The sequence below is a fragment of the Streptomyces lanatus genome (assembly GCF_014655715.1).
In the GTDB taxonomy this organism is placed as follows: Bacteria; Actinomycetota; Actinomycetes; order Streptomycetales; family Streptomycetaceae; genus Streptomyces; species Streptomyces lanatus.
Window position 1 is genome coordinate 114503 of sequence record NZ_BNBM01000016.1, and the last position, 57101, is coordinate 171603.

54 protein-coding genes and 1 riboswitch (2 of these 55 running past the window's edge) are annotated in these 57101 nt (G+C 70.7%); of the genes, 41 read left to right on the forward strand and 13 right to left on the reverse strand.

Features of this window, described 5'->3' with window-relative positions:
• From carB to IE325_RS33880, 9 genes are all read left to right on the forward strand, one after another.
• Positions 1-840 carry the 3' end of a carbamoyl-phosphate synthase large subunit gene (gene carB / locus IE325_RS33840; protein WP_190073938.1) on the forward strand. Its footprint begins 2469 nt before the window's first position, so 840 of the gene's 3309 nt are visible here — the last part of the coding sequence; its start codon lies beyond the left edge, outside the window; its stop codon occupies positions 838-840.
• Positions 841-905: 65 nt separating this feature from the next.
• Complete coding sequence (locus IE325_RS33845; protein WP_190073939.1) at positions 906-2012, forward strand: quinone-dependent dihydroorotate dehydrogenase; 1107 nt, start codon at positions 906-908, stop codon at positions 2010-2012.
• The gene (gene pyrF, locus IE325_RS33850) at positions 2009-2848 is read left to right on the forward strand and encodes an orotidine-5'-phosphate decarboxylase (protein WP_190073940.1); all 840 of its coding nucleotides are present in this window, start codon (positions 2009-2011) and stop codon (positions 2846-2848) included. The genes IE325_RS33845 and pyrF overlap by 4 nt, the downstream gene beginning before the upstream one ends.
• A gap of 289 nt (positions 2849-3137) precedes the next feature.
• Positions 3138-3461 (forward strand): integration host factor, encoded by a 324-nt coding sequence (locus tag IE325_RS33855; RefSeq protein WP_003977346.1) that lies wholly within the window; start codon positions 3138-3140, stop codon positions 3459-3461.
• A gap of 59 nt (positions 3462-3520) precedes the next feature.
• On the forward strand, positions 3521-4078 hold the full coding sequence (gene gmk / locus IE325_RS33860; protein WP_190073941.1) for a guanylate kinase: 558 nt from the start codon (positions 3521-3523) through the stop codon (positions 4076-4078).
• A 75-nt stretch (positions 4079-4153) separates the two neighbouring features.
• Positions 4154-4426, forward strand: coding sequence for a DNA-directed RNA polymerase subunit omega (gene rpoZ, locus IE325_RS33865; protein WP_003988945.1), 273 nt, complete (start codon positions 4154-4156; stop codon positions 4424-4426).
• Between the two features lie 123 nt (positions 4427-4549).
• Positions 4550-5752 (forward strand): bifunctional phosphopantothenoylcysteine decarboxylase/phosphopantothenate--cysteine ligase CoaBC, encoded by a 1203-nt coding sequence (gene coaBC, locus IE325_RS33870; RefSeq protein ID WP_190073942.1) that lies wholly within the window; start codon positions 4550-4552, stop codon positions 5750-5752.
• 240 nt (positions 5753-5992) lie between these two features.
• Positions 5993-7201, forward strand: coding sequence for a methionine adenosyltransferase (metK, locus tag IE325_RS33875; RefSeq protein WP_190073943.1), 1209 nt, complete (start codon positions 5993-5995; stop codon positions 7199-7201).
• 126 nt (positions 7202-7327) lie between these two features.
• On the forward strand, positions 7328-9484 hold the full coding sequence (locus tag IE325_RS33880) for a primosomal protein N' (RefSeq protein WP_190073944.1): 2157 nt from the start codon (positions 7328-7330) through the stop codon (positions 9482-9484).
• Positions 9485-9604: 120 nt separating this feature from the next.
• Here the strand turns inward: IE325_RS33880 and IE325_RS33885 are convergent, their stop codons facing one another.
• Positions 9605-10147, reverse strand: coding sequence for a hypothetical protein (locus tag IE325_RS33885; protein ID WP_190073945.1), 543 nt, complete (start codon positions 10145-10147; stop codon positions 9605-9607).
• 287 nt (positions 10148-10434) lie between these two features.
• On the opposite strand from IE325_RS33885, the gene fmt reads away from it, so the two are divergent.
• Positions 10435-11367 carry a methionyl-tRNA formyltransferase gene (fmt, locus tag IE325_RS33890; protein WP_190073946.1) on the forward strand — a complete coding sequence of 311 codons (933 nt, stop codon included), beginning with the start codon at positions 10435-10437 and terminating at the stop codon, positions 11365-11367.
• A gap of 75 nt (positions 11368-11442) precedes the next feature.
• On the forward strand, positions 11443-12864 hold the full coding sequence (locus IE325_RS33895; RefSeq protein ID WP_190073947.1) for an RsmB/NOP family class I SAM-dependent RNA methyltransferase: 1422 nt from the start codon (positions 11443-11445) through the stop codon (positions 12862-12864).
• 50 nt (positions 12865-12914) lie between these two features.
• On the opposite strand, the gene IE325_RS33900 is transcribed toward IE325_RS33895, so the two are convergent.
• Entirely contained in the window at positions 12915-15050 is a 2136-nt protein-coding gene (locus IE325_RS33900) for an MMPL family transporter (protein ID WP_190073948.1), read from the reverse strand.
• Between the two features lie 191 nt (positions 15051-15241).
• Here IE325_RS33900 and rpe point away from each other — a divergent pair, with 191 nt between their 5' ends.
• The 6 genes from rpe (at position 15242) to IE325_RS33930 (ending at position 21267) form a co-directional block, all read left to right on the forward strand.
• On the forward strand, positions 15242-15928 hold the full coding sequence (gene rpe / locus IE325_RS33905; RefSeq protein WP_190073949.1) for a ribulose-phosphate 3-epimerase: 687 nt from the start codon (positions 15242-15244) through the stop codon (positions 15926-15928).
• 78 nt (positions 15929-16006) lie between these two features.
• Positions 16007-17050: a sugar-binding transcriptional regulator gene (locus IE325_RS33910; RefSeq protein ID WP_190073950.1), complete on the forward strand. Its 1044-nt coding sequence runs from the start codon at positions 16007-16009 to the stop codon at positions 17048-17050.
• Between the two features lie 80 nt (positions 17051-17130).
• Positions 17131-17445 (forward strand): barstar family protein, encoded by a 315-nt coding sequence (locus IE325_RS33915; protein WP_190073951.1) that lies wholly within the window; start codon positions 17131-17133, stop codon positions 17443-17445.
• 131 nt (positions 17446-17576) lie between these two features.
• Entirely contained in the window at positions 17577-19019 is a 1443-nt protein-coding gene (locus IE325_RS33920; protein WP_190073952.1) for a GuaB1 family IMP dehydrogenase-related protein, read from the forward strand.
• Between the two features lie 315 nt (positions 19020-19334).
• A complete protein-coding gene (locus tag IE325_RS33925) occupies positions 19335-20804 on the forward strand; it encodes an amino acid permease (RefSeq protein ID WP_190073953.1) in 1470 nt (489 codons plus the stop codon).
• Between the two features lie 10 nt (positions 20805-20814).
• The gene (locus IE325_RS33930) at positions 20815-21267 is read left to right on the forward strand and encodes an Lrp/AsnC family transcriptional regulator (RefSeq protein WP_030947984.1); all 453 of its coding nucleotides are present in this window, start codon (positions 20815-20817) and stop codon (positions 21265-21267) included.
• Here the strand turns inward: IE325_RS33930 and IE325_RS33935 are convergent.
• Together IE325_RS33935 and IE325_RS33940 are read right to left on the reverse strand one after the other, a co-directional pair.
• Positions 21260-21679, reverse strand: coding sequence for a hypothetical protein (locus IE325_RS33935; protein WP_190073954.1), 420 nt, complete (start codon positions 21677-21679; stop codon positions 21260-21262). The genes IE325_RS33930 and IE325_RS33935 overlap by 8 nt on opposite strands.
• Before the next feature lie 77 nt (positions 21680-21756).
• A complete protein-coding gene (locus tag IE325_RS33940) occupies positions 21757-22497 on the reverse strand; it encodes a GntR family transcriptional regulator (RefSeq protein ID WP_190073955.1) in 741 nt (246 codons plus the stop codon).
• A gap of 225 nt (positions 22498-22722) precedes the next feature.
• On the opposite strand from IE325_RS33940, the gene IE325_RS33945 reads away from it, so the two are divergent.
• The 6 genes from IE325_RS33945 to IE325_RS33970 all read left to right on the forward strand — a co-directional run bounded on the left by IE325_RS33945 (position 22723) and on the right by IE325_RS33970 (position 29603).
• Complete coding sequence (locus IE325_RS33945; protein ID WP_190073956.1) at positions 22723-23880, forward strand: ABC transporter substrate-binding protein; 1158 nt, start codon at positions 22723-22725, stop codon at positions 23878-23880.
• A complete protein-coding gene (locus IE325_RS33950) occupies positions 23877-24875 on the forward strand; it encodes an ABC transporter permease (RefSeq protein ID WP_190073957.1) in 999 nt (332 codons plus the stop codon). Before IE325_RS33945 ends, IE325_RS33950 begins: the two co-directional genes overlap by 4 nt.
• Positions 24863-25705, forward strand: a complete 843-nt coding sequence (locus IE325_RS33955) for an ABC transporter permease (protein ID WP_190073958.1) — start codon at positions 24863-24865, stop codon at positions 25703-25705. The genes IE325_RS33950 and IE325_RS33955 overlap by 13 nt, the downstream gene beginning before the upstream one ends.
• Before the next feature lie 25 nt (positions 25706-25730).
• A complete protein-coding gene (locus IE325_RS33960) occupies positions 25731-26813 on the forward strand; it encodes an ABC transporter ATP-binding protein (protein WP_190073959.1) in 1083 nt (360 codons plus the stop codon).
• Between the two features lie 51 nt (positions 26814-26864).
• Positions 26865-28283, forward strand: a complete 1419-nt coding sequence (locus IE325_RS33965) for an HAD-IA family hydrolase (RefSeq protein WP_190073960.1) — start codon at positions 26865-26867, stop codon at positions 28281-28283.
• A 120-nt stretch (positions 28284-28403) separates the two neighbouring features.
• A complete protein-coding gene (locus IE325_RS33970; protein WP_190073961.1) occupies positions 28404-29603 on the forward strand; it encodes an MFS transporter in 1200 nt (399 codons plus the stop codon).
• Here the strand turns inward: IE325_RS33970 and IE325_RS33975 are convergent.
• Complete coding sequence (locus IE325_RS33975; RefSeq protein WP_190073962.1) at positions 29572-30114, reverse strand: Repetin; 543 nt, start codon at positions 30112-30114, stop codon at positions 29572-29574. The genes IE325_RS33970 and IE325_RS33975 overlap by 32 nt on opposite strands.
• Positions 30115-30415: 301 nt before the next feature.
• On the opposite strand from IE325_RS33975, the gene IE325_RS33980 reads away from it, so the two are divergent.
• Positions 30416-31204, forward strand: coding sequence for a carbon-nitrogen hydrolase family protein (locus IE325_RS33980; protein ID WP_190073963.1), 789 nt, complete (start codon positions 30416-30418; stop codon positions 31202-31204).
• A gap of 41 nt (positions 31205-31245) precedes the next feature.
• Positions 31246-32949, forward strand: a complete 1704-nt coding sequence (locus IE325_RS33985) for a flavin monoamine oxidase family protein (RefSeq protein ID WP_190073964.1) — start codon at positions 31246-31248, stop codon at positions 32947-32949.
• Positions 32950-32963: 14 nt separating this feature from the next.
• Here the strand turns inward: IE325_RS33985 and IE325_RS33990 are convergent, their stop codons facing one another.
• Both IE325_RS33990 and IE325_RS33995 read right to left on the reverse strand, forming a co-directional pair.
• The gene (locus IE325_RS33990) at positions 32964-33893 is read right to left on the reverse strand and encodes an LLM class F420-dependent oxidoreductase (RefSeq protein WP_190073965.1); all 930 of its coding nucleotides are present in this window, start codon (positions 33891-33893) and stop codon (positions 32964-32966) included.
• Between the two features lie 120 nt (positions 33894-34013).
• The gene (locus IE325_RS33995; protein ID WP_190073966.1) at positions 34014-34700 is read right to left on the reverse strand and encodes a DUF5995 family protein; all 687 of its coding nucleotides are present in this window, start codon (positions 34698-34700) and stop codon (positions 34014-34016) included.
• A 172-nt stretch (positions 34701-34872) separates the two neighbouring features.
• Here IE325_RS33995 and IE325_RS34000 point away from each other — a divergent pair, with 172 nt between their 5' ends.
• Entirely contained in the window at positions 34873-36000 is a 1128-nt protein-coding gene (locus IE325_RS34000) for a glycoside hydrolase family 6 protein (RefSeq protein WP_190074036.1), read from the forward strand.
• Positions 36001-36133: 133 nt separating this feature from the next.
• On the opposite strand, the gene IE325_RS34005 is transcribed toward IE325_RS34000, so the two are convergent.
• Positions 36134-37345 carry an MFS transporter gene (locus tag IE325_RS34005; protein ID WP_190073967.1) on the reverse strand — a complete coding sequence of 404 codons (1212 nt, stop codon included), beginning with the start codon at positions 37343-37345 and terminating at the stop codon, positions 36134-36136.
• A 114-nt stretch (positions 37346-37459) separates the two neighbouring features.
• Here IE325_RS34005 and IE325_RS34010 point away from each other — a divergent pair, with 114 nt between their 5' ends.
• Positions 37460-38695, forward strand: coding sequence for an ROK family transcriptional regulator (locus IE325_RS34010; protein ID WP_190073968.1), 1236 nt, complete (start codon positions 37460-37462; stop codon positions 38693-38695).
• 185 nt (positions 38696-38880) lie between these two features.
• Here IE325_RS34010 and IE325_RS34015 read toward each other — a convergent pair whose 3' ends face one another.
• Both IE325_RS34015 and IE325_RS34020 read right to left on the reverse strand, forming a co-directional pair.
• Positions 38881-39618, reverse strand: coding sequence for an SDR family oxidoreductase (locus IE325_RS34015; protein ID WP_190073969.1), 738 nt, complete (start codon positions 39616-39618; stop codon positions 38881-38883).
• Between the two features lie 91 nt (positions 39619-39709).
• Positions 39710-40600, reverse strand: coding sequence for an RNA polymerase sigma-70 factor (locus IE325_RS34020; RefSeq protein WP_190073970.1), 891 nt, complete (start codon positions 40598-40600; stop codon positions 39710-39712).
• Positions 40601-40930: 330 nt separating this feature from the next.
• Positions 40931-41061: riboswitch (FMN riboswitch) on the forward strand.
• Positions 41062-41214: 153 nt separating this feature from the next.
• Here IE325_RS34020 and IE325_RS34025 point away from each other — a divergent pair.
• The 9 genes from IE325_RS34025 to IE325_RS34065 all read left to right on the forward strand — a co-directional run bounded on the left by IE325_RS34025 (position 41215) and on the right by IE325_RS34065 (position 48620).
• A complete protein-coding gene (locus tag IE325_RS34025; RefSeq protein ID WP_190073971.1) occupies positions 41215-41844 on the forward strand; it encodes a riboflavin synthase in 630 nt (209 codons plus the stop codon).
• A complete protein-coding gene (locus IE325_RS34030) occupies positions 41841-42482 on the forward strand; it encodes a nicotinamide mononucleotide transporter family protein (RefSeq protein WP_190073972.1) in 642 nt (213 codons plus the stop codon). The genes IE325_RS34025 and IE325_RS34030 overlap by 4 nt, the downstream gene beginning before the upstream one ends.
• The gene (locus IE325_RS34035) at positions 42479-43822 is read left to right on the forward strand and encodes a bifunctional 3,4-dihydroxy-2-butanone-4-phosphate synthase/GTP cyclohydrolase II (protein WP_190073973.1); all 1344 of its coding nucleotides are present in this window, start codon (positions 42479-42481) and stop codon (positions 43820-43822) included. Before IE325_RS34030 ends, IE325_RS34035 begins: the two co-directional genes overlap by 4 nt.
• A gap of 25 nt (positions 43823-43847) precedes the next feature.
• Positions 43848-44333, forward strand: a complete 486-nt coding sequence (gene ribH, locus IE325_RS34040; protein ID WP_190073974.1) for a 6,7-dimethyl-8-ribityllumazine synthase — start codon at positions 43848-43850, stop codon at positions 44331-44333.
• Positions 44334-44367: 34 nt separating this feature from the next.
• Complete coding sequence (locus IE325_RS34045; protein ID WP_026249121.1) at positions 44368-44640, forward strand: phosphoribosyl-ATP diphosphatase; 273 nt, start codon at positions 44368-44370, stop codon at positions 44638-44640.
• Positions 44641-44685: 45 nt separating this feature from the next.
• Complete coding sequence (gene hisG, locus IE325_RS34050; RefSeq protein WP_190073975.1) at positions 44686-45537, forward strand: ATP phosphoribosyltransferase; 852 nt, start codon at positions 44686-44688, stop codon at positions 45535-45537.
• A gap of 10 nt (positions 45538-45547) precedes the next feature.
• Positions 45548-46003 (forward strand): PH domain-containing protein, encoded by a 456-nt coding sequence (locus tag IE325_RS34055; RefSeq protein ID WP_190073976.1) that lies wholly within the window; start codon positions 45548-45550, stop codon positions 46001-46003.
• Between the two features lie 203 nt (positions 46004-46206).
• Positions 46207-47532 (forward strand): hemolysin family protein, encoded by a 1326-nt coding sequence (locus IE325_RS34060; RefSeq protein WP_190073977.1) that lies wholly within the window; start codon positions 46207-46209, stop codon positions 47530-47532.
• Positions 47529-48620 carry a hemolysin family protein gene (locus tag IE325_RS34065; protein WP_190073978.1) on the forward strand — a complete coding sequence of 364 codons (1092 nt, stop codon included), beginning with the start codon at positions 47529-47531 and terminating at the stop codon, positions 48618-48620. The genes IE325_RS34060 and IE325_RS34065 overlap by 4 nt, the downstream gene beginning before the upstream one ends.
• 27 nt (positions 48621-48647) lie before the next feature.
• On the opposite strand, the gene IE325_RS34070 is transcribed toward IE325_RS34065, so the two are convergent.
• Together IE325_RS34070 and IE325_RS34075 are read right to left on the reverse strand one after the other, a co-directional pair.
• On the reverse strand, positions 48648-50504 hold the full coding sequence (locus IE325_RS34070) for an AAA family ATPase (RefSeq protein WP_190073979.1): 1857 nt from the start codon (positions 50502-50504) through the stop codon (positions 48648-48650).
• 428 nt (positions 50505-50932) lie between these two features.
• Entirely contained in the window at positions 50933-51586 is a 654-nt protein-coding gene (locus IE325_RS34075) for a uridine kinase family protein (RefSeq protein WP_190073980.1), read from the reverse strand.
• A 220-nt stretch (positions 51587-51806) separates the two neighbouring features.
• On the opposite strand from IE325_RS34075, the gene IE325_RS34080 reads away from it, so the two are divergent.
• From IE325_RS34080 to IE325_RS34100, 5 genes are all read left to right on the forward strand, one after another.
• Positions 51807-52760 carry a hypothetical protein gene (locus tag IE325_RS34080; RefSeq protein ID WP_190073981.1) on the forward strand — a complete coding sequence of 318 codons (954 nt, stop codon included), beginning with the start codon at positions 51807-51809 and terminating at the stop codon, positions 52758-52760.
• A 124-nt stretch (positions 52761-52884) separates the two neighbouring features.
• Positions 52885-54339 carry an amino acid permease gene (locus IE325_RS34085; protein WP_373315267.1) on the forward strand — a complete coding sequence of 485 codons (1455 nt, stop codon included), beginning with the start codon at positions 52885-52887 and terminating at the stop codon, positions 54337-54339.
• A gap of 229 nt (positions 54340-54568) precedes the next feature.
• Positions 54569-55927 carry a C39 family peptidase gene (locus IE325_RS34090; protein WP_190073983.1) on the forward strand — a complete coding sequence of 453 codons (1359 nt, stop codon included), beginning with the start codon at positions 54569-54571 and terminating at the stop codon, positions 55925-55927.
• Between the two features lie 46 nt (positions 55928-55973).
• Entirely contained in the window at positions 55974-56114 is a 141-nt protein-coding gene (locus IE325_RS34095) for an SCO1431 family membrane protein (RefSeq protein ID WP_190073984.1), read from the forward strand.
• Between the two features lie 98 nt (positions 56115-56212).
• Positions 56213-56872, forward strand: coding sequence for a TetR/AcrR family transcriptional regulator (locus IE325_RS34100; RefSeq protein WP_190073985.1), 660 nt, complete (start codon positions 56213-56215; stop codon positions 56870-56872).
• Between the two features lie 64 nt (positions 56873-56936).
• On the opposite strand, the gene IE325_RS34105 is transcribed toward IE325_RS34100, so the two are convergent.
• Positions 56937-57101: the 3' portion of a glycoside hydrolase family 18 protein gene (locus IE325_RS34105; protein ID WP_190073986.1), read on the reverse strand. The gene runs 1074 nt beyond the window's last position; 165 of the gene's 1239 nt are visible here — the last part of the coding sequence; its start codon lies beyond the right edge, outside the window; the stop codon is at positions 56937-56939.

Below are 57101 nucleotides of genomic sequence, written 5' to 3' on the forward strand. Positions count from 1 at the left end.
GGTGTACGCGGCCTCATCAACATCCAGTTCGCGATGGCCGGCGACATCCTGTACGTCCTGGAGGCCAACCCCCGCGCGTCCCGCACCGTCCCCTTCACCTCGAAGGCGACCGCGGTGCCGCTGGCTAAGGCCGCCGCCCGGATCTCGCTGGGCGCGACCATCGCCGAACTGCGGACGGAAGGGCTCCTTCCGGCGACCGGCGACGGCGGTGAACTGCCGCTCGACGCGCCGATCTCCGTCAAGGAGGCCGTCATGCCGTGGACGCGCTTCCGCGACATCCACGGCCGTGGCGTCGACACCGTCCTCGGCCCGGAGATGCGCTCCACCGGCGAGGTCATGGGCATCGACTCCGTCTTCGGCACGGCGTACGCCAAGTCGCAGGCGGGCGCCTACGGCCCGCTGCCCACCAAGGGCCGCGCCTTCATCTCCGTCGCCAACCGCGACAAGAGGTCGATGATCTTCCCCGCGCGCGAACTGGTCGCGCACGGCTTCGAGCTGCTCGCCACGTCCGGCACGGCCGAGGTCCTCAAGCGCAACGGCATAAACGCCACCGTCGTGCGCAAGCAGTCCGAGGGCACGGGACCGAACGGCGAGCGCACCATCGTCCAGCTCATCCACGACGGCGAGGTCGACCTCATCGTCAACACCCCGTACGGCACCGGCGGCCGCCTCGACGGCTATGACATCCGTACGGCGGCCGTGGCGCGCTCCGTGCCCTGTCTGACGACGGTCCAGGCGCTCGCCGCCGCCGTCCAGGGCATCGACGCCCTCAACCACGGTGATGTGGGCGTGCGTTCGCTCCAGGAACACGCAGAGCATCTGACCGCGGCCCGCGACTAGCAGCCCCGAGGGGGACACCGGAGACGGTGTCCCCCTCATTCATGAGGCCTCATGAGGACACAGTGATGTACAAGATTTTCTTCCGTCTGGTGTTCAAGCGGATGGACCCGGAGCAGGCCCACCACCTGGCCTTCCGCTGGATCCGGCTCGCCGCCCGCATCCCGGTGCTGCGCACGTTCGTCGCCGCCGCGCTCGCGCCCCGCTTCAAGGAGCTGCGCACGGAGGCCTTCGGGCTGCGCATGCACGGCCCCTTCGGGCTCGCCGCCGGCTTCGACAAGAACGCCGTCGCGATCGACGGGATGTCGATGCTGGGCTTCGACCACGTCGAGATCGGCACGGTGACCGGGGAAGCGCAGCCGGGCAACCCCAAGAAGCGGCTGTTCCGGCTCGTGCCGGACCGCGCGCTCATCAACCGCATGGGCTTCAACAACGAGGGCTCACTGGCCGTGGCGGCCCGCCTGGCGTCCCGTGAGCCGGTCTTCAGGACCGTCGTGGGCGTCAACATCGGCAAGACCAAGGTCGTCCCCGAGGAGGAGGCCGTCGGCGACTACGTGAAGTCGACCGAGCGGCTGGCGCCGTACGCCGACTACCTGGTCGTGAACGTCTCCTCGCCCAACACGCCCGGCCTGCGCAACCTCCAGGCCACAGAGGCCCTGCGACCGCTCCTGAGCGCCGTCCGCGAGGCCGCCGACCGCACCGTCACGACCCGCCGCGTCCCGCTCCTGGTGAAGATCGCGCCGGACCTCGCCGACGAGGACGTGGACGCCGTCGCCGACCTGGCCGTGGAGCTGGGTCTGGACGGGATCATCGCCACGAACACCACCATCGCGCGCGAGGGGCTCGGTCTGGAATCCGAACCCTCCCTGGTCGGGGAGACCGGCGGTCTCTCCGGCGCCCCGCTGAAGGCACGCTCCCTGGAGGTGCTGAGGCGTCTCTACGCGCGGGTGGGCGACCGCATCACACTCGTGGGCGTCGGCGGTATCGAGAACGCCGAGGACGCCTGGCAGCGCATCCTCGCCGGTGCCACGCTCGTACAGGGATACAGCGCGTTCATCTACGAGGGGCCCTTCTGGGGCCGAGCCATCCACAAGGGCCTCGCCGCGCGCCTGCGCACCAGCCCGTACGCCACCCTCGCCGACGCGGTCGGCGCCGACGTGAGGAAGACGGCATGACTGAGTCCTTCGGCGCACGCCTGCGCCACTCCATGGACGAGCGCGGCCCCCTCTGTGTCGGCATCGACCCGCATGCCTCCCTGCTCGCCGAATGGGGCCTGAACGACGACGTGGCGGGCCTGGAGCGGTTCAGCCGTACCGTCGTGGAGGCGATGGCCGACCGGGTCGCCGTGCTCAAGCCGCAGAGCGCGTTCTTCGAGCGCTTCGGATCGCGCGGCGTCGCCGTGCTGGAGAGGTCGGTCATGGAGGCGCGGGCGGCCGGTGCGCTGGTCGTGATGGACGCCAAGCGCGGCGACATCGGCTCGACCATGGCTGCGTACGCCGAGTCCTTCCTGCACAAGGACTCCCCGCTGTTCTCCGACGCGCTGACGGTCTCGCCGTACCTCGGCTACGGCTCGCTCTCGCCGGCCGTCGCACTGGCCCGGGAGAGCGGCAGCGGCCTGTTCGTGCTCGCGCTGACCTCGAACCCCGAGGGCGGCGAGGTGCAGCACGCGATCCGCGCGGACGGTCGCAACGTCGGCGCGACGATGCTGGCGCACCTGGCGGCCGAGAACGAGGGGGACGAGCCCCTGGGCTCCTTCGGGGCGGTCGTCGGCGCCACACTGGGCGATCTGTCGACGTACGACCTCTCGATCAACGGCCCGCTCCTCGCCCCCGGGATCGGGGCCCAGGGCGCCACGCCGGCGGATCTGCCGCGCGTCTTCGGTGCCGCGGTCCGCAATGTGGTCCCGAACGTCAGCCGGGGTGTGCTGCGGCACGGACCCGATGTCGTCGCGCTGCGTGAGGCCGCGTCACGCTTCGCCGATGAGATCACCGGCGCTGTGTCGGGTGGCTGACCGCCGTCAGAGGTGTTCGAGCCGGTCGCGGGAGTCCTCCGATGAGTGGCCCGCGGCCGACTTGAGTCTGAATACATCCTCAAATCCAGGGCATTATGTCCTAAATGTCCGGCCTGACGGAGGCTGACCAGGACTTTTCCGCTGTTCTCGCTGACTCTGGCGGACTTGCCCGCTAGTCTCCGACGCAGAGTGAACGGGCAAGCGTGTTGCTCGTGGCTCACCAGGTGTGGGGCGACTAGGTTCCTCACCGGTCCGTATCCGACAGTTCGACATCCGAGGTGACGTAGGCGTGGCTCTTCCGCCCCTTACCCCTGAACAGCGCGCAGCCGCGCTCGAAAAGGCCGCCGCGGCTCGCCGGGAGCGGGCCGAGGTCAAGAATCGACTCAAGCACTCCGGCGCCTCCCTGCATGAGGTCATCAAGCAGGGCCAGGAGAACGACGTCATCGGCAAGATGAAGGTCTCCGCCCTGCTTGAGTCCCTGCCGGGCGTGGGCAAGGTCCGCGCCAAGCAGATCATGGAGCGACTCGGCATCTCCGAGAGCCGCCGCGTGCGTGGCCTCGGCTCGAACCAGATCGCCTCCCTGGAGCGTGAGTTCGGCAGCACCGGCTCCTGACTCCCGGCACTTGCGGCAGGGAGTCCCGGGCACTCCGGGATAGCTGGAATAATCGCTGCATGAGTGAACGTCCGCGGCTGACCGTGCTCTCCGGCCCCTCCGGGGTCGGCAAGAGCACGGTCGTCGCCCATATGCGCAAGGAACACCCCGAGGTCTGGCTCTCGGTGTCGGCGACGACCCGCAAGCCCCGCCCCGGCGAGAAGCACGGTGTCCACTATTTCTTCGTCACCGACGACGAGATGGACAAGCTGATCGCCAACGGGGAGCTGCTGGAGTGGGCCGAGTTCGCCGGCAACCGCTACGGCACGCCGCGTGCGGCCGTGCTGGAGCGGCTGGAGGCGGGTGAGCCCGTCCTGCTGGAGATCGACCTCCAGGGTGCGCGGCAGGTCCGCGAGTCCATGGCCGAGGCCCAGCTGGTGTTCCTGGCCCCTCCCTCCTGGGAGGAGCTCGTGCGCAGACTCACCGGACGTGGCACCGAGGCGCCCGAGGTGATCGAGCGCCGGCTGGACGCGGCGAAGGTCGAGCTCGCGGCCGAGCCGGAGTTCGACATGACCTTGGTCAACACCTCCGTCGAGGACGTGGCGCGTGAGCTGCTAGCCTTGGTGGACGTTGTGTGATCGTGCCTGATCGACTGATCGTCCAAAGGCTTGACCATTCACACTGAATCTTTCCCATCCATCGGAAGGTAGAGCGTGTCCTCTTCCATCTCCGCGCCCGAGGGCATCATCAACCCGCCGATCGACGAGCTCCTCGAGGCCACCGACTCGAAGTACAGCCTCGTGATCTACGCGGCCAAGCGTGCCCGCCAGATCAACGCGTACTACTCGCAGCTCGGCGAGGGCCTCCTCGAGTACGTCGGTCCGCTCGTCGACACCCACGTGCACGAGAAGCCGCTCTCGATCGCCCTGCGCGAGATCAACGCGGGTCTGCTGACGTCCGAGGCCGTCGAGGGCCCGGCGCAGTAAGTACGATTTACAGCTTGCAGCTGACTTTTCCACAGGCCCGGCAGGCCGACTGCCGGGCCTGTGGTGTGTAGTGGAGTCGTGCGCTGATCCCTGGCGCACATGAGCCGATTCCGGGGAGAGACGGTGGACAAACCGAAGGTCGTTCTGGGGGTCAGCGGTGGCATCGCCGCATACAAGGCCTGTGAGCTGCTGCGCAGACTCACGGAGTCCGGACATGACGTCCGGGTCGTGCCCACCGCCTCCGCGCTGCACTTCGTCGGCGCCGCCACCTGGTCCGCCCTCTCCGGCAACCCCGTCTCGACCGAGGTCTGGGACGACGTCCACGAGGTACCGCACGTCCGCATCGGTCAGCACGCCGACCTGGTGATCGTCGCCCCCGCCACGGCCGACACCCTCGCCAAGGCCGCGCACGGCCTCGCCGACGACCTGCTGACCAACACCCTGCTCACCGCCCGCTGCCCGGTCGTCTTCGCCCCCGCCATGCACACCGAGATGTGGGAGCACCCGGCCACCCAGGAGAACGTGGCGACACTGCGCCGGCGCGGCGCGGTCGTCATCGAGCCCGCCGTCGGCCGGCTCACCGGCGTGGACACCGGCAAGGGCCGGCTGCCCGACCCGGCCGAGATCTTCGAGGTCTGCCGCCGCGTGCTGGCCCGCGGCGTCACCGAGCCCGACCTCAAGGGGCGGCATGTCGTCGTCAGCGCCGGCGGCACCCGCGAGCCCCTCGACCCGGTCCGCTTCCTCGGCAACCGCTCCTCCGGCAAGCAGGGGTACGCCCTCGCCCGCACCGCCGCCGCCCGCGGCGCCCGTGTGACGCTGATCGCGGCCAACACCGGGCTGCCCGACCCGGCGGGCGTCGACGTCGTCCCGGTCGGCACGGCCGTACAGCTGCGGGAGGCCGTCCTCAAGGCGTCCTCGGACGCCGACGCGGTGGTGATGGCGGCCGCGGTCGCCGACTTCCGCCCCGCGACCTACGCCGCCGGAAAGATCAAGAAGAAGGACGGGGAGGACCCGGAGCCCATCGTCCTGGTGCGGAATCCGGACATCCTCGCGGAGATCTCGACCGACCGCGCCCGCCCCGGCCAGGTGATCGTCGGCTTCGCCGCCGAGACCGACGACGTCCTGGCCAACGGCCGTAAGAAGCTGGAGCGCAAGGGCTGCGACCTCCTCGTGGTCAACGAGGTGGGGGAGCGCAAGACCTTCGGCTCGGAGGAGAACGAGGCGGTCGTCCTGGGCGCCGACGGCAGCGAGACACCGATACCGCACGGCCCCAAGGAAGCCCTGGCCGAAACCGTGTGGGACCTGGTGGCGCCACGGTTGGGGTGAAATGTTCGATGCTCTCGGGCATCTCTGGTGGCTTCCTCGATTCGGGTGTGGCATGCCTGGTCAAGGGTGTGTGACATTGGGCAGAATGCCCGTGCCGCAGGTCACAGCCCTTCCGAGAGACGAGACAAGGGGGTCCGTGACCGAGCACGACAGATAAACTGTCCTCGGACGACGCCGGGCGCAGCCCCCGTCCCGTCCGCCAATGATCAGCCAGCAGCCGCTGCAACCACAGGGAGCGTTGTGTCCCGTCGCCTGTTCACCTCGGAGTCCGTGACCGAGGGTCACCCCGACAAGATCGCTGACCAGATCAGCGACACCATTCTCGACGCGCTTCTGCGCGAGGACCCGAGTTCCCGGGTCGCCGTCGAGACCCTGATCACGACCGGTCTGGTGCATGTGGCCGGAGAGGTCACGACCAAGACGTACGCGGACATCGCGACGCTGGTCCGCAACAAGATCCTCGAGATCGGCTACGACTCCTCGAAGAAGGGCTTCGACGGCGCCTCCTGCGGCGTGTCCGTCTCGATCGGCTCACAGTCGCCCGACATCGCACAGGGCGTGGACACGGCGTACGAGACCCGCGTCGAGGGCGACGAGGACGAGCTGGACCGCCAGGGCGCCGGTGACCAAGGCCTGATGTTCGGCTACGCGACGGACGAGACCCCGACGCTGATGCCGCTGCCGATCTTCCTGGCGCACCGCCTGTCCAAGCGCCTCTCCGAGGTCCGCAAGAACGGCACCATCCCCTACCTGCGCCCCGACGGCAAGACGCAGGTCACCATCGAGTACGACGGTGACAAGGCGGTCCGTCTGGACACGGTGGTCGTCTCCTCGCAGCACGCCTCCGACATCGACCTCGACTCGCTCCTCGCCCCCGACATCCGGGAGTTCGTGGTCGAGCCGGAGCTGAAGGCGCTCCTCGACGACGGCATCAAGCTGGACACCGAGAACTACCGCCTCCTGGTCAACCCCACCGGCCGCTTCGAGATCGGCGGTCCGATGGGTGACGCGGGCCTGACCGGCCGGAAGATCATCATCGACACGTACGGCGGCATGGCCCGCCACGGCGGTGGCGCGTTCTCCGGCAAGGACCCGTCCAAGGTGGACCGTTCCGCGGCCTACGCGATGCGCTGGGTCGCCAAGAACGTCGTCGCGGCCGGCCTGGCCTCCCGTTGCGAGGTCCAGGTGGCCTACGCGATCGGCAAGGCCGAGCCGGTCGGCCTGTTCGTCGAGACCTTCGGCACGGAAAAGATCGACACCGAGAAGATCGAGAAGGCCATCGACGAGGTCTTCGACCTGCGCCCGGCCGCGATCATCCGCGACCTGGACCTGCTCCGCCCGATCTACGCCCAGACGGCCGCCTACGGTCACTTCGGCCGTGAGCTGCCGGAGTTCACCTGGGAGCGGACGGACCGGGTGGAGGCGCTGCGGAAGGCTGCGGGGCAGTAGCAGTCGGCCCACTCGCCTGTACGAGGCCCGGCGTCCCTTCGGGACGCCGGGCTTCGGCGTGTCCGGGGTGCGCGGGGGAACCCGGGTGGGCGTCGGTTGTCAGTGGGGTTTGGTAAGAATGCAAGCGTGAGCAGCGGGAACGGGCAGTCGGGTGGTGGGGCCGAGGGGGCGCCGCCCGAGCAGCTTGCGCTCATTCGGGAGAGTGTGCGCAAGGCCGATGTGCCCCGGGCCAAGCCGCGGACGTGGCGGGGGGCCGCGCTGGCCAAGGAGCTGCCCGTGGCCCGGGTGCTGGTCGACAAAGGTGTGCTGCATCTCGACCGGTACTTCGACTATGCCGTGCCGGAGGAGCTGGACGCGGACGCACAGCCCGGGGTGCGGGTGCGGGTGCGGTTCGGGGCCGGGCGGCATCGGGTGCGGGACGGGCGGCGTGAGGGCGGGGGGCTGATCGACGGGTTCCTTGTCGAGCGGGTCGCCGAGTCCGACTACGCCGGGCCGCTGGCGGCGCTCGCGCAGGTCGTGTCGCCCGAGCGGGTGCTGAGCGAGGAGCTTTTGGGGCTGGCTCGGGCCGTCGCCGATCGGTATGCCGGCGGGCTTGCCGATGTGCTGCAGCTGGCCGTGCCGCCGCGTAGTGCGCGGGCCGAGCAGAAGCCTTCACCGGAGCCGCTCGCGGCGCCCGGCCGGCCCGAGGTGGGGTCCTGGGGGCGGTATGAGCGAGGGGCCGGTTTCCTGGAGGCGCTGGCCTCCGGGGGTGCGCCGAGGGCCGTGTGGAACGCGCTGCCCGGGCCCGAGTGGAGTGAGGAGCTCGCCCGGGCCGTCGTCGCGACGCTGGCCTCCGGGCGGGGGGCGCTGGTCGTGCTGCCGGACGGGCGGGCCGTCGCTCGCGTGGATGCCGCCCTGACCGCGCTCATGGGCAAGGGACGGCATGCGGTGCTGACCGCCGACGCCGGGCCCGAGAAGCGGTACCGGGAGTGGCTCGCGGTGCGGCGGGGGAGCGTACGGGCCGTCGTGGGCACCCGGGCCGCCATGTTCGCGCCGGTGCGGGATCTCGGGCTGGTCGCCCTCTGGGACGACGGCGACGACAGCCACAGCGAGCTGCATGCCCCGCAGCCCCATGCACGTGAGGTGTTGTTGCTCCGTGCCGCGCAGGACAAGTGCGGCTTTCTGCTGGGGAGTTGGAGCTGCACCGTCGAGGCGGCCCAGCTCGTGGAGAGCGGTTGGGCCCGGCCGCTCGTCGCCGGGCGGGAGCAGGTACGGGGCGCGGCTCCGCTCGTACGGACGGTGGGGGACGGCGATCTCGCGCGGGACGAGGCCGCGCGGGCCGCCCGCCTGCCGAGCCTTGCCTGGCAGGTGGTGCGGGAGGGGTTGCGGCACGGGCCGGTGCTCGTGCAGGTGCCCCGGCGCGGATATGTGCCGCGGATGGCCTGCGCCAACTGCCGTGCGCCCGCTCGATGCCGGCACTGCTCCGGGCCGCTGGAGGCGCAGGGCTCCGGCGCCGATCTGCGGTGCGGATGGTGCGGGCGCGAGGAGGGCGCCTGGCACTGCCCGGAGTGCGGAGGGTTCCGGCTGCGGGCCCAGGTGGTGGGGGCCCGGCGGACGGCCGAGGAGCTGGGGCGGGCCTTCCCCGCGGTTCCGGTGCGGACCTCCGGGCGTGAGCATGTGCTGGACACCGTGCCGGGCACACCCTCGCTGGTCGTGACCACGCCCGGCGCCGAACCCGTCGCCGAGGGCGGCTATGCGGCCGCGTTGCTGCTGGACGGCTGGGCGATGCTCGGGCGGCCCGATCTGCGGGCGGGCGAGGACGCGCTGCGGCGGTGGATGGCAGCCGCGTCGCTGGTGCGGCCGCAGGGCGCCGGGGGGACCGTGGTCGTCCTCGCCGAGCCCACGCTGCGGCCCGTGCAGGCACTGGTGCGATGGGATCCCGTCGGGCACGCGGTGCGAGAGCTCTCCGAGCGGGCCGAGCTTGGGTTTCCGCCGGTGTCCCGGATGGCCGCGGTGGCCGGGCCCGGGGACGCGCTCGCCGAGTTCCTCCGTACGGCCGAACTGCCGCCGGAGGCCGAGGTGCTGGGGCCGGTGCCGGTCCCCGTCACCGCGGTGGGGCGGCCTCGACGGGTGGGGGCACCACCGCCCGGGGAGCAGTGGGACCGGGTGCTGATTCGCGTTCCGCCGGGGAGCGGGGCGGCGTTGGCCGCCGCGTTGAAGGTCGCGCAGGCGGCTCGGATGGCTCGCGGGGGCGTAGAGGCGGCCGTGGTTCGGGTTCGGATCGATCCGCCCGACATCGGGTGAGCGGTGCGGAGGTGCCGTGAGGTGCGGTCGGTCGCAGGGAGCCGGCCGGGCTGATCCGGTGAGGGCCCGGCAGAGCTCTGCCCTCCCGCGTGCGCTTCGGGAGGGCAGAGTAAGGGGGCATCAGCCGTTGCGAGGGCCGGGGAATGCCGTGGGCCTGGCCTCGTCGCGGAGGCCGGGGCTGCCTGCCGTCGGCTGCGTCGGCATCGAGCGTGCCGCGGGGACCGTCGGGACCGTGGGCAGAGCGGTGGTGACATTGACCGTCCGGGTGCCCGAAGGCTCGGTCGTGCGCTCGGCCTCGGCCGCGGCCTGGGTGGCGGCGCGGCGTGCGCCGTAGCGACGGTGCACCGCCTGCTTGGTGACGCCGAGTGCGGAACCCACCGCGTCCCAGGAGAAACCGAGTGAGCGGTCGAAGTCCACGGCTGCCGTGACCAGGGTTTCGACACTGTCCCGCAGCTCCTGGGCGAGACGGACCGTCGGGGCGGGGGCGCGTCCGTAGACGACGAAGCCCGTGGAGGGGCCGGAGCGGCGCGGGCGGTAGACGTTGCCCAGTTGCGCGGTGAGTGTGCGCAGTGCGTCCACCTGCCGGCGGACCCGCTCGATGTCCCGCACCAGCAAGTGCAGGCTTGCCCGAGCCTGGGCGTCGTGGGTTGCGTGGTCGGCCATGAACAAGCCTCTCGAACCGGCGTTGAAGGAGAGGGCCGCGAGTACGGCGGGTGCGGCCCGTTGTGGTCAACTCTTTCTTGACCAACGCGGGAGCGCTCCGCGGGTCACGCTGTGGGGGCGTGTGGGCATATGCCTACGCCCCTGGCGAGGGTGTACGCCTTGGTCCTCGGCCTCGGTGCCTGTCCCACCCGCGCACGAGAAAATACTCCGACGTGAGCCCCCGGCCCCGTCCCCAATAGACTTGTGTGCTGCCCAACCAACCCCGCCCGAGAGGCCCGTGCCCACCCATGAAGCTTGTCTTCGCCGGTACCCCCGAGGTCGCCGTTCCCGCTCTGGACGCTCTCATCGCCTCCGGGCGGCATGACGTGGCCGCCGTCGTCACGCGGCCCGACGCGCCGGCCGGGCGTGGGCGCAGGCTGGTGGCGAGCCCGGTGGCCGAGCGGGCGGAGGAGGCCGGGATCGAGGTGCTGAAGCCGGCCAAGCCGCGCGACCCCGAGTTCCTGGAGCGGCTGCGGGAGATCGCCCCGGACTGCTGCCCCGTCGTCGCCTACGGCGCCCTGCTGCCGCGCGTCGCCCTCGACGTGCCGGCCCACGGCTGGGTCAACCTGCACTTCTCGCTGCTGCCGGCCTGGCGCGGGGCGGCGCCCGTGCAGCACTCCATCATGGCGGGCGACGAGATCACCGGGGCCTCCACCTTCCTCATCGAGGAGGGGCTGGACTCCGGGCCCGTCTACGGCACCGTCACCGAGGCGATCCGGTCCACCGACACCAGCGGCGACCTGCTGACGCGGCTCGCCTTCGCCGGCGCCGGGCTGCTCGCGGCGACCATGGACGGCATCGAGGACGGCACGCTGAAGGCCGTACCGCAGCCGGCCGAGGGGATCACGCTGGCCCCGAAGGTCAATGTCGAGGACGCACACATCGACTGGAGCGCCCCTTCGCTGCGGGTCGACCGGGTGGTGCGCGGATGCACCCCGGCGCCGGGTGCCTGGACCGCCTTCCGTGGTGAGCGGCTCAAGCTGATCCAGGTGCAGCCGGTTCCGGGGCGGGACGATCTCGCCCCCGGTGCGCTGTCCGTGGGGAAGAACAACGTGTTTGTCGGGACCGGGTCGTACGCCGTCGAGCTGCTGTGGGTGCAGGCGCAGGGGAAGAAGCCGATGCGGGCCGCGGACTGGGCGCGGGGCGTGCGGATCGGGGACGGGGAGAGCCTCGGGGCGTGACCGGCCGTACGCCGGGGAGGTGGGTGCGACGTAGGCTGGTCGTACATCTCATCCAGTAATCCGGAGCACCTTTTCGTGAGCGACACCTCCCGTCGGCCCCGCAGGACCGGCAAGCCCTACCGTCGGCCCCAGAAGGACCCCGTCCGCATCCTCGCCTTCGACGCGCTGCGTGCCGTGGACGAGCGGGACGCGTACGCCAATCTCGTGCTGCCGCCGCTGCTGCGGAAGGCGCGGGAGAAGGGCGACTTCGACGGGCGGGACGCGGCGCTCGCGACCGAGCTGGTGTACGGGACGCTGCGGCGGCAGGGGACGTACGACGCGATCATCGCCGCGTGTGTGGACCGGCCGTTGCGGGAGGTCGACCCGCCCGTGCTGGATGTGCTCAGCCTGGGTGTGCATCAGTTGCTGGGGACTCGGATCCCCACGCATGCCGCGGTGTCGGCGTCCGTCGAGCTGGCGCGGGTCGTGCTGGGCGACGGGCGGGCCAAGTTCGTCAACGCCGTGCTGCGCAAGGTCGCTCAGGACGATCTCGACGGGTGGATCCAGCGGGTCGCGCCGCCGTACGAGGAGGACGCGGAGGATCATCTCGCCGTCGTGCACTCGCATCCCCGCTGGGTCGTCTCCGCGTTGTGGGATTCGCTGGGCGGGGGCCGTGCCGGGATCGAGGCGTTGCTGGCGGCCGACAACGAGCGGCCTGAGGTGACGCTGGTCGCGCGGCCGGGGCGGGCCACGACCGAGGAACTGCTCGGTGAGGAGGCCGCGGTGGCCGGGCGTTGGTCGCCGTATGCCGTGCGGCTCGCCGAGGGCGGGGAGCCGGGGGCGATCGAGGCCGTGCGGGACGGGCGGGCGGGAGTGCAGGACGAGGGGAGTCAGTTGGTCGCCCTCGCGCTGGCCAACGCTCCGCTCGACGGGAGCGATGAGCGGTGGCTCGACGGGTGTGCCGGGCCTGGAGGGAAGGCCGCGCTGCTCGGTGCGCTCGCCGCCGAGCGGGGGGCCGTGCTGCTGGCCTCCGAGAAGCAGCCGCACCGGGCGGGGCTGGTGGCCAAGGCGCTGGCCGGGAATCCGGGGCCGTATCAGGTCATCGCCGCTGATGGGACCCGGCCGCCGTGGCGGGGCGGGATTTTCGACCGGGTGCTGATGGATGTGCCCTGCACGGGGCTTGGCGCGTTGCGGCGGCGGCCGGAGGCTCGGTGGCGGCGGCGGCCGGAGGACCTGGAGGGGTTCGCTCCGCTTCAGCGGGCGTTGTTGCGCAGTGCGCTGGAGTCCGTGCGGGTGGGGGGTGTCGTCGGGTACGCCACGTGCTCGCCGCATCTCGCCGAGACGCGGGCCGTCGTGGACGACGTGATGAAGGAGCGGGGCAGCGAGGTCGAGTTGATCGACGCGCGTCCACTGCTGCCTGGGGTGACGGAGTTGGGGGAGGGGCCTGATGTACAGCTGTGGCCTCATGTGCATGGGACGGACGCGATGTATCTGGCGTTGATTCGGCGGGTGGGCTGAGCTCCCCCAGGGTCATGGGGTGAGGCCTCCCACGGTCATGGGATGAGCCCTCACAGGGCCTTGTCCTCGACCGCCGGACGGACCGCGGGGTGCTCCTCCTCCCGCGACAGCCGGTGGGGCCACCAGACCTTCGGTCCCACGTCCAGGAACAGCGAGGTCACCAGGACCGAGCGGACGATGAACGTGTCCAGGAGCACGCCCAGAGCCACCGCGAAGCCGATCTCGGCGAAGGCGACCATGGGGAGGGTGCCGAGGGCGGCGAAGGTGCCGGCGAGGACCAGGCCGGCGGAGGTGATGACGGCGCCGGTGGCGGCGAGGCCCGTGATGACGCCCTGGCGGGTGCCCTGGTGGGCGGCCTCCTCGCGGATGCGGGTGGTCAGGAAGATGTTGTAGTCGATGCCCAGGGCCACCAGGAAGACGAAGACGAAGAGCGGGAAGTCGGTCGACTCGCCCGCGTAGTCGAACAGGTGGCGGAAGGCCAGGGCACTGATGCCGAGGGCCGCCGCGAAGGACAGGATCACCGTTCCTATCAGTAGCAGTGGGGCGATCAGGGCCCGGAGCAGGCCGGCGAGGATCATCATCACCACGATCAGGACCAGTGGGATGATCAAGAAGTTGTCGTGGGTCGTCGCCTTGTCCATGTCCAGGAGGGCAGCCGTGCCGCCGCCCACCTGGGCGTCGGCGTCGGGTACCGCGTGGACGGCGTCCCGTACGCGTTCGACGGTCTGCTTCGCCGCCTCGCTGTCCGCCGGCGCCGTCATCGTCGCCTCGAAGAGCACCCTGCCCTCGTAGAGCGGTTTGGTGCCCGGGGGCAGGCCCAGGGATTCCGGAACGACGCCCTCGGTGTCGGCGACGGCACGGCCCACCTGCTGGGCCTGCGCCTGGTTGCTGACGATGACCAGGGGGTCGCCGCTGCCGGCCGGGAAGTACTGCTCGGAGATCTCCTGGCCGGTGATGGAGTCGGGTTTGTCGGTGAAGGCGTCGGCGTTGCTCAGGCCCTCCGCGCGCAGCTGGATCAGGCCCAGGGAGCAGATCGCGAGGACCGCGGCCGTGATGGCCCAGGTCGTGCGGGGGCGGCGGGCGATGCCGTGGCCCATGCGGGCCCAGACGCCGCGCTCGTGTGGGTTCTCCGCGCCGAGGTGCGGGATCACCGGCCAGAAGATCCAGCGGCCGACGATCACGAGGAGGGCGGGGAAGAGGGTCACCATCGCCAGGAGGCCCACCGCCACGCCGATCGCCGCCACCGGGCCCAGGCCGCTCGTCGAGTTCATCTCCGCCGCAAGGAGCACCAGCATGCTCAGCACGACCGTGGCGCCCGAGGCCAGTACCGCGGGGCCCGCGCGATGCAGGGCCAGGGCCATCGCCTCGTGGCGGTCCTCGTGACGGCGCAGTTCCTCCCGGTAGCGGGCGACGAGCAGCAGGGCGTAGTCCGTTCCCGCGCCGAAGACGAGGACCGTGAGGATGCCGGCGCTCTGGCCGTTGACCGTGAGGCCCGCGTGTTCCGCGAGGAGATAGATGAAGGCCTGCGCCGTGAAGAGGGCGACGATCACGGCTACCAGGGGGATCAGAATCAGGGTGGGACTGCGGTAGGTGATCAGGAGCATGACGATGACGACCGCCATCGCCGACAGCAGGAGGGTGGAGTCGATGCCCTCGAAGGCTTCCGAGAAGTCCGCCGATGTGCCACCGGGCCCCGTGACGTGCACGGCCAGCCCCGCGCCGCTCTCTCCGACGATGTCCCGGATCGAGTCGACCGCGGGTCCGATGCGCTCCCAGCCCTGCTCGTCCATCGTGATCGGAACCTGGACCTGGGCGGCGCGCGGGTCGACTTCCCGGTCGAAGACCGGCCCCCGGGTCTCCGCGCCCCGAATGCCGTGCTCCGTCAGCCGCTTGAGCTGGGCCACGTCCTCGGTGATCGCGGCCCGGTCCTGTGCCGTGAGGCCGCTGTCACGGGCGTAGATCACGACCGCGGGAATCTGTTCCGGCCTGAAGTTCTCGGACGTCTCCAGGACTTGGGTGGATTCCGCCGACCCCGGCAGCCACGAGGCCGCGTCGTTGTCCTGGGCGTCGGCCAGCTTCTGCGCGAGCGGTGCCGTCACGAACAGCACCACCAGCCACAGCGCGAGCACGACCCACTTGGCGCGTCGTCCGCAGACGAGATGCGCGATGCCCCGTGTCCCGTTCATGGCCACCCCCGTAGCCGGTTGGCCGCCAAGCGTGGCACGGGGGACCCCGGCGCGTAAGGGGCGCGGAACGGCGATATGTGCGGCTCTGTCGCACGGGCGCGCGCGGCTGCGCACCGTCCGCGGCGAACATACGACCGTTTCCTCCCCCGACCGATGCTGCTCACCCCCCAAGGGCATGGCAGGCTTGGGGCATGGCCCCGCAGATCAACCCCAGCATCCTGTCCGCCGACTTCGCCCGCCTCGCGGACGAGGCGAAGGCGGTCGAGGGAGCCGACTTCCTCCACGTCGACGTCATGGACAACCATTTCGTCCCGAACCTCACGCTCGGCGTGCCGGTCGTAGAGTCTCTGGCCCGTGCGACGGACACTCCGCTGGACTGCCATCTGATGATCGAGGCTCCCGATCGGTGGGCGCCCCAGTACGTGGAAGCGGGGGCCTCCTCCGTCACCTTCCATGTCGAGGCCGCCGCGGCACCGGTGCGGCTCGCCCGCGAGATCAGGGCCAAGGGCGCCCGAGCCTCCATGGCGCTCAAGCCCGCCACACCGATCGAACCGTACGAGGATCTGCTGCCCGAGCTCGACATGCTGCTGATCATGACGGTCGAGCCGGGCTTCGGTGGTCAGGCGTTTCTCGACATCATGCTTCCGAAGATTCGCCGTACCCGCGAGTTGATCAGCAAGCACGGCCTCGACCTGTGGCTCCAGGTCGACGGCGGTGTGTCGGCCTCGACGATCGAGCGGTGCGCGGAGGCGGGCGCGGACGTCTTCGTCGCCGGGTCGGCGGTCTACGGGGCGGACGACCCCGCCGAAGCGGTCCGTGCGCTGCGCGCTCAGGCGGAAAGAGTGACGAAGTCCGCCGCCTGGGCATGCGACCACTGAGCCAAGGGAACGTGAACGGCGCCCATCAGGGCGGATCAAGAGCGCCGGATCTGCAAGGATGAACGGCGAATCCAGAATGTGAACAGCAGTGAGGAGATCGCCGTGTCGGGTATGTCGGCGGGCCGGTCAGCCATGCGGATGGGACCCGCTGAGCTGGTGCAGGCGGCGGCCATGGCCCGCCGCTTCTACCTCGAGGGCAAATCCAAGATCCAGATCGCCGAGGAGTTCGGCGTCAGCCGCTTCAAGGTGGCCCGGGTCCTGGAGACCGCTCTCGAACGGGATCTGGTGCGCATCGAGATCCGGGTGCCGGCCGAGTTGGACGCCGACCGCTCGGACGCGCTGCGCGCCCGCTACGGCCTCAGGCACGCCGTCGTGGTCGAGGCCCCGGTCGAGGTCGAGGAGTCTCCCGACCCGGAGAACCTGGGAGAGGTGGCCGCCGATCTGCTCGGCGAACTGGTGAACGAAGGGGATGTGCTGGGGCTGGCCTGGGGCCGGTCCACCATTCACATGGCCGCGGCCCTCGACCGGCTGCCGCCGTGCACGGTCGTGCAGTTGACGGGTGTCTACGACGCCGGCACCGCCGAGCGCGGCTCGGTGGAAGCCGTACGGCGGGCCGCGCAGGTCTCCGGCGGCGACGCGCACCCCATCTACGCGCCGATGCTGCTGCCGGACGCGGCCACCGCGGCGGCACTGCGCCACCAGACCGGGATCGCGCGGGCCTTCGAGTACTTCGACAAGGTCACCGTCGCCTGTGTCTCCATCGGCTCCTGGGAGCCCGGCATCTCGACGGTGCACGACATGCTCAGCGACGAGGAGCGGGCCCACTACGCCTCGCTCGGCGTCGCCGCCGAGATGTCCGCGCACCTCTTCGACTCCGACGGACGCCGGGTCGGCCGGGACCTGGGGGAGCGGTGCATCACCGTCAAGGCGGACCAGCTGCGCCGTATCCCGGAGGTCGTCGCGATCGCGGGCGGACAGCGCAAGGCGGCCGCGATCGACGCGGTGCTGCGCTCCGGGCTCGTCACCAGCCTGGTGACGGACACCTCGGCCGCCGACTATCTGATGACGGCGGGCCCGACGCCGAAGCCCGCGCTCAACAGGGCCGATCCGGATGGGGTCTGACGGTCTTTCAGAAGGGGGCGGCTCCCGTGGCCGCCCCCTTCTCCATCTCTTCATCGACGATCGCTACGGGGTGGTACAGGATGACGGAGCTCGTGGTCACGCTCGACCTCGACGGGGTCACGGACAAGGCGGGCCTGATGGACCGCTGCGCCCGAGATCTGCGGCTGCCCGACTGGTTCGGGCGCAACTGGGACGCGCTGGCCGACTCCCTCTCCGACCGCACGGTGTGGCCGGAAGGCGCCGTCGAGCAAGGCATGCGGGTCGTCGTACGGAACTGGCGGCCGTATGCGAAGGCGCGGCCCGACGAGTGGCGGATCGCCGAGGAGATCTTCTCCGAGGCGGTGGACCGCAGGTCGGAGCTCTCCGTGCTGCTCGCCCTTGGAGGATCCTCCTAGAGGGCCTCTGACCTGCTTGGACGATATGACCGTGCATCGCATTCCGGTCAGCATGGGACAATGAAGTACGTGCTCTTCCCCCTGGCTGACCTGTCCGGGGGCCACCTCTGATCGACTGGGATGTGCAGCACGTGCGTTTCCTCAATGACATCCAGCCCCCGTACGACCTGACGTACGACGACGTCTTCATGGTCCCGAGCCGCAGCGCGGTCGGCTCACGTCAGGGCGTGGACCTCAGCTCCCCGGACGGCACGGGCACCACGATCCCGCTGGTCGTCGCCAACATGACCGCCATCGCCGGCCGCCGTATGGCCGAGACGATGGCCCGGCGCGGCGGCCTGGTCGTCATCCCGCAGGACATCCCGATCGACGTCATCACCGAGGTCGTCAGCTGGGTGAAGAGCCGCCACCACGTCCTCGACACCCCGATCGTGCTGGCCCCGCACCAGACCGTCGCCGACGCGCTGGCCCTGCTGCCCAAGCGCGCCCACAACGCCGGTGTGGTCGTCGACGAGAACCACCGGCCGATCGGCGTGGTCACCGACGAGGACCTGTCCGGTGTGGACCGCTTCACCCAGCTCGAAGTGGTCATGTCCCGTGACCTGCTGCTCCTCGACGCCGACATCGACCCGCGCGAGGCCTTCAACACCCTCGACCACCACAACCGGCGCTACGCCCCGGCCGTCGACTCCGAGGGCCGCCTCGCCGGCATCCTGACCCGCAAGGGCGCCCTGCGCGCCACGCTGTACACGCCGGCCGTCGACGCGCAGGGCAAGCTGCGCATAGCGGCCGCCGTCGGTATCAACGGCGATGTGGCGGGCAAGGCCAAGCAGCTGCTCGACGCGGGCGTCGACACCCTCGTCATCGACACGGCGCACGGCCACCAGGAGTCGATGATCGCCGCGATCCGGACCGTGCGGGCGCTCGACCCGCGGGTGCCGATCGTCGCGGGCAACATCGTCGCCGCGGAGGGTGTGCGGGATCTGATCGAGGCCGGCGCCGACATCATCAAGGTCGGTGTCGGACCCGGCGCGATGTGCACCACCCGCATGATGACCGGCGTCGGCCGGCCGCAGTTCTCGGCGGTGCTGGAGTGCGCGGCCGAGGCGAAGAAGTACGGCAAGCATGTCTGGGCCGACGGTGGCGTCCGGCACCCGCGTGACGTCGCCATGGCGCTCGCGGCCGGTGCGTCCAACGTCATGGTCGGCTCCTGGTTCGCGGGCACCTACGAGTCGCCGGGCGACCTCCAGCAGGACTCCAGTGGGCGGCTGTACAAGGAGTCGTTCGGCATGGCGTCCGCGCGGGCCGTGGCCAACCGTACGTCGGACGAGTCGTCGTACGACCGCGCCCGCAAGGCGCTCTTCGAGGAGGGCATCTCCACCTCCCGCATGTTCCTCGACCCGGCACGCCCCGGCGTGGAGGACCTGATCGACTCGATCATCGCGGGCGTCCGGTCGTCCTGCACCTACGCGGGCGCCGGCTCCCTGGAGGAGTTCGCCGAGAAGGCGGTCGTCGGCATCCAGAGCGCCGCGGGCTACGCGGAGGGGAAGCCGCTGCACGCCAGCTGGAGCTGACGCACTGTCAACGCCGGTTCGCCGAAGGGGGCGGGGGCGGGTGTATGCGGGCGGCTGCGGATCGTCTGTGACCAGCCCCCGCACCCGCCCCTGCAACGGTCGAAAGCCGTCGTGCAACGAACACTCATCCAGCCCCCATGAACGCAATGATCTTGCGGGCATGCGCAAGGTTGCTGCATTTCACCAGCAACGTCACTCCTCGTAGGCTGTCGCCTCGTACGTGGCGTGGCAGGGACCCCGCTCGGTGGGTTCCTGCTGTCGCAGGGTGCCGCCGGTCCCTGTCGCCCTCACAGGCAGCGACGAAGGAGTCAGCGCGTGCTCGACCAAGGCGCACCCCCGCAGAACCGCCCCCAGACAGGCCCACCGTCCCCGGGCGTCGGCGCGCGCCTCATGCGTCGCAAGCCCGTGGAACACCTGGTCGCGGAGGGTGGCCAGGGCGAGGGAGGGTCCCTGCGGCGCTCCCTCGGCCTGTGGCAGCTCACCATGATCAGCATCGGTGCCACCCTCGGCACCGGCATCTTCGTCGTCCTCGGCGACGCCGTCCCGGAGGCCGGTCCCGCGGTCACCCTGGCCTTCGTGATCGCCGGTCTCACGGCGCTCTTCTCGGCCCTCTCCTACGCCGAGCTGGCGGGCAGCATCCCGGTCGCGGGCTCCTCGTACTCGTATGCGTACGCAACGATGGGCGAGCTGGTCGCCTGGGTCTGCGGCTGGTGTCTGGTGCTGGAGTACGGCGTCTCGGTGGCCGCCGTCGCCGTCGGCTGGGGCGAGTACCTCAACGAGCTGCTCGACGGGACGATAGGCGTCACCATCCCGTCCGTGCTGTCCTCCGCGCCCGGCGAGGGCGGGATCATCAACCTGCCCGCGCTGATCGTCGTCATGCTGGCGATGGTGTTCCTGCTCGGCGGCGTCCGTGAGTCCGCCCGCGCCAACACGATCATGGTCGCCGTCAAGATCGTCGCGCTGGTGCTGTTCTGCGCGGTCGGCTTCATGGGCTTCAAGTCCGGCAACTACGAGGACTTCATGCCGCTCGGCATGGCCGGTGTGAGCGCCGCGGGTGCCACCCTCTTCTTCTCCTACATCGGCTTCGACGCCGCCTCTACCGCCGGTGAGGAGGCCAAGAACCCCAAGAAGGACCTGCCGCGCGCGATCATGCTCTCGCTGATCATCGTGACCACGCTGTACGTCCTCGTCGCTGGCGTCGCCGTCGGCGCCTGGAACTGGACCAAGTTCGAGGGCTCCGAGGCCTCCCTCGCCGCGATCATGAACGACGTCAGCGGCCAGTCCTACTGGGGCACGCTCCTCGCCCTCGGCGCCGTCATCTCCATCGCGAGCGTCGTCCTGACCGTGCTCTACGGCCAGACCCGCATCCTCTTCGCCATGTCCCGGGACGGCCTGGTGCCCAAGGCGCTCGGCAAGGTCCACGCGAAGACCGGCGCGCCCCGCCTCAACACCGTCATCGTGTCCGTGTTCTGCGGCGCCCTCGCGGCCCTCATCCCGCTGGGCAAGCTCGTCGACGCCACCAGCATCGGCACGCTGTTCGCCTTCGCGCTGGTCAACATCGCGGTGATCGTGCTGCGCGTGAAGCGGCCGGAGCTCGAGCGCACGTTCAGGGTGCCGTTCGGGCCGGTGCTGCCGGTGCTGGGCTTCCTGTTCTGCGCGTACAACATGTTCAGCCTCGACACCGTCACCTGGGTGGTCTTCGGGTGCTGGATGGCCGCCGGTCTCGTGTTCTACTTCCTGTACGGCTATCGCCGTTCCCGTCTTGCCACGCCAGAAGTGAAGTGAACCACCCGCAGTGCTGAACGATCTCGACGAACGCATCGTGCACGCCCTCGCCGAGGACGCCCGCCGCTCCTACGCGGACATCGGGCAACTCGTCGGCCTGTCCGCGCCCGCCGTGAAACGGCGCGTGGACCGGCTGCGCGCCACCGGAGCCATCACCGGGTTCACCGTACGGGTGGATCCCTCCGCCCTCGGGTGGGAGACCGAAGGGTTCGTCGAGATCTACTGCCGGCACAACACCTCGCCGGAGACGATTCGGCGGGGGCTCGAGCGGTATCAGGAGGTTGTGGCCGCGTCGACCGTCACCGGTGAGGCGGATGCGGTGGTGCAGGTCTTCGCCTCTGACATGCGGCATTTCGAGCGGGTGCTTGAGCGGATCGCCGGGGAGCCGTTCGTGGAGCGGACGAAGTCCGTGCTGGTGCTTTCGCCTTTGTTGCGGCGGTTCTCTTCTGGGTCGCCTACGTAGTCTTTCGGCTGCGGCTGGGTGGGGGCTTGTCGCGCAGTTCCCCGCGCCCCTGGACGGCGTTCTTGCGGACCTTCTTCAGCATGTGCCGGACGACCAGTGCATGGGCGCCGGTACCGATGACGAGCCCTCGGTAGACGGTGCCCGCCCGGCCCGGGAACCTCGCCCTTGTCTCCGCCCGAAGACGAGTGCGGCCCCGGGGCGTCTTGTCCAGGTGGAAGAGCAGGGCGTACGTCGAGAACGGATGGCGGCCCACGTAGGCCAGCTCCTTGCCAGGGATCGACACCGCCACGCGGAAGCCCCGGGAGCCGGTCATCAAGGCGCCAAGTTCGTGCCAGACGGCGTCGGTGTTCGCCTCGACGAGCGTCGTGTGTTCGTCGACGAACGGCAGGGCCGGGATCTCGGTGGCGTCCATGGGGGAAGTCTCGCCCGGCCGTCCGTGCCGTGGCCTCCTCCGGCAGGTGGAGGCCGATAGCCGTTCGGGGGAGGGGCTCAGTCCGCCGTCTTGCGGGCCAGGGCGTTGTTGTCGATCGAGTTGTGCACGCTGAAGCTCACCGCGTCCGAGCGGTAGCGGTCGTCCGACCACTCCACGGGGCGGCCCTCGCGCGTCGTCGTCACGCGTCGTACCCGCAGGAGGGGGCTGGTGCGGCGGATGCCGAGCAACTCGGCGTCCTGGGCGCCGGCTGACACCGCGTCGATGACGTGCTCGCCGTAGGCGAAGACCAACCCCGTGTCGTCGTACAGGCGTTGGGTGACGGACGGGCACTCGGGCTCTATCGCCTCGACGGCCGGGGAGATCCAGTCCGCGTAGACCGTGCGCTCCAGGAGCACCGGTTCGCCGTCCAGGCCGCGCACCCGCAGTACGTGCAACACCGGGGTACCGGCGGTCAGTTGGAGGCGTATCGCGTCCTCCTTCGTCGCCGGGCGGTACTCCTGGGTGACCACGTGGCCGGTCGCCTCCCGGCCCATCGCGTTCGCCCACTGGGCGAAGCTGCGCAGTTCGGCGAAGCTCTGGCTGCGGCGGCTGGCCAGCACGACGCGGCGGGCGCCCTGGCGCGAGCCGATGAGGCCCTCGGCGGTCAGGGTGGCGACGGCCTGACGGACCGTGCCGCGTGAGACGCCGTAGTGGGCCGCGAGGTCGGTCTCGGCCGGCAGCAGGGAGCCGACCGTGTACTCCTCGCGGTCGATCGCCCGGCGCAGCTCGTCGGCGATCTCCTCGTGTCGCGCCGTCATGCTTCCCCTCTGAGTCGGTTGCTGTGCACAGCGTGACCAGCCTAATCGAGACCGTCCAGTGATCCGTGTCGTGGGGAGTGTGCAGAAATTCAGGGCTGAGGCTTTCGCCAGTGTTAACCGACGTGTCACCATCGGCGGGCCTACTGGGGCCAACTTGTTCAGACAAGTTCGAGATCTTTCCTGGGCAAGATCCTCCTGCACCCTCGCGCGTCCCCTGGAGAAACCGTGTCCGTTTCCGTGCCGAGAAACGCCGCCCTCGGCGGTGCCCTCGCCGTTGTCGCCGCGCTCGCCCTGAGCGCCTGTGGCGCCGCCCCCGACAACGCGTCCACCACCGCCGAAGGCAAGAACGCCGCCACCGCCACCTCCGCCGCCGACCTCGGCGGCATGGACAAGCTGGTCGAGGCGGCCAAGAAGGAGGGCAAGCTCAACGCGATCGCCCTGCCGCGTGACTGGGCCAACTACGGCGCCCTCATCGACGGCTTCCAGAAGAAGTACGGCATCAAGGTCGAGGTCGACAATCCGGACGGGTCCAGCCAGGAGGAGATCAGCGCGGTCACCACGCTGAAGGGCCAGGACCGTGCGCCCGACGTGCTGGACCTCGGGCAGTCGTTCGCGCTGAGCGGGGCCCAGCAGGGACTGTTCGCCAGCTACAAGGTGGTGTCGTTCGGCGACATTCCGGCGGCGCAGAAGGACGCGCAGGCCCGTTGGTACAACGACTACGGCGGCTACATCTCCATCGGCTGTGACGCGAAGCGCGTCAAGAAGTGCCCGGCCACCTTCAAGGATCTGCTGAAGCCGCAGTACAAGAGCCAGGTCGCGCTCAACGGCAATCCCACCAAGTCGGGTTCGGCCTTCGCCGGGGTGTGGGCGGCGGCCCTGGCGAACGGCGGCTCGTTCGACGACCTGCAGCCCGGCATCGACTTCTTCGCCGAACTGAAGAAGAACGGCAACTTCACGCCGGTCGAGTCGACCCCGGCCACCGTCGAGAAGGGCGAGACGCCCATCACCATCGACTGGGACTACCTGAACGCCGGATACGCGGAGGAGTTCAAGTCCAAGGGCCTGGACTGGAAGGTCGCCGTCCCCGCCGACGGCAAGTTCTCCCAGTACTACTCGCAGGCCATCAACAAGGACGCCCCGCATCCGGCGGCCGCCCGGCTCTGGCAGGAGTACCTCTACAGCGCCGAGGGCCAGAACCTCTGGCTCAAGGGGTACGCCCGCCCGGCCCTCATGCCCGCCATGGAGAAGGCCGGCACCCTCGACAAGACCGCCGCGGCCAAGCTGCCCGAGGTCTCGGGCACGGCGGCCTTCCCGACCGAGGCCCAGCAGGGCAAGGCCAAGGAAGTCCTCGGCGCCGGCTGGGGCAAGGCTGTCTCCGGATGACGGCCGATACCGATGCGACGGATGCCGGGGCGGCCGCGACCGATGTGACCGAGCCCGGCGCGACCCCGACCGCGACCGACACGACCGTCACCCCCGCCACCTCCGCGCACCCCGGCCCCGACGCCGCCGCGCCCGCCGCCCGCTCCGGGCGGCGGCGCCGCGTCGGGGGCGGGCTCGCCGTCGTCCCGCTGCTCGCCTTCGTGGCGCTCGCCTTCGGGATCCCCGCCCTGGCCATGCTGGACGGCGCCTTCACCGTCAAGGACCCGGTCACGGGGGCCAGTTCGTACGGGGTGGCCAATGTGACCGCCTCGGTGCAGGGCGCGTATCTCACTGCCCTGATCGGCAGCGTGAAGCTCTCCGCCTTCTCCGCGGCGATCGGCGTGGTGTGCGGGCTGCTTCTCGCGCAGGCCGTGGTGACTTCACGCTCCCGCGTGCTGCGTGAGGCCGTGCTCACCGCCTCCGGGGTGCTCGCCAACTTCGGCGGCGTCCCGCTGGCCTTCGCCTTCGTCGCCACGCTCGGCAACTCGGGCTTCCTCACCCGTCGCCTGGACCTGACCGACAAGGGCTGGAGCCTCTACAGCTTCTCCGGGCTGACGCTGGCGTATCTGTACTTCCTGATCCCGCTGATGGTCCTCACCATCACCCCGGCGCTCGAAGGACTGCGGACCCAGTGGCGTGAGGCCGCCCGGAACAACGGCGCCACCAACGCCCAGTACTGGCGGCATGTCGCGCTGCCCGTGCTCGCCCCCTCGCTGCTCGGCGGCTTCGTGCTGCTCTTCGGCAGCGCGTTCGCCGCGTACGCCACCGCGGCCGCCATGGTCGGCAGCTCGATCCCGCTGGTCACCCTGCAGATCGCCGACGCCCTCGCCGGCAACGTCCTGGTCGGCCAGGAGAACGTCGCGCTGGCCCTGAGCCTGGACATGGTCCTGGTGGCGGGCCTCGTGATGGCCGTGTACCTGCCCCTGCAACGACGGAGTGCCCGATGGCTCGCCTGACCGGTCGCGGCTTCGGGAAGGTCCGCCCCGGGCGCGGTGTCGTCCTGCTGTGCGCCGCGGTCTACTTCCTGCTGCCGCTCGCCGCTTCCGTGATCTTCACGGTCGACGTACCGGGCCAGGGGGTGAACTTCGACGTCTACGAGCAGATCCTCGGCGCCGAAGGCTTCGTCTCCAGCCTGCTGCTCTCCCTCGAACTGGCCGCCGCCACCATCGCGTTGGTCCTGCTGCTGATGGTGCCCGCGATGGTCGCCCTGCGCCTCGGTGCGCGGCGGCTGCGCCCGGTCGTGGAGATCGTCTGTGCGCTGCCGCTGGTCCTGCCGCCGATCGCCTTCGTCGCGGGCATCGCCACGGTGCTGAAGTGGGGGCCCGAGTACTTCTCGACCACCCCGCTGTTCCAGACCTTCGTGGCCGTCCAGAACCCCGACTTCCCCGTCGTACTCGTCCTCGCCTACACCGTGATGGCGCTGCCGTTCGTGTACCGGGCGCTGGACGCCGGCCTGCGGTCGATCGACGTACCCACCCTGGTGGAGGCGGCCCGCAACTGCGGCGCCGGCTGGGCGCAGGCGCTGGTCCGGGCGGTGCTGCCCAACCTGCGCGGGGCCCTGCTGAACGCCTCGTTCCTCACGCTGGCACTGGTGCTCGGCGAGTTCACCGTCGCCCAGATCCTGAAGTTCCGGCCCTTCGCCGTCTGGATCGTCGGCATCGGCGGCTCAGAGGCGCAGATGTCCGTGGCGGTGTCCGTCCTCAGCCTGTTCGTGACCTGGCTGCTGCTCCTCGCCATCGCCGCCGCCGGCGGGCGCACACCCTCCCCGACCACCACCGAGAAGTGATCCGAGCCCAGAGGTGACCCGGAAGATGACACTCACAGCACCCCAGCCGAAGGCCGCCGCCGTCGATACGGCCGCCACGGTCGAGTTCCGGGGCCTGCGCCGCGCCTTCGGCGACACCGTCGCCCTCGACGGCCTCGACCTCGCCGTACGGCCCGGTGAACTCCTCGCCCTCCTCGGCCCGTCCGGCTGCGGCAAGACCACGGCCCTGCGCATGCTCGCCGGGTTCGAGCATCCCGACTCCGGCGAGGTGCTGGTGGACGGCGAGGACGTCACCCGGGTCCCGGCGCACCGCCGCGACGCCGGCATGGTCTTCCAGTCGTACAGCCTGTTCCCGCACCTCAGCGCGCTCGACAACGTCGCCTTCGGGCTGCGCATGCGCAAGGTGCGCACCGGCGAACGGCGCGCCCGTGCCGCCGAGTTGCTGGAGCTGGTCGGTCTCGCCGACAAGGGCGAGCGGTACCCGCACCAGCTCTCCGGCGGTCAGCAGCAGCGCATCGCCCTGGCCCGCGCGCTCGCCCTGCGCCCACGCGTCCTGCTGCTCGACGAGCCGCTGTCGGCGCTCGACGCCAAGGTCCGCCTGACCCTCCGCGAGGAGATCCGACGGCTCCAGCAGGAGCTCGGCATCACCACCCTGTTCGTCACCCACGACCAGGAGGAGGCCCTGTCCATGGCCGACCGGGTCGCCGTCATGCGCTCCGGACGCCTCGAACAGTGCGCCGGGCCCGCCGAGTTGTACGGCCGCCCCGCCACGGCCTTCGTCGCCGAGTTCGTCGGCACGATGAGCCGGATCCCGGGCACGCTCGTCGACGGCGGTGTCGAGGTGCTCGGCCGACGGCTGCCCGTCGACGGCGACGCGCCCTCGGTGTCCGAGGTCGACGTACTGGTACGGCCGGAGGCCGTGGCCGTGCGCGCCGACGACGCATCCGACGCGCGCGTGGTCGCCACCGCGTTCCTCGGCGCCACCACCCGGCTGACCGTACGGCTCGCCGACGGCACCGAGGTCAAGGCCGACCTGCCCGCCCGCGAGACGGCCGCGCTCGGCGCGGGCGCCGCGGTGAGCGTGTCGCTGCCGGAGCGGCCGGTGCTGGTGGCCGAACGCCGACACTGACTCTCGTACGACCCACTGATCCACCCCACGCCACGCAAGAAAGAGACCACCGTGACTCGACTCCCGCTCCAAGCCGTCCTGTTCGACATGGACGGCACGCTCGTCGACACCGAGCGACTGTGGTGGGAGGCGGTGGAGCAGGTCGCGGGCCGTGCTCTGACGGAGGCGGACGAGGGGGAGGTGCTCGGCCGGGCCGTCGAGCACACCGCCGACTGGCTGGCCACGGCCATGGGCGCGTCGGCCGCCGACCTCGCCGACACGCTCCACCGCGAGTTCGCCGACCGCGTCCGCGCCGGCATCGTCCCCCGCCCCGGCGCGCTCGACCTGCTCGACGCGCTGGCCCGCGAGGGCGTCCCCACGGCTCTGGTGACCGCGTCCCCGAGAGCCGTCGCCGACACCGTCCTGGCGGCTCTGGGCGGCGCGAGCCGGTTCGCCGTCTCCGTCACCGCCGACGACACCGAGCACACCAAGCCCGCCCCCGACCCGTATCTGGCCGCCTGCCGGGTCCTGGGCGTCGACCCGTCCGGCTGTGTGGCCGTCGAGGACACCGAGACCGGCGTCGCCTCCGCCGAGGCGGCCGGGTGCACGGTGCTCGCGGTGCCCTCGCTCGCCCCGATCGAGCCGGCGCCCGGACGGACCGTGCTCGACAGCCTGGAGGGCGTCACCCCACAGCTGCTGCGCACCCTGCTGCCGTACCGCCTCCGCGTCATGAGCTGGAACCTCTGGTACGGCGGCACCAAGGTCCACGACCATCTGGCCAAGCAGCTCAAGGTCATCGCCGAGACCGGCGTCGACGTGGTCGGCCTCCAGGAGACGTACGGCACCGCCGCGGAGGAGCTTGCCGCGGCTCTCGGCTGGTACCACCACCGGGCGGGGGAGAACCTCGGCGTCATCAGCCGATACCCGATCACGGCCCGCTTCGGGGACCCGGACGTCGGGTTCTACGGGGCGGCCGGTGTGCGGGTCCGTGTGCACGAGGGCGTCGAGGTCGACGTATGGACGGTCCATCTGGACTACAAGCAGTACGGGCCCTATGAGATCGATGGTGATCCGGCGGCCCACGAGGACGTGCGCCTCGCCCAGATGCGGGACGCCCTGAGCGGTATCGAGGAAACAGCCGTTCTCGTCGGCGACTTCAACAGCCCCTCCCACCTGGACTGGCCGGACGTCGATTGGCCGGTGACCAAGGCCGCCGAGGAGGCCGGCCTGCGCGACTCCTACCGTGAGGCCCACCCGGACCCGGCCACCCACCCGGGCCACACCTGGTCGCCGATCCACTCCCTGCACGAGGACGGCAGCGGACGCCCCGAGCCCCAGGACCGGATCGACTACGTGCTGCACAGGGGGCTGCGCGTGGTCGACTCCGAGACCTATGTGAGTGGCGACCCGCGCCCCTGGCCGGATGTCGAGCACAACGACTGGCCCTCCGACCACGCGGCCGTGATCACCACATTTTCGCTACGCGTATGAGCCGGATCCGCCTACCATCGGTGACATGACCTGGCGACATTGATCCACCAGCCGTGCCTCCCGAGGGCCACCTCGGACGCCGTTCCGACGACGTCCGAACCGCCCTTCCGGGAAGGCCTCATGACACTCACACCCGCACGCGTGCCCGCCACCGGCGTCCGACGCCTGACGACCACGCTGTACGGCTACTCGTTCCTGGACGACTTCGTCCTGCTCTACCCGGTGTACGCGCTGCTGTTCGCCGACACCGGGATGTCGCTCTGGCAGATCTCCTCCCTGTTCGCCCTGTGGTCGATCACCGGTGTGGTGCTGGAGGTGCCCTCGGGGGCCTGGGCCGACACCGTGTCGCGGCGCCGGCTGCTGTGGATCGGCCCGCTGCTCACCGCCGTCGGCTTCGCGCTGTGGGTGATCGTCCCGTCGTACTGGGCCTTCGCCGTCGGCTTCATCCTGTGGGGTGCCGGTGGAGCGCTCGGTTCCGGTGCGCTGGAGGCGCTGGTGTACGACGAACTGGACCGGCTGGGCGCGGCCGGGCGTTACGCCGGGGTCATGGGCCGGGCCCGGGCCGCGCGGCTGCTGGGCACCGTGTCCTCCATCGGTCTCGCGGCACCCGTCTTCGCCCGGGGCGGCTATGCGGCGGTCGGTGCCGCGAGCTTCGTGGCCTGTGTGCTGACCGCCGCCGTCGCGACCCGGTTCCCCGAGCACCGCGTGCGCCCGGAGACCGGTGACGACGGGGGCTGGGCGACGACCCTGCGGACGGGTCTGGCCGACGTCCGCGGGGACCGTTCGGTGCGCGGCGCCCTGCTGCTGGTCCCGGCCGTCGCCGCCGTGTGGGGCGCGCTCGACGAGTACACCCCGCTGCTGGTGCGGGACATCGGCGTCGCCGAGGCGACCGTGCCGTACCTGATCATGCTGATCTGGGCCGGCGTCACCCTCGGCAGCCTCCTGACCGGACCGGCCGAACGCCTCGGCACGACCGGGCTCGCGGCGCTCCTCGCGGGCAGCGCCCTCGCCCTGGCCGTGGGCGCCGCCGCCCGTTCCCTGACTGGGATCGCGCTGGTGAGCCTCGCCTTCGCCGGGTTCCAGCTGGCGGAGGTGCTGGCCGACGTCCGCCTCCAGCACCGTATCGACGAGTCCCGGCGGGCCACGCTCACCTCGGTGGCGAGCCTGGGCACCGAGCTGGCGACGGTCGTCACCTTCGCCGGGTACGCCCTGCTCGGCACGGATGCCGCCCACAGCACCGTCTTCGCGGTGCTGGCGATCCCCTACCTGGTGACGGCTCTGGCGCTCGCTAGAAGTCGGGCCGCCACGGCACGACCGTGAAGTCGCCCGTCCCCTTCTTCACCTTCTCGAAGGGGGCGGAGCCGACGCACTTGGGCAGCTCCTTCGTCTCGACGGGGCTGCCCGTGGCGGCCCAGCTGTAGCCGAGCCGGTCGCGGTGGCCGGCGTCATGGACGGTGATGCCGACCCGCTTGCCCTCGGCGCCGGGCAGGTCGGAGTCGGTGATCACGCCGGAGACGACGGCCACCTTGCCGCCGGTGACGAGACAGTCGACCTTGGCCTTCGCCCGGGCGCCGTCACCGTTCAGGTAGTGGCTGAACTCGAAGGTGCCGGTCGCTTTCGTCGGGTCGGCGGTGTCCTTCGCGGCCAGATGCGCGTCGAACGAGAAGGTGATGTCGTCGCCCGCCGAGCGGTACAGCTTGGCGGTGCCGGTGAGGGCGGCGGCCTCGCGTTGCCGCGGCGCGTCCGTCGCGGTGGCGGCGGGACCGACCGTTCCGGCGGTGAGCAGCAGCAGCGCACAGCACAGCACGACAGTCTTCGTACGGCGGTTCATGGCGGTCCTTTCCGCAGGTCAACCGGACAGCCACTACTGTTGCGGCGGCGCGCCCCGACCACATCGCACCGAGGACGGGACCCCGCCTCCGCCGCATGGCGGGGAGACCCGTGCGCCCCTCCACTCCGAGGAGGACGGGACCTCCGCACGAAGGGGCGCGCAACGAATCGCCGCCGGACCCACGGCCGACGCAACAAACCGCTCACCGGCGCGCAACGGCTCCTTCTTGTCCGGCCCGGTCGGCCGCCCGTACCTTCTAGATGGCCCCCACAATCACCCTTCCGCCCCGGTGAGGACACGCATGCGCACCGCCCTGCTCCAGAGCTCCGGCCGCCCCGGCTCGACCGTCGAGAACCTCAAGGTCCTCGACGAGGCCGCCGGTCGTGCCGCCGCCGAGGGGGCCGGGCTGCTGGTGGCGCCGGAGATGTTCCTGACGGGGTACGCGATCGGCGACGACATCGCCCGCCTCGCCGAGCCCGCCGACGGTGACTGCGCGGACGCGATCGCCGAGATCGCCACCCAGCACGGCCTGGCGATCGTCTACGGCTACCCCGAGCGCGAGGGCGACGTCGTCTTCAACTCCGCCCAGCTGATCTCCGCCGACGGCACGCGGCTCGCCAACTACCGCAAGACCCACCTCTTCGGCTGCTTCGAGCGCGACCACTTCACGCCGGGCGAGCAGCAGGTCGTCCAGGCCGAACTCGACGGCGTCCGGGTCGGCATCCTGATCTGCTACGACGTCGAGTTCCCGGAGAACGTCCGGGCCCACGCCCTCGCCGGCACCGACCTGCTGCTCGTCCCGACGGCGCAGATGCACCCGTTCCAGTTCGTCGCCGAGTCGATGATCCCGGTGCGGGCCTTCGAGAACCAGATGTACGTCGCCTACGTCAACCGGGTCGGCCAGGAAGGGGAGTTCGAGTTCGTCGGCCTCTCCACGCTCGCCGGCCCCGACGGAGTCGCCCGCACCCGGGCCGGCCGTGAAGAGGACCTCGTCCTCGCCGACGTCGACCCCGCCTTCGTCGCCGCCTCCCGCGAGGCGAACCCGTATCTGAAGGACCGCCGCCCCGGTCTGTACGGGTCCCTCATCTGAATCCGCCCCGCCCTGTTTCATCTGCAAGGAGTCCGTACCCCATGACGTCCATGGTGCCCAACGCCGTCGAGCACACCGACGAGCCGCAGCAGCCGCCGATCACCATGTTCGGCCCGGACTTCCCCTACGCCTATGACGACTTCCTCGCCCACCCGGCGGGGCTCGGCCAGATACCGGCGACCGAGCACGGCACCGAGATCGCGGTCATCGGCGGCGGACTGTCCGGCATCATCGCCGCGTACGAGCTGATGAAGATGGGCCTCAAGCCGGTCGTGTACGAGGCCGATCAGATCGGCGGCCGCCTGCGCACCGTCGGCTTCGACGGCCCGAGCACCGAGGGCCTGACGGCCGAGATGGGCGCGATGCGCTTCCCGCCGTCCTCCACGGCGCTCCAGCACTACATCGACCTGGTGGGCCTGGAGACCAGCCCGTTCCCCAACCCCCTCGCCGAGGCGACGCCCTCGACCGTCGTCGACCTCAAGGGCGAGTCGCACTACGCCGAGACGATCGACGACCTGCCGCAGGTCTATCGCGATGTCGCCGCGGCCTGGAACAAGTGCCTCGAAGAAGGCGCCGACTTCTCCGACATGAACCAGGCCATGCGCGAGCGGGACGTGCCGCGCATCCGCGAGATCTGGGCGAAGCTCGTCGAGAAGCTCGACAACCAGACCTTCTACGGCTTCCTCTGCGATTCCGAGTCCTTCAAGTCCTTCCGGCACCGCGAGATCTTCGGCCAGGTCGGCTTCGGCACCGGCGGCTGGGACACCGACTTCCCCAACTCCATCCTGGAGATCCTGCGCGTCGTCTACACCGAGGCCGACGACCACCACCGCGGCATCGTCGGCGGCTCCCAGCAGCTGCCGGTGCGGCTGTGGGAGCGCGAGCCGGAGAAGATCGTCCACTGGGCCTACGGGACGTCCCTCAAGTCCCTGCACGTCGACGGCAAGCCCCGCCCGGCCGTGACCCGGCTGCACCGCGCCGCCGGCAACCGGATCACCGTGACCGACGCGAACGGCGACATCCGCACCTACCCGGCGGCGATCTTCACCGCCCAGTCCTGGATGCTGCTGTCGAAGATCGCCTGCGACGACTCGCTCTTCCCGATCGACCACTGGACGGCGATCGAGCGCACCCACTACATGGAGTCGAGCAAGCTGTTCGTGCCCGTCGACCGGCCGTTCTGGCTCGACAAGGACGAGGAGACCGGCCGGGACGTCATGTCGATGACGCTCACCGACCGGATGACGCGCGGCACCTACCTCCTGGACGACGGCCCGGACAAGCCGGCCACCATCTGCCTGTCGTACACCTGGTGCGACGACAGCCTGAAGTGGCTGCCGCTGTCCGCCAACGAGCGGATGGAGGTCATGCTGAAGTCGCTCGGCGAGATCTATCCCAAGGTCGACATCCGGAAGCACATCATCGGCAACCCGGTGACCGTCTCCTGGGAGAACGAGCCCTACTTCATGGGCGCGTTCAAGGCCAACCTGCCCGGCCACTACCGCTACCAGCGGCGCCTGTTCACGCACTTCATGCAGGACCGGCTGCCCGAGGACAAGCGGGGCATCTTCCTCGCCGGTGACGACATCTCCTGGACGGCGGGCTGGGCCGAGGGCGCCGTCCAGACCGCGCTGAACGCGGTCTGGGGCGTGATGCACCACCTCGGCGGCACGACGGACGGGACCAACCCCGGCCCGGGCGACGTGTACGACGAGATCGCGCCGGTGGAGCTCCCCGAGGACTGACCCGGGCGGGGCCGTCAGAGTCCGGCGGCCCGCACCGACTCGTACACCTCGGCGGCGACGTCCTTGAGTTCCTGGGCGTCGCGCGCGAGACCCTGGAGCTCGAAGAAGAACTCGTCGAGCCCGTCCGCGGCGTGCGCGGCCAGGTCCTCCACGATCTGGTCGACGCTGCCCTGGAACGCGGCGCGGTCCCCGCCGTCGTACGCCTTCGCGCTGTACTGGGCGTTGATCCGGACCACGGCCTGGATCGGCTCGGTGCGTCCGCGCTCTGCCGCGAGATCCTGCAACTGCCGCCACTGCGAGGTGAGTTGCTCGGCGCCCATGGCGATCGGCATCCACCCGTCGAGGCGGTCGACGAGCCGGGCCATCGCCTTCTTGCTGTTGGTGGGCACCAGGATCGGGATCGGCCGGGCGGGCTTGGGCGCCACCACGGCCGAGGCGACCTTGGAGTGCGGACCCTCGTAGGACACCGGGTCCGGTCCCCACACGGCCCGGCACACGTCGATCATCTCGTCGAGGACCTTGCCGCGCTCCTCGAACGGCGCCACGCCCGCCGCCGCGTACTCGTCGAGCGACCAGCCCGTGCCGAAGCCGGCCACGACCCGGCCGCCGCTCGCCGCGTCCAGCGTGGCGAGCGCCTTGGCCAGCTGGAACGGGTTGTGCAGCGGCGCCACCAGGATGCTGGTGCCGAGCCGGGCCCGCTCGGTCGCCGACACCGCCAGGGTCAGCGTGACCAGGGGGTCCGGTACGCCCCGGTACATGTCGGGCCACGCCAGCCCTTCGATGCCGTACAGGCCCTGGGTCTGCGGCTCGGGGAACAGCGCCCGCTCGTAGACCCACAGGCTCTCGTAGCCGATCCGCTCGGCGGTGCGCGCGACGTCCGGTACGTCACGGCCGATGTCGTACTGCTGTGCTTGAGGGAGGCTGAGCCCCAGCCGAAGGGCCATCTGTACGCTCCTTTGCGTCGGTCCGTCACAGATCGGTTCGGGTCTGTCACTGACGGTTCAATCGTCAACTTAACTCGGGTACCCGCGTCGGTCAGGTGTACCGCGCGGGTGTGGCCGAGATCAGTCCGCCAGTGGCGTGAGCAGCATGCGTCCCGCGAACCCCACCGCCGCGTCGAGCCGCTCGGTGAACTCCTCGGCGAGCTCCGGGTACCCGCGCAGCGCCCACAGCGCCCGGGCCGACGACCAGGTGGCGTCCCGCGCGCGCTCCAGGCTCCAGGAGCCGAGCAGATGAGTGATCGGGTCGGCGATCTGGAGCAGATCGGGACCCGGCATCAGATCTTCGCGGATGCGCTCCTCCAGCGAGACGAGGAGGTCACCCACACGATCGAACTCGTCCTCCAGCTCGACCGGTTCGCAGCCGAGGCTACGACAGGCGTCCACCACGGCCAGCGCCAGATCGTGGCCGATGTGCGCATTGATGCCCGCGAGCGCGAACTGCAACGGCCGTACGCCCGGATGGCGCCGCATCTGGAACAGGGGCCGCCAGCACGCGGGCGGACGCCGTTCGTCGTCGGACGACTCCACCGCCGCGAGATACCGCTCCGCGAACCGCACGTCCAGCGTGATCGCCGCCCGCGCGTCCGGGAACCGGCCGCCGTCGATGTGCCGGTCGACCTCCTCCGTGACGGCGAGGTAGACGCGGTTGAAGACGGCGACACCGTCGCGTTCGGGGAGCATCGCTGCAAGGGAGCGCATACGGGAGATGACCGCGTCCACGGCTGTGGTGAATTGTTCGCATTGCGCCATGGGGGCAATGTCCCAGCTTTAGGGTGGCCGCAGTGTCGGCGGGCCCGGCGCTTCCCCAGAACGGGGGACGCGCTCGCTGTGGGGGAGGGGGAGCAGGACCGTGCCAGGCTCACGCGCCCAGCGACTGGCCGTACGCCGGGCCGAGCGCCGCAGGGGCGTCAGGCGGAGCGTCATGGCGGTGGCGGCCTCGGTCGTGGTCGCCGTCGGCGCGGTCACCGGGATGGTCTCCGCGCTCGACGACCGCGGGGGCTCCGACGAGGCCGGGCCGCCCCGGGTGACGCGCTCGCCGAGCCTGGATTCCCTGCCGCTCCTGCCGTCCGCCTCCCCGTCGGTCACGAGGTCCCCCGCACCGACGTCCGCCTCACCCACCCGGACGCGGGAGAAGGCCACCCCCACGCCCACACGGGCCGAGAGGAAGCAGAGCACGGCCGTGGTCTCCAGCCGCCTGTACCGCCACCCCGACTCCCAGGTTCTCGAGTGGGTCCGCGACAACCCCGCCGACCCGCGCCACGCCGTCATCGAGTCCCGGATCGCCGCCCAGCCGGCCGCGGTGTGGTTCGCCGACTTCACGCCGGACACCATCACCGCCCGGGTCCGCGCGGTCACCTCGGGCGGTTCGGCGCTCGGGCGCGTCCCGGTGGTCGTGCCGTACGCGATACCGGTCCGCGACTGCGGCGGGTACTCCGAGGGCGGGGCGCCGAGCCTCGATGCCTACGACGCCTGGATCGACAGGTTCGCCGCGGGGCTCGGCTCCGGCGATGTCATCGTCGTCCTGGAGCCCGACTCGATCGCCCAGTCCGAGTGCCTCTCCGCCGGGGCACGCGCCGACCGCTTCGCCTCCCTCGCCCGTGCGGGCCGGGCCATGAAGCAGGCCAACCCCAAGGCGCGCGTCTACTACGACGCCGGGCACTCCGGCTGGAACGCGCCCGGCAAGCAGGCGAGTTGGCTGCGGCAGGCCGGCGCAGCCTCGACCGCGTCCTCCGACGGCGTCTTCAGCAACGTCTCCAACTTCCACGCCACACCCGACGAGATCGCCCACGACCGCGCGGTCCTCGACGCCCTCGACGGCCCCGCCTCGCTCGGCGCCGTCATCGACACCAGCCGCAACGGCGCCGGGGCTCCTGCCGACGGCGAGTGGTGCGACCCGTCCGGCCGCAAGCTGGGCCGGGCGCCGACGCTCGCCACGGGCGAGTCACGCATCGACGCCTACCTGTGGGTCAAACTCCCCGGCGAGTCCGACGGGTGCAAGGGCACCCCGGGGACCTTCACGGCGTCGTACGCCTACGACCTGGCACGCTGACCGTAAGGTCACCAGACCGCGGTTGTACGGCCATGCGCTCCAACTGCCGTGAACGCTACGGAGATCACGACCGGGAAGCGTCACCTCACGGTGGACAGCACAGGTCCGCCCTTGGCCAACCGCCCTCCTGGCCTCAGGGCCGCGGGTCGGGAACCGCCGCATCCGGCCGACTGACCTTCGGGCGCTCACGGTCACCGGCGCGCAGGACGCGTGCGAACGCCACGATTCCGAAGGACAGGACCGTGACCAGGCAGAACGACACCATCAGGCTGGTCGCCTGGGCGATCCCGCCGATCGCGCTCGGGGCGATGAGCCCGGAGGTGTAGGTGATCGTCGCGACGCCCGCGATGGCCAGTGAGGGGTTGGGGCCGCTGCGGCCCGCCGCCGCGAAGCACAGCGGCACGACGACCGCGATGCCGAGCCCCAGCAGCGCGAACCCGGCCATCGCCAGGGCCGGCCGGTCCGACACGATGATGAGCAGTCCGCCGAGCGTGGCGAGGACACCGCTGAACCGGACCGTGCGTACGGAGCCGTAGCGGTCCACCACCCGGTCGCCGACGAGCCGGGCGACCGCCATGGTGAGCGTGAACCCGGTCGTGCAGGCGGCCGCAAGCCCCGCCGAGGTGTCCAGCTGGTCCCGCAGATAGACGGCCGACCAGTCCAGGCTCGCGCCCTCCGCGAACACCGCGCAGAACCCGACCGCGCCGATGAGCAGCGCCGACTTGGGCGGCAGCGCGAACCGGGGCGGCGGCTCCTCGTCCTCGGCGGGCTGGAGGTCCAGCACCCACTGGCACGCCGCCACACCGAGCAGCGTGAGCGTCACCGCCGCGAGGGCGTGGTGCAGCCGGGCGTCCGAGCCGAGGTGGGCGGCGAGTGTGCCGGCCGCCGAGCCGACCAGGGCGCCCGCGCTCCACATGCCGTGCAGGCCCGACATGATCGAACGTCCGAGCCGGGTCTCGACCTCGACGCCGAGCGCGTTCATCGCCACGTCCGCCATGCCCGCCGTGGCGCCGTACACGAACAGTGCCAGACACAGCGTCAGCAGATTGGGGGCGAGGGAAGGCAGGATCAGCGCGAGCGTCCACAGGGCGATCAGTCCGCGCAGGGCGTTCCGGGCGCCGAACCGGTGGGTGATGCTGCCCGCGAGCGGCATCGCCACGGACGCGCCGAGCGCCGGGAAGGCGAGCGCCAGCCCCAACTGCCCGGCACTGACCCCGGCATGGTCCTGGATCCACGGCACGCGCGTCGCGAACGAGCCGGTGACGGCGCCGTGCACGGCGAAGACGGCGGCCACGGCATACCGGGCCCGCCTCACTTCGCGCAGGTCGTAGACCATCCCACCCATTGTGTGACCCCTCCCGGTCTTCGGTTGTTCCTGGACCTGGCGTAAATTATCAGGAACCCTGCCTGATAGATAGAGTCACTCTCCGGCCGTCCGCCGATCTGGAAGGATCCCGGCATGCCCGCATCCCCGAGCACCGCCCGGGCCATCAACGACCGGCTCGCCCTGCGACTGCTCCAGCAGGAGGGCCCGCTGACGGCAGGGCAGTTGAAGCAGCTGACCGGCCTGTCCCGGCCGACCGTCGCCGACCTCGTCGAACGCCTCACGGCCGCCGGCCTGATCGCGGTCGTCGGCGAGGCCGGCGAGCAGCGGCGCGGGCCGAACGCCAAGCTGTACGGCATCGTCGCCGACCGCGCCCAGCTGGCGGCCCTCGACGTCCGTACCGAAGGCGTCTCGGTGGTCGTGTCCGACCTGGTCGGGGCGGTGCTCGCCGAGGCATCGGTGCCGATCGGCGGCGACACCGGGACGGGGCCCGCCGTTGAGCAGGCGGTGGCGCTGGTGGAGCGGGTCGTGAAGGAGGCCGGGGCGGACCGGCTCCATACGGTGGGCATAGGCGCCCCCGGCCTCATCGACCCGGCGACCGGCGAACTGCGCGACTCCACCGGCCTGCCCGAATGGCACCGCAGCCTCGTCGCGGCCCTCCAGGAACGGCTCCCCGAGGCCCGCGTCAGCGTCGAGAACGAGACCAACCTCGCGGCCCTCGCGGAACAGCGCGACGGAGTGGCCGCCGACCGCGACACCTTCGTCCTCCTCTGGCTCGGCCACGGCACCGGCGCGGCCGTCGTCCTCGACGGCGCCCTGCGCCGCGGCGCCTCCGGCGGCACCGGCGAGATCGGCTTCCTGCCGGTGCCCGGGACGACGGGGCTGCCGTCGGCGGTGGACTGCGAGGGCGGATTCCACTCGCTGGCCGGCTCGGCGGGGATCGTGGAACTGGCGAGGTCGTTCGGCCTGCCGGTCGAGGACGAGTCAGCGCCCGAGCCGCTCGCCGCGGGGGTGGTGGGGAAGGCCGTCGCGCTGGTGGCCGGAAACCAGGAGGCCGCCGCCGGCCTGCCGGAGCGCGGCACGCAGGCCGCCGCCGACCGTTTCCTCGCCACCCTCGCCGACCGGCTCGCCATCGGCGTCGCCTCCGTCGTCGCCATCCTCGACCCCGGCTGTGTGGTCCTCGGCGGCGAGGTGGGACAGGCCGGGGGAGAGGTGCTCGCCGCGCGGGTGGAGGAGCGGATCCGACGGATGTCGCCCCTCACGACCGTCGTACGGCCCAGCGGCCTGGGCGGCGGAGCCGTCCTGCGCGGAGCGCTGCTGACGGCACGCGACGCGGCACAGGACGAACTGTTCGCACCACCGGACCGCTGACCTGCGGGGTGCGGCTGTTGGCTCGCAGTGCGCAGCCCGCAGTGCGCAGGTCAGCGACCCCGCGCTCCGCAGGCCGCAGGCTGCTGTCCGCGGCCTAGCGCTCCGCGAACCGCGCCTGCGGCTTAGCGCTCCGCGAAACCCGCAGTCCCCAGCCCGTGCCCCGGCAGGGTGACGCCCAGGGCCAGTCAGACCCGCCGCCCCAAATACTCCTCGAACGTCCCCTTCCCCACCGCACGCTCCACCGCCAGGTGCCCGCCCGAGCGGAACCCCTGATACGCCTTCCCCCACAACGGCACCCGCACCACGAGCCGCTTGCGGCCCGTGGCCTTGAGGTAGGCGCGGGCCAAGGAGTCGAACGTGCGGACCTCGGGGCCGCCCAGGTCCTCCACCCGCCCGGCCGGAGCCGCCACGGCCAGTTCGGCGAGGCGGTCCGCGACCTCGGCCACCTCGATGGGCTGGTCCTTGACGCCGGCCGGGAGAAGGACGATCGGTAGTCGGGACATGGCACCCAGCACCCGCGCGACCAGATCGTGGAACTGGGTCGCCCGCAGCACGGTCCAGTCCAGCCCCGACTCCTCCACCTGCCGCTCCACGGCGAGCTTGGCCTTGTAGTAGCCGAGCGGGACGCGGTCGACGCCGACGATCGAGATGTAGACCAGGTGCCGTACCCCGGCCGCACGCGCCGCGGAGATCAGATTCCGCGCCGCCTCCTCGTCCCCGCCGTTCGTCGAGGTCGCGCAGTGCACGACCGTGTCCACGCCCGCCAACGCGGCGTCCAGAGCGGGACCGCCCTTGCGCAGATCGACGGCGTACGGCTGGGCGTGCCGGCTCAGTGCCCGCACCTCGTGCCCGTCCGCGCGCAGCCGTTCGGTGACGAGCCGGCCGAGTGTGCCGGTGCCGCCGGTCACCAGGATCGTGGTCATCGTTGTTCAGTCCCTTCGGACGCCGACGCTCCCGTTCGGAGCGCGCCTCGTCAGCTGGGACCGAGTACCCCACGCGAAATGTGACAGCCCGCTACGCCACCCGCGCGAGCTGACGGCGGACGAAGGCCAGCTTTTCCGGGTTCACCACGGCCCACGCCTGCGTGATCAGCCCGTCCCGCAGCTCGAACGCCACCACCGACAGCAACTCGTCCCCCGCCCACGCGGCCACCGCGGTCGACCCGTTGGACTCGACGACGGTGAAGTCCACGCCGGTCAGGAACGTCCGCGACGCACCCGCGAGGAAGCGGAACACCTTCTCCCGGCCTTCGATCGGCCGCAGCGCCGCCCTGACCTTGCCCCCACCGTCGCTGAACCAGACGACGTCGGCCGCCAGCAGCTTCTCCAGCCCGCCGAGATCACCGTCGCGAGCCGCCATGAGGAACGACCTGACCAGTTCCTCCTGCCGCTCCGGAGTCGACTCGAACCGCGCCTCCCGCTCCTCGACCCGCCGCACCGCACGCCGGTAGAGCTGACGGCAGTTGGCCTCGGTCAGCTCCAGCGCCTCGGCGATCTCCCGGTGGCCGTAGGCGAACGCCTCCCGCAGCACGTACACGGCCCGCTCGGTCGGCGTCAGACGCTCCAGCAGCACCAGCATCGCCAGGGACACCGCGTCCCGCTGCTCGGCGGACTCCAGCGGCCCGAGCGTGCCGTCCGAGGTGATGACCGGCTCCGGCAGCCAGGGCCCGACGTACTGCTCGCGCCGGGCCCGCGCCGAGGTCAGCCGGGTCAGACAGAGGTTGGTGACGACCTTGGCGAGCCAGGCCGCCGGATGCTCGATGCGATCGCGGTCGATGTCGCTGAAGCGCAGATAGGCGTCCTGGACGGTGTCCTCGGCCTCCTCGGCCGAGCCCAGCATGCGATAGGCGAGACCGAACAGCCGGGGGCGGTGGGTCTCGAACTCCTCGGCGCTCGCGGTCGTCATGTCCTCAGCCTGCCAGAACGGCAGTTGGCCCGAGTTGGGAGACCCGGCGGCGGGCAAGGGCCGTCGTCACCGCCGCCGGGCCGTCTGCGGAGGGCTCGACTGGAAGAGGGGGTCGAGGACCAGGAGGTTCCCGCACCTTAGAAAGGACTAGACCACAGCGTCAATAGGTATGGACCAATCTCAATGGCGTTTCCATACAACGGAGTTGGCTTCATGATCGACGGATGGGGAGCGGCTGCGGAAGTCCAGCGACACAGCCTGTGAGCCACCCCACACCCTTCGCCCGTATGGACACCGATCGGGCGTGGCACACTGGCCGTGTACCAGAAGCAGCGCACTCCGGGGTCGGTGAAAGTCCGAACCGGCGGTTACAGTCCGCGACCCGGTCGCCTCCAGCGACCGGTTGACCAGGTGAAATTCCTGGACCGACGGTTAAAGTCCGGATGGGAGGCAGTGCGCGGCGGGCGGGCATCCATGTATGCGCGCCGCCGTATCCGGTCTCGTCCTGAGGGACGAGTCCCGTCCGGCGTCGCCCCCGGTGTCCCCGCTCGTACATTCTGTCGTCATCGACAGCCCCGGAGTCCGTGCCCCGATGTGGCAGGAGGACCCGGGAAGTGTTCACCGGAATCGTCGAAGAGCTGGGCGAGATCACCGCCGTCGAGACCCTCGACGACGCCTGTCGCTTCCGACTGCGCGGCCCCGTCGTCACCGACGGCGCCAAGCACGGCGACTCCATCGCCGTCAACGGCGTGTGCCTGACGGTCGTCGACCACGAAGGCGACGAATTCACCGCCGACGTCATGGCGGAGACCCTCGACCGCTCAAGCCTGGGCGTCCTCGCCGTGGGCTCCCGCGTCAACCTCGAACGCCCCATGGCCGTGGGCGAGCGCCTCGGCGGCCACATCGTGCAGGGACACGTCGACGGCACCGCCGAGGTGCTGGAGCGCAAGCCCTCCGAGAACTGGGAGATCGTGAAGATCTCCCTCCCCGCGGACCTCTCGCGGTACGTGGTCGAGAAGGGCTCCATCACCGTCGACGGCATCAGCCTCACCGTCGTCGACGCGGGCCCCGACTACTTCACCGTCAGCCTGATCCCCACCACCCTCGCCCTGACCACGCTCGGCCTCAAGCAGCCCGGCGACCCGGTCAACCTCGAGGTCGACGTCATCGCCAAGTACGTCGAGCGGATGCTGGGCGACCGTGCCTTCGGCCGGGCCTCCTCCGAAGGAGCGACGGCGAAGTGAACTCGCTGAACTCCGAGGCGTTCGTCCTGTTCGGCCAGCACATCCTCTGGTCGGACATGATCGGCAACCTCTTCGGCCTCGCCGCCCTCGCCCTCGGCTGGCGGCGCTCCATATGGACCTGGCCCGTGCAGTTCCTCGCCGGACTGATCCTCTTCGGCGCCTTCTTCGGCCATCTGACCGGCAGCGCGGGCAAGCAGGCCGTCGTCATGCTGGTCGCCCTCTACGGCTGGTGGCAGTGGCAGCGCGGCAAGGGGCAGACGGAGGACGGCCACATCAGCGTCCGGTTCGCCACCTGGCGCGAGCGCGGGGCCATGGTCGCCGCGGCCGCCGCCGGCACCGTAGCGGTCGCGCTGCTCTTCAAGGCGTACCCGACCCTGTCCTGGGACCCCTGGCCCGACGCCTACATATTCGTCGGCACCATCGTCGCCATGTACGCCCAGGCACGCGGCATGGTCGAGTTCTGGTTCGCCTGGCTCCTCGTCGACCTGGTCGGCGTCCCCCTGAACTTCGCCAACGGCTACGCCTTCTCCGGCTTCGTCTACGTCATCTACGGCGCACTCGTCCTGTGGGGCATGCGCGATTGGTGGCTGCGCTCCCGCGAGAACGCGCGGCCCGTCCTGGAAGGAGCGCCGGCATGACCACGGCACCGACCCTGTACCGCACCGAGGACGTCGAGGACCTCACCCTCGACCCGATCGCGCAGGCCATCGCCGACATCGCGGCCGGCCGCCCGATCGTGGTCGTCGACGACGAGGACCGGGAGAACGAGGGCGACCTCGTCATCGCCGCCGAGCACGCGACGCCCGAGATCGTCGCCTTCATGATGAGCGAGTGCCGCGGCCTGATCTGCGCCCCCATGGAGCCGGACGAGCTGGAGCGGCTGGAGCTCCCGCAGATGGTCCAGGACAACACCGAGTCGATGAAGACCGCGTTCACCGTCTCCGTGGACGCCTCGGGCGCGCACGGCGTGACCACCGGCATCTCGGCCTCGGACCGCTCGACCACGCTCCAGCTCCTCGCGAGCGGCAAGGCGGAGCCGTCGGACCTCGTCCGCCCCGGCCACATCTTCCCGCTGCGCGCCCGCCCCGGCGGTGTCCTCGTGCGCAACGGCCACACCGAGGCCGCCGTCGACCTCGCCAGGCTCGCGGGCCTGCGCCCGGCCGGCGCCATCGTCGAGATCGCCGGCGAGGACGGCGAGATGCTGCGGCTGCCCGAGCTGATCCCGTTCGCCCGCAAGCACGGCCTGACGATCATCTCCATCGAGGACCTGATCACCTACCTGCGCGACGCCGAGCACCCGGAGCCCGTACGGCGGGAGCCGGTCCCGGACCGGCCCACGATCCGCCGCGAGGCCGAGGTCCATCTCCCCACCGCCCACGGCGCCTTCACGGCGTACGGCTACCGCTCCACCGTCGACGGCGTCGAGCACGTCGCCCTCGTCCACGGCGAGATCGGCGACGGCGAGGACGTCGTGGTCCGCATCCACTCCGAGTGCCTCACCGGCGACGTCTTCCACTCCCTGCGCTGCGACTGCGGCCCCCAGCTGGAGGCCGCCCTGGAGCGCATCCAGGACGAGGGCCGCGGAGTCGTCGTCTATCTGCGCGGACACGAGGGCCGCGGCATCGGCCTGATGTCCAAGCTGCGCGCCTACGAACTCCAGGAGCGCGGCCGGGACACCCTCGACGCCAACCTCGAACTCGGCCTGCCCGCCGACGCCCGCGACTACGGCGCCGGCGCCCGGATCCTCGCCGACCTCGGCGTGCACAGCGTGCGCCTGCTGACCAACAACCCCGACAAGTCCGACGCCCTGATCGGCCATGGACTCAAGGTCACCGAGCGGGAGCCGATGCCCGTACAGGCGGGCGAGCACAACCTGACGTACCTGCGGACCAAGCGGGACCGGATGGGCCACGACCTGCCCTGGCTGGACACGGCCCCCGAGGCCACGGCCCCCCTGTCCACCTGCACCAACCAGTAACAGCACACCGAGGAGACTCAAGAACGTGAGCGGCAAGGGCGCACCGGAGCTGTCCGTACGCAATGTGGGCGACCTGAGGGTCGCGGTCATCGCGGCACAGTGGCACGAGAAGGTGATGGACGGACTGGTGGACGGCGCGCTGCGCGCCCTGCACGACCTGGGCATCGACGAGCCGACCCTGCTGCGGGTCCCCGGCAGCTGGGAGCTCCCGGTCGTCGCCAAGGTCCTCGCGGGCCGCGGCTACGACGCGATCGTGGCCCTCGGCGTCGTCATCCGCGGTGGCACCCCGCACTTCGAGTTCGTCTGCCAGGGCGTGACCCAGGGCCTCACCCAGGTCTCCGTCGAGACCGGCGTCCCCATCGGCTTCGGCGTGCTGACCTGTGACACCGAGGAGCAGGCCCTGGACCGGGCCGGCATCGAGGGCTCCAACGAGGACAAGGGGCACGAGGCGGTGACGGCCGCCGTGGCCACGGCGGCGACCCTCCGCTCAGTATCTGAACCGTGGCACTGACGAAGGGCGTATGTGGCATAGGCTGAGCGTCACCATGTCCAAGAAGACGTTCGAGGAGCTCTTCACCGAGCTCCAGCACAAGGCCGCCACCGGCGATCCCGCCACCTCCCGTACCGCCGAACTCGTCGGCAAGGGCGTTCATGCCATCGGCAAGAAGGTCGTCGAGGAGGCCGCAGAGGTCTGGATGGCCGCCGAGTACGAGGGCAAGGAAGCCGCCGCCGAGGAGATCTCGCAGCTGCTGTACCACGTCCAGGTGATGATGGTCGCCCGCGGTATCTCCCTGGACGACGTGTACGCCCACCTGTAAGCCACTCGCCGCAACAAACCCCTCAGAGCAAAGGAAGCCGACCTCATGCTGCGCATCGCCGTCCCCAACAAGGGTTCCCTGTCCGGCCCTGCGGCGGAGATGCTGCATGAGGCCGGCTACCAGCAGCGGCGCGAGTCCAAGGAACTGCGGATCGTCGACCCGGGCAACGACGTGGAGTTCTTCTACCTCCGCCCCCGCGACATCGCCATCTACGTCGCCTCCGGCCAGCTCGACATCGGCATCACCGGCCGCGATCTGCTGATCGACTCCGACGCGGACGCCGAGGAGATCCTGCCGCTCGGCTTCGCCCGCTCCACCTTCCGCTTCGCCACCAAGCCCGGCACCGTCGGCGGCGACCTGGCGGACCTCAAGGGCAAGACGGTCGCCACCTCCTACGAGGGCATCGTCGCCAAGCACCTCTCCGACCACGGCATCGACGCCTCCGTCGTCCACCTCGACGGCGCCGTCGAGACCGCCATCCAGCTCGGTGTCGCCCAGGTCATCGCGGACGTCGTCGAGACCGGCACCTCGCTGCGCAACGCCGGTCTGGAGGTCGTCGGCGAGCCGATCATGAAGTCCGAGGCCGTCGTCATCCGCCGCGTCGGCGCGGACGGCGAGGACCCCAAGGTGCAGCAGTTCCTGCGCCGCCTCCAGGGCGTCCTGGTCGCCCGGACCTACGTGATGATGGACTACGACTGCCGCGTCGAGCAGCTGGAGAAGGCCGTCGCCCTCACCCCGGGCCTGGAGTCGCCGACCGTCTCCCCGCTGCACAACGAGGGCTGGGTCGCCGTCCGAGCCATGGTCCCGGCCAAGGAGGCCCAGCGCATCATGGACGACCTCTACGACATCGGCGCCCGGGCCATCCTGACCACGGCCATCCACGCCTGCCGCCTGTAGAGAGCCAGAGATGTCCGAACTGCCTGCCCTTCCCGTCACCTTCCGGCCGAGCCGCACCCGCGCCGTCCTGCTCACCGCGGGCGTCGCGATCTTCGTGGTCATCACGGCCGTCGCACTGCTCCTGGAGAAGCTCGGCCCCGGAGAGCGCCTCAGCTTCATCCTCACCGGCGCGCTCATGTTCGGCGTACTGGCGATGCTGGCCCGTGTGAAGGTCGTCGCCGACGAGGCCGGCGTCACCGTGGTGAACATCGCCACCAGGCGCCGCCTCGACTGGGCCGAGATCGTCCAGGTGAACCTCCGTCCGGGCGACCCCTGGGTGTTCCTCAACCTCAGCGACGGCACCAGCCTGCCCGCGCTCGGCATCCAGCCGGGCATCGCCAAGCAGCACGCCATCGCCGACGCACGTGCCCTGCGGGCGCTCGCCGAGACGCATGGCGTCAAGCAGCCCGAGGACCATGAGGGCTGACTCGGCGGCGTTCACCCTGCCGTAAATCGCGATGTCTTGATTAATCTGTTGGCGGAGGCGTTTTTCGTGACGCCTCCGCCACTGATGTTCCGACCGGTCTTCAGAGGCCCCCTGCTACCCGAGGAGTGATTCCCTCCAGCGATGGACGGATCGTCCTGTAGTACCTGCGCCGCCCCCTCCCGACATACCGGGGCGGCCGCGTCATGAGCATCCCCCTGCTGCTTCTCGCAGCCGCGTTCCTCCTGATTCTCGCCAACGGCTTCTTCGTGGCCGCCGAGTTCGGCCTGGTCACGGTCGAGGCGACGGACGCCGAGAAGGCCGCCGCGGAGGGCGACCGACGGGCCCGACGGGTCGCCGAGTCGCTCAAGGAACTGTCCTTCCAGCTCTCCGGCACCCAGCTCGGCATCACCATCACCTCCCTCGTCGTCGGCATGCTCGCCGAACCGGCGCTCGCCCAGCTGCTGGACGGCCCGTTCACCGCGATCGGCATACCCGAGGGCGCGGTGTCCGGGGTGGCCGTGGTCACCGGCATGCTGCTGGCCTCGGCCGTGCAGATGGTGATCGGCGAGCTCGTGCCCAAGAACTGGGCGGTGTCCCGGCCGATGCAGGTCGCGCGCTTCGTCGCCGGCCCGCAGCATGTCTTCGCCCGGCTGTTCCGCCCGGTGATCGCCGCACTGAACGCCGTGGCCAACCGGCTCGTCCGGTCGCTCGGCATAGAGCCCGCCGAGGAGCTGGCCTCCGCCCGCACCCCCGGCGAACTCGTCTCCCTGGCCCGGCACTCCGCCCAGGCCGGCGCCCTGGAACAGGACACCGCGGACCTGTTCGTACGGACCCTGTCGCTCGCCGAGCTGACCGCGCAGCACGTCATGACGCCGCGGGTGAAGGTCAGCGCCCTCCAGTCGTCGGCCACGGCCGAGGATGTGGTGAACCTCACCCGAGCGACCGGTCTGTCCCGATTCCCGGTGTACCGGGAGAAGATCGACGAGATCGTCGGCATGGTCCATCTGAAGGACGCGCTGGCGGTCCGTTCGGGTGAGCGGCTGCGCACCCCGGTCGGCGCCATCGCCCGCCCGGCGCTCCTCGTCCCGGAGACCCTGCCGGTCCAGCCCCTCCTCGCCCAGCTGCGCAGCGAGCAGCCCATCGCCGTCGTCGTCGACGAGTACGGCGGCACCGCGGGAGTGGTGACCCTGGAGGACATCGTCGAGGAGATCGTCGGCGAGGTCCGCGACGAGCACGACGGCCAGGACCTCCCGGAACTCGCCGCCGCCCCGCCGGAGGACGGACGCCCCGCCTGGGACGCCGACGGCAGCTGCCGGGTCGACATCCTCCAGCGCATAGGACTCGACGTGCCCGAGGGGCCGTACGAGACGGTCGCCGGACTCGTCGCCGACCTGCTCGGCCGCATCCCGGCCGTCGGTGACAAGGCGGAGCTGCCGGGCTGGCGGCTGTCGGTGCGCCGGGTCGGCCACTACCGCGCCGAGCGGGTCCGTCTGGTGCGGACCGGTGTCGTGGTGGAGGTCGCCCGATGAGCGTGCTCCAACTCCTCTTCGCCGCGCTGCTCGTGCTCGCCAACGGCTTCTTCGTCGGCGCCGAGTTCGCCCTGGTCTCGGTCCGCCGCAGCCAGATCGAACCACTCGGCACGGCACGCGCCCGCCAGGTCCTGTACGGCCTGGAGCGGCTGCCGCAGATGATGGCGGCGGCCCAGTTCGGGATCACCGTCTGCTCCCTGACGCTCGGCGCGGTCGCCGAGCCGACGGTGGCGCATCTGCTGGAGCCGGTGTTCGAGTGGGTCCATCTGCCGAGCGGCATGATCCACCCGCTCACCTATGTCATCGCCCTCGCCGCGGTGGTCTTCTTCCATCTCGTCATCGGCGAGATGCTGCCGAAGAACCTCGCGATGGCGGCGCCGGAGAAGGTCGCGCTGTGGCTCAGCCCGGGGCTGGTCTACTTCGCCCGCTTCTGCCGGCCGATCACCGTGGCCCTCGGCGCCGTCGCCCAGGCCATCCTGCGGCTGTTCCGCGTTGAGCCGAAGGACGAGGTCGAGGCGGTGTTCACCAGCGAGCAGCTCAACCGGCTCGTCGAGGACTCCGGCCAGGCCGGCCTGCTCGACCCGGAGGAGCTCGAGCGCCTCGGGGACGCGCTGGAACTGGGCTCGCGCCCGGTGACGGACGTGCTCCTGAAGCGCGAGTCGCTGGTCACCGTCAGCCCCTCGGTCACCCCCGGCCAGATCGTCGCGCTCACCGCCCGCACCGGGTACTCCCGCTTCCCGGTGGCGGCGGAGAACGGCGGCGCCTTCATGGGCTATCTGCATGTGAAGGACGTACTGGACCTGGAGGAGTCGGAACGGGCCGTGCCGCAGCAGCTGTGGCACCCGATGACGACCCTGCGCTCCGAGCTCCCCCTGGACGACGCCCTGACGGTGATGCGCCGCGCCGCGACCCATCTGGCCCAGGTCGCCGACGCCTCCGGGCGGGTGCTGGGGCTCGTCGCCCTGGAGGACGTACTGGAACTACTGGTGGGCGAGGTACGTGACCCGGCGCATCGCGAGCTGCCGGAGGTGCGGGTGACGGGGCCGCGGATGAGCACGGGGGAACCGGAAGGGGCCCTGGCCGGCTGATCCACGGCTACGGCGTCGCGGGATCCGTCACATCGTCGACGGATCCTGCGGCCCCCGCCCCGACAGCACCTCTCCGTACGCCTGCATCAGATCCGGCAGCCGAAGTGTCGACAAGTCGTCCCTGGTGAGCGCCCCCGGGTAGGTCGTCAGCCGGAGATCGCGGTACGCGCAGCTCTTCTCGTACAGCGTCCGCAGGAACCGCCCGTTGCCCAGCTCGTCGATCCACCCCTGGTCGACCACATGCCCCGCGATCGACCGCAGCTCGTCCAGCGCCTCCTCGTCCCACACGTCGCCGTTCTCGGCGGCGAGCACCTCGCCGATCGAGGTCAGTTCGAGGGGGCGGTACGAGGGGAAGTCGACCCGGCTCGTGAAGCGTGAGGAGAGCCCGGGGTTCGCGGCCAGCAGCCGGTCCATGCCCTCGGGATAGCCGGCGAGGATCACCACCAGGTGGTCCCGGTTGTCCTCGGCCCGCTTCAGCAGCACCTGAAGGGCCTCGTCGCCGTAGGCATCGCCCTTGCCGTAGCCGGTGTTGGACAGGGAGTAGGCCTCGTCCACGAAGAGGACCCCGCCGAGCGCGGAGTCGATGAGCTCATTGGCCTTCACGGCCGTCTGGCCCAGATACTCGCCGACCAGATCGGCGCGCTGGGCCTCCACGAGATGGTCGCCGCCGAGCAGGCCCAGCGCGTAGAAGACGCGGCCCAGAATGCGGGCGACCGTGGTCTTGCCGGTGCCCGAGGGGCCGGAGAAGACGAAGTGCCGTTTCGGCGGCTGCACCGGCAGGCCCTGACCGGCCCGCAGCCGCGCCATGTTCAACTGGGCGGACAGCGCCTTGACCTGGCGTTTGACGGGCTCAAGACCCACCATGCGCTCCAGCTCGGCGAGCGCCTCCTCGAGTAACTGAGGATCGGTCGGCCCGGCGGGCAGCGGCACCGACGACACGGCCGTCTTCTCCCGCACCGTCGGATCCACCACCGACGGCAGCGGCCCGGTCGGCGGCAGATCGGGGTCGGACAGCTTCAGATCCCGCCCCTCGGTGCCGAACAGCGGGTCGAGCCCGTCGGCCATGTCGCCGCCGAACCCGGTGAGGGTGATCGACGCGAGGTCGGTGGGGTCGTCGTACCCGTCGCCCTCGGCGATGGCCGCGAGCCGGGCCGAGGTGTCCATGAAGGCGGGGTCGACACGGTGCACCGCGCGGTAGAGCGGCAGGGCGGCGGCGGAGCGGCCCGTGCCCTCGTGCGCCCGGGCCAGCCAGTACCGCAGCTCCTTGCGCTGGGGCTGCTCGCTGCGGCACCGCATCAGCGCGGCCGACAGCAGCGGCTCGGCCTGACCGTACGTTTCCAGCCGGACTCGAGCCATGCCGCCGAACAGTCCTGCCTCGATGCCGAGCAGCGGATCGTCGAGCAGCGGGTCGGTGTGCCGTACGAGCTGCTCCCAGTCCTTGACCAGATAGGCGCGGCAGGCGTGCAGAAAGCGGACCTGGTGGTCGGTGTCCACGGGCGGGAGTCCGGCGAGTGCCCGGTCCAGCTCGGGGACATGCCTGCCGTCCAGCCAGTGCGAGGCGTGGGCGAGGAGCAGATCGCGTGGGCTCTCCAGGACGGGTTGCACCCACCAGCCCAGCCAGTACCAGGAGTTGATCGTGCGCCGATGCCGGGAGCGCTGTTCCCCGAAGCGGTCCCGGTGCCGGAACATCCGCAGCAGCGCGGTCGTCGTGTCCACGCGCAGCGCGTGCAGCCCGAGCCAGCCGTCGGCCATGCCCGGATCGATCCGTACCGCGGTGCGGAACTCCTCCTCCGCCTGCGGATAGGCCCCCATCGTGTAGGCATCCACACCTCGCATCCAGGCGAGGTCGGCCGGGGCCTCGGGGCCCTGCGTGCCGAAGTCCATCACGTCCCCCACAAACCGTGCCCCCGTCGGTTGGCCGGCCGCCCGCCCGTCGGCCACATTGATCGAACGGCCGTACCGTGGACCGGAGTTGCAACGGTGCGCAGAGCAGCCGTCCGTAGGTCGCACCGAGGGCATCGTACCTGCGAGGGCATGGCCCGCCCCAGGGTGCCGCACCGGCCGTTTGGCGAGGTGGGAGCGGATCGGGGGAGAGCGGTCGGTGACCGAGGGTGAGCAAATCACGGCTCTCGGCGTCCGGAAAACGCGCTGAGGGCAGAACGAAGCCCCCGATCACGGGGGAACAACCGGGGGCTTCGCGTCTGCGGGCGGTCTTGATTGACCGCACATTGAGAACGTAAGTCCTGTACGGCCCTTGGGTCAAGCCGAGTTGAAGCACTCCGGCAACTTGACCGACAGGCCTCTTCACAAGTTCAGCACATTGCCGATGGGTCGTCACCCTGTGTGATGGACTGGTCCGGTCCAACTGTCCCGGCAGGCCCGGGAATCACCTCATATCCCTTGTCGCCCTGTCGAACCAGGAGGTCGGCGAAGGGCCGGGAAGGGTCGTCGGCGAAGTGTTTTCTCTCCGCCCCGACCCATCCGTCCCAGAACTCCCGCTGCTCCTCCCCGTCCCGTGAGCGTCCCCGGGCCCAGGAGTCCTCGTGCGGCAGTTCCATCCACAGCAGCCGGGCGAGATACGGACGCAGCGCCCGGCGGCCCGCGCCGACGCCCTCGACGACGATCACCGGGGCGGGCGGCATGGGGAGCGGCGGTCCGAAGCGGAGGGTCCGCCAGTCGTAGGGGGTGTAGTGGGCGGCCTCGCCCCGGGCGAGCGGTTCGATCACCTGGGTCAGCAGACGGCCGGTCCACTCGAACAGCTCGTCATGGCTGGCGATGTCGTCGAGGTGCAGCACCGGGGTGTCGTCCAGTGCCCGGGCCAACTGCCCGGCGAAGGTGGACTTTCCGGAGCCGGCGTGTCCGTCGACGCCGATCAGACGGACGGGGCCGCAGGACGGCGGGAGGCGGCGGAGCCGGGTGGCGAGTGCGTGAATCGTTTTTCCTGAAAGAGAAGCGGGGGTGGGCATATTTCGTTGGAACATTCTAGTAGCGGGCGAAAGCGGATGCCGATGCGGATGCGGCGCCGGAAGGGAAAAGGTGTCGCTTTGAACTAGCCGGCGGTTGTCCGCAATGCCGCCGAAAAACTCCGGCCACCAGGGTGAAATCCACGTTCCGGTTGAGGCCGGTGCTGAGTAGTGTGCCTGGTGCACAACTGTGGGATGACGTAACGGGGATGGGCTGGGACACATGGCCGCTGGGTTATTCGAAGGGCAGTATGTGTGGCATCCGGCGGCCGACGACCGCGTGCTGGCGAGTGTATGCGTCGATGTCCGGGCGGGGCGTTATCTGAGCGCCCGTGACGCCCTGGCCGAAACTCGCGGTCGCTTCGGACTGCGGGCCCACCGCTCCCTGGTGCTCGCCTCGGAGGCCGCCGACTCCGACCTCGTCGAGCGCTGGCTGGCGGAGGAGCCAGGGCCCGAGGCCGCGCTGATGTGGGCCCGGGTGGCCGTGCTGCGGGCGCTGCGCGCGGCCGACGCGCGTGACCCGCGCACCGAGGCGCTGGAGCGGATAGCGCTGGCCGCCTGCGACCGGGCGACGGCGGCGGACGCGGCCGACCCCACGCCCTGGGTGGCCAAGCTGGCCATGGCCCGGCTGCACCGGCTGCGCGACCAGGCGCCGCGCGGGCTGCTCACCGCACCGGCAGGCCCCTGGCGCCTGTTCGCGCACGTCCTCTCGCTCGACCCCTGGCACCGCGAGGCCCACCACCGCTTCCTGGCCTCCTTCTTCCCCCGCTACGGCGGCTCCGTGACGGCGGCCTGGGACGTCGCCGCCTTCCTCGGCCAGCGGGCCCCCGCCGACTCACCGCTGCGGCTGCTGCCGCTGGTCGCCCTGGTCGAGTGCTACGACCCCACCCAACTGCTCGCCGACCGCGTCTGGGAGCAGCCGCAGTGGCGCTCGACCGCCCTGGAGATCCACCACGACTGGCTGCCCGCGGCGGCCGACTACCCCTTCACTCCGGTCCTCGACCTGGCCTACCTCGCGCATGCCCTGGTCATGGCCCGGTGCGAGACGCAGGCGCGTGCCGTCTTCACGGCGATGGGCCCCTACGCCTCGCGCATGCCCTGGTCCGCCTTCGGCGATCCGGCCGAACAGCTGTCCAGGGCGCGCCGCGCCTGCGGACTGCCCGTGCCGGCCGTCTGACGGACCACCACCCCCCACCGAGAGAAAGGTCCGGCCCGTGTCACAACGGACAACCCCATCGCGCTCCCGAGCGCACGGGGGAGCGGATCCGAACGCGCTCGACGACGACGCCACCCTGCATGCGATGGGTTATCCGAGAAAACTCACGCGGCGCTTCCAGGCATTCGACAATTTCGCCATCTCGTTCACCATCATCAACATAATCTCGGGAATCTTCTCGGGCTTCGGATTCGGTCTCAACGCGGGCGGCCCGAGCATTCTCGTCCTCGGCTGGATCGGCGTCTCCATCATGGTGCTCTTCGTGGGAGCAGCGATGGCGGAGGTCGCCTCGGCCTATCCGACGAGCGGTGCGCTGTATTTCTCCGCCGGGAAACTCGCCAAACGCCACAAGGGTGCCTGGTCCTGGTACACCGGATGGCTGAACTTCGTGGGCCAGGTCGGCGGCACGGCCGCCACCGGGTACGCCGCCGCGACCTTCATCCAGGCCTTCATCGCCCTGCAGTGGCCCTCGTACGAGGCGAGCGGCCACCGCACGGTGCTGATCACGGCCCTGATCATCGTGCTGCAGGGCCTCGCCAACACCTACACGGTGCAGCTGGTCGCCGTACTGAACCGGATCTCCGTGTGGTGGCTGCTCAGCGGAATCGTGGTGATCGTGAGCGCCTTGATCGTGATTCCCGATCACCATCAGCCGGCTTCGTATGTCACGCATTTCGCGAACAACACCGGTTTCACGAGTGCCCTTTACGGCGGGATGCTCGGTCTGCTGGTCACCAGCTGGACCTTCACCGGCTTCGACGGCAGCTTCCACATGTCCGAGGAAACGGTCCGCGCGACCGTGAACGCGCCGAAGGGGATCACCCGGGCGATCGGATACTCGGCAATCGCGGGACTGCTGCTGATGCTGGCATTGGTCTACAGCATTCGTGACTACGACCGGGTGGCCGGCGCCAACGCGCCACCTGTGCAGATCCTGATCGACGGGCTCGGCGTGGGCACCGCGAAGGTGCTGCTGCTGATCGTGATCGGCGCGATGCTCTTCTGCGGCCTGGCCAATCTCACCAGCAACACCCGGCAGATCTTCGCCTTCTCCCGGGACGGCGCGATGCCGGGTTCGCGCTGGTGGCACTCGGTCTCACCGCGCACCCGTACGCCCGTCAAGGCGGTGTGGCTGGCGGTCGGCTGCTCGCTGACGCTGGTGGTGCCCGGCTGGTGGTCGCACACCGCGTTCACGGCCATCGTCAGCGTCAATGTCGTGGGGCTCTTCCTGGCCTACGCCGTCCCGATCCTGCTCAGGCTGCGGCTCGGCGACGAGTTCCAGCCTGGCCCCTGGCATCTGGGCCGCTGGGGCAGGCCGGTCGGGATCGTCGCGGTGACCTGGATCGTGCTCAGCAGCGTGCTGTTCATGCTGCCGCAGGCCTCGCCGGTGACCGTCGACTCGTTCAACTACGCGCCGGTCGCCCTGGCCGCCGTCCTGGGCGTGGCCACGGTGTGGTGGTTCACCAGCGCCCGCCGCCGCTTCCACGGCCCGGTCAGCTACGGCCGTCCCGACGAGGTCGCCGCGATGGACCTGGTCTGACGATCCGTCATCGGATCTCGGCACGCACGAGGGCCCGGCTCGCTCATCTCGCCCCGCTCGTAAGGGGGTTGGGGCGCGGGCCGGGCCTCGCCCGTGTCAGTGGTCGATACCAATATTCGTAGCCACGCCAGAGGCCGAAGTGCTGGCAGTGACTGCCCTCCGCAGCCATAGTGGGCAAACAGCCGTGCACAGGATCCGCCCGACTCGGACACCTGGGGGTCTTCCGCCCATGAGCAGAGCCGAACAGCCGTCGCGCAGAAGCGTCATCGCCGCCGCGGTCGCCGCGGCCGTCGCAGGAGGCGTGGGCCAGGCGGCCGCCGCCGGTGACGGGGCCGAGTCCGCCGCCGACATCCCGGCCCGCACCGTCGACAACCACGCCTGGACCACGTACCGCGACTGGTGCTCCGGCACGGCGAACGGCACCCGTGCCGTGGCGGGCAGGCGCCCCGGCCTCGTGATCGCCACGCCGGCCGGCACCACCGACTACACGGACCCGCACACCGGCCTGACCGCCACCTGGGAGTACGCGACCTGGACCTCCCCCGACCACCGGCTCGCCGTCCCCGCGACCGAGGCGATCGCCTCCTGGAACGCGCACACCCCCGAGGGCACCTGGCTCCAGATCGAGCTCGCCGGGATCTACTCCGACGGCACCGAGACCCCCTGGTACGTGCTGGGCCGCTGGGCGTCCGGTGACCAGGACATCCGCCGGACCTCCGTCGACGACCAGAGCGACGGCCGCAGCAGCATCTGGACGGACACCTTCGCCATCGACGACCCGGCCACCGGGCTGCGCCTCACCTCCTACCGACTGCGCCTGACCCTCCACCGCAAGCCCGGCACCACCCTCACCCCCAAGGTCTGGCGGGTCGGCGCGATGGGCTCCGACGTCCCCGACCGCTTCACCGTCCCGGCCTCGACCCCCGGTCTCGCCCGCGAGCTGATCGTCCCGCGCTACTCGCAGGAGACCCACGTCGGCCAGTACCCGGAGTACGACAACGGCGGCGAGGCCTGGTGCAGCCCCACCTCCTCGCAGATGATCGTCGAGTACTGGGGGGCGCGGCTCACCCCCGAGCAGCTGGCCTGGGTCGACCCGGCCTTCGCCGATCCGCAGGTCTGCCATGCGGCGCGCTTCTGCTTCGACTACCAGTACGACGGCTGCGGGAACTGGCCGTTCAACGCCGCCTACGCCGCGACCTTCCCGGACCTCCAGGGCGTCATCACCCGGCTCGGCTCGCTCACCGACCTGGAGACGCTGATCGCGGCCGGGCTCCCGGCCATAACGTCCCAGTCCTTCCTGAAGGAGGAGCTGACCGGAGCCGGGTACGGCACCGCCGGGCACCTGATGACGGTGATCGGCTTCACCGCCGACGGCGATGTGATCGCCAACGACCCGAACTCGCCGACCAACACGGCGGTGCGGCGCGTCTACAAGCGGCGCGAATGGGAGAACATCTGGCTGCGGACCAAGCGGTACAACGCCCAGGGCAAGGTCGTCTCCGGCACCGGCGGCGTCTGCTACCTCTACTTCCCGGCGTGTCCGACCCCGCGCCAGCGCGCGGCCCTCGCGGCCGTCGGGGTCCTGTGAGCAACGTCTCCGCCGCAAAGGCCGTATCCGATGGCAAGGTGGGCATATGACCGCGCACTCAGCCACCGCCGCCCGGGCCCGCACCGGCGGGCCCGGGGAAGACGGCCCGAAGATCGTCGAGCATGTCCTGGGGTGGACCCTCGTCGTGGTCGTCGCGATGCTCATCACCCAGCTCGGCCTGCTCTGAGCCGACGCTTCCGGAGGCCCGGACTTTCGAACGAGCGGCCGGTGAAGGTCTGACATACTGCGGATGTCCCGACGCCCGTTGAACAAACAGGGTCTAAATTGAATATCAGTCAACAGCGCGACGCGGCCCGTCCCCGGGCCCGCGGCACCGAACGCTCGGTGGCGCGCCGTGCCGAACTCATCGCCATCGGGCGAAAGCTGTTCGCCGACACGTCGTACGACGCGCTCTCCATGGACGACATCGCCAGGCAGGCCCATGTCGCCAAGGGGCTCATCTACTACTACTTCCAGTCGAAGCGCGGCTATTACCTGGCGATCATCCAGGACTCCGTCGCCGACCTGGTCACGTATGCGGCGAGTGGCGTCGAGATGAAGCCGGTGGACCGGGTCCACCGCACCATCGACAGCTATCTGCGCTACGCCGAGCACAACCAGGCCGCCTACCGCACCATCGTCAGCGGTGGCGTCGGCTTCGACACCGAGGTGCACGCCATCCGGGACGGCGTGCGCGAGGCGATCGTCGCCACCATCGCCGAGGGCGCCTACGGCCGTACCGACATCGGCCCCCTGCCCCGCATGGGCCTGCTCGCCTGGGTGTGCAGCGTCGAGGGCGCCACCCTCGACTGGATAGCCCGCCCCGAACTGCCCCGCGACACCATGCGCGAACTCCTGGTCAAGATGCTCGGCGGCGCCATGCGCTCCATCGAGGAGTTGGACCCCGCCTACCGCGCCCCGGACCCGGCCCGCAGGGACGACTGACCCCTGGCATGCGCATGGGGCGGAGGTCTCGTGGTCCTCCGCCCCAAGCCCCCCGTGGGACCGGCTAGTTGATCGCCTTGATCAGTTCACCGTTCGCCGTGTCCCCGCTCAGCTCCCAGAAGAAGGTTCCGCCCAGGTCCTGCTGGTTCTTGTACGCCATCTTCGTGCCGATGGTCGCGGGGGTGTCGTAACTCCACCACTCGCTCCCGCACTTGGCGTACGCGGTGCC

Coding starts and splice junctions, on each gene's coding strand:
- IE325_RS33845 (WP_190073939.1), top strand. CDS start 906: ATGTACAAGATTTTCTTCCGTCTGGTGTTCAAGCGGATGGACCCGGAG.
- pyrF (WP_190073940.1), top strand. CDS start 2,009: ATGACTGAGTCCTTCGGCGCACGCCTGCGCCACTCCATGGACGAGCGC.
- gmk (WP_190073941.1), top strand. CDS start 3,521: ATGAGTGAACGTCCGCGGCTGACCGTGCTCTCCGGCCCCTCCGGGGTC.
- IE325_RS33885 (WP_190073945.1), bottom strand. CDS start 10,147: ATGGCCGACCACGCAACCCACGACGCCCAGGCTCGGGCAAGCCTGCAC.
- fmt (WP_190073946.1), top strand. CDS start 10,435: ATGAAGCTTGTCTTCGCCGGTACCCCCGAGGTCGCCGTTCCCGCTCTG.
- IE325_RS33900 (WP_190073948.1), bottom strand. CDS start 15,050: ATGAACGGGACACGGGGCATCGCGCATCTCGTCTGCGGACGACGCGCC.
- rpe (WP_190073949.1), top strand. CDS start 15,242: ATGGCCCCGCAGATCAACCCCAGCATCCTGTCCGCCGACTTCGCCCGC.
- IE325_RS33915 (WP_190073951.1), top strand. CDS start 17,131: ATGACGGAGCTCGTGGTCACGCTCGACCTCGACGGGGTCACGGACAAG.
- IE325_RS33935 (WP_190073954.1), bottom strand. CDS start 21,679: ATGGACGCCACCGAGATCCCGGCCCTGCCGTTCGTCGACGAACACACG.
- IE325_RS33940 (WP_190073955.1), bottom strand. CDS start 22,497: ATGACGGCGCGACACGAGGAGATCGCCGACGAGCTGCGCCGGGCGATC.
- IE325_RS33950 (WP_190073957.1), top strand. CDS start 23,877: ATGACGGCCGATACCGATGCGACGGATGCCGGGGCGGCCGCGACCGAT.
- IE325_RS33955 (WP_190073958.1), top strand. CDS start 24,863: ATGGCTCGCCTGACCGGTCGCGGCTTCGGGAAGGTCCGCCCCGGGCGC.
- IE325_RS33960 (WP_190073959.1), top strand. CDS start 25,731: ATGACACTCACAGCACCCCAGCCGAAGGCCGCCGCCGTCGATACGGCC.
- IE325_RS33970 (WP_190073961.1), top strand. CDS start 28,404: ATGACACTCACACCCGCACGCGTGCCCGCCACCGGCGTCCGACGCCTG.
- IE325_RS33975 (WP_190073962.1), bottom strand. CDS start 30,114: ATGAACCGCCGTACGAAGACTGTCGTGCTGTGCTGTGCGCTGCTGCTG.
- IE325_RS33980 (WP_190073963.1), top strand. CDS start 30,416: ATGCGCACCGCCCTGCTCCAGAGCTCCGGCCGCCCCGGCTCGACCGTC.
- IE325_RS33985 (WP_190073964.1), top strand. CDS start 31,246: ATGACGTCCATGGTGCCCAACGCCGTCGAGCACACCGACGAGCCGCAG.
- IE325_RS33990 (WP_190073965.1), bottom strand. CDS start 33,893: ATGGCCCTTCGGCTGGGGCTCAGCCTCCCTCAAGCACAGCAGTACGAC.
- IE325_RS33995 (WP_190073966.1), bottom strand. CDS start 34,700: ATGGCGCAATGCGAACAATTCACCACAGCCGTGGACGCGGTCATCTCC.
- IE325_RS34000 (WP_190074036.1), top strand. CDS start 34,873: ATGGCGGTGGCGGCCTCGGTCGTGGTCGCCGTCGGCGCGGTCACCGGG.
- IE325_RS34005 (WP_190073967.1), bottom strand. CDS start 37,345: ATGGGTGGGATGGTCTACGACCTGCGCGAAGTGAGGCGGGCCCGGTAT.
- IE325_RS34010 (WP_190073968.1), top strand. CDS start 37,460: ATGCCCGCATCCCCGAGCACCGCCCGGGCCATCAACGACCGGCTCGCC.
- IE325_RS34015 (WP_190073969.1), bottom strand. CDS start 39,618: ATGACCACGATCCTGGTGACCGGCGGCACCGGCACACTCGGCCGGCTC.
- IE325_RS34020 (WP_190073970.1), bottom strand. CDS start 40,600: ATGACGACCGCGAGCGCCGAGGAGTTCGAGACCCACCGCCCCCGGCTG.
- IE325_RS34035 (WP_190073973.1), top strand. CDS start 42,479: ATGACCACGGCACCGACCCTGTACCGCACCGAGGACGTCGAGGACCTC.
- IE325_RS34045 (WP_026249121.1), top strand. CDS start 44,368: ATGTCCAAGAAGACGTTCGAGGAGCTCTTCACCGAGCTCCAGCACAAG.
- hisG (WP_190073975.1), top strand. CDS start 44,686: ATGCTGCGCATCGCCGTCCCCAACAAGGGTTCCCTGTCCGGCCCTGCG.
- IE325_RS34055 (WP_190073976.1), top strand. CDS start 45,548: ATGTCCGAACTGCCTGCCCTTCCCGTCACCTTCCGGCCGAGCCGCACC.
- IE325_RS34060 (WP_190073977.1), top strand. CDS start 46,207: ATGAGCATCCCCCTGCTGCTTCTCGCAGCCGCGTTCCTCCTGATTCTC.
- IE325_RS34065 (WP_190073978.1), top strand. CDS start 47,529: ATGAGCGTGCTCCAACTCCTCTTCGCCGCGCTGCTCGTGCTCGCCAAC.
- IE325_RS34070 (WP_190073979.1), bottom strand. CDS start 50,504: ATGGACTTCGGCACGCAGGGCCCCGAGGCCCCGGCCGACCTCGCCTGG.
- IE325_RS34075 (WP_190073980.1), bottom strand. CDS start 51,586: ATGCCCACCCCCGCTTCTCTTTCAGGAAAAACGATTCACGCACTCGCC.
- IE325_RS34080 (WP_190073981.1), top strand. CDS start 51,807: ATGGCCGCTGGGTTATTCGAAGGGCAGTATGTGTGGCATCCGGCGGCC.
- IE325_RS34085 (WP_373315267.1), top strand. CDS start 52,885: ATGGGTTATCCGAGAAAACTCACGCGGCGCTTCCAGGCATTCGACAAT.
- IE325_RS34090 (WP_190073983.1), top strand. CDS start 54,569: ATGAGCAGAGCCGAACAGCCGTCGCGCAGAAGCGTCATCGCCGCCGCG.
- IE325_RS34095 (WP_190073984.1), top strand. CDS start 55,974: ATGACCGCGCACTCAGCCACCGCCGCCCGGGCCCGCACCGGCGGGCCC.